This window comes from Akkermansiaceae bacterium, from assembly GCA_019634595.1.
In the GTDB taxonomy this organism is placed as follows: domain Bacteria; phylum Verrucomicrobiota; class Verrucomicrobiia; order Verrucomicrobiales; family Akkermansiaceae; genus Luteolibacter.
The window spans coordinates 229,728-286,107 of record JAHCBC010000002.1; the positions used below are offsets into that span (position 1 = coordinate 229,728).

Annotated in this window: 55 protein-coding genes (2 of these 55 only partly in view); 32 read left to right on the forward strand and 23 right to left on the reverse strand. The window is 63.9% G+C overall.

Annotated elements, in window-relative coordinates:
• Positions 1-261 carry the 5' end (the start) of a tRNA adenosine(34) deaminase TadA gene (tadA, locus tag KF712_06745; GenBank protein ID MBX3740668.1) on the reverse strand. It extends 408 nt beyond the left edge of the window, so only the first 261 of its 669 coding nucleotides appear in the window; it begins with the start codon at positions 259-261; the stop codon falls past the left edge of the window.
• Between tadA and KF712_06750 the strand changes: the two genes are divergently transcribed.
• From KF712_06750 to KF712_06765, 4 genes are all read left to right on the forward strand, one after another.
• Positions 251-913, forward strand: a complete 663-nt coding sequence (locus KF712_06750; protein ID MBX3740669.1) for a hypothetical protein — start codon at positions 251-253, stop codon at positions 911-913. The genes tadA and KF712_06750 overlap by 11 nt on opposite strands.
• A 75-nt stretch (positions 914-988) precedes the next feature.
• Positions 989-1,489, forward strand: a complete 501-nt coding sequence (locus KF712_06755) for a metal-dependent hydrolase (GenBank protein ID MBX3740670.1) — start codon at positions 989-991, stop codon at positions 1,487-1,489.
• Positions 1,490-1,540: 51 nt separating this feature from the next.
• On the forward strand, positions 1,541-2,575 hold the full coding sequence (locus tag KF712_06760; protein ID MBX3740671.1) for a cytochrome c: 1,035 nt from the start codon (positions 1,541-1,543) through the stop codon (positions 2,573-2,575).
• Positions 2,572-4,056: a hypothetical protein gene (locus KF712_06765; protein ID MBX3740672.1), complete on the forward strand. Its 1,485-nt coding sequence runs from the start codon at positions 2,572-2,574 to the stop codon at positions 4,054-4,056. The genes KF712_06760 and KF712_06765 overlap by 4 nt, the downstream gene beginning before the upstream one ends.
• 331 nt (positions 4,057-4,387) lie before the next feature.
• Here KF712_06765 and KF712_06770 read toward each other — a convergent pair whose 3' ends face one another.
• Complete coding sequence (locus KF712_06770; GenBank protein MBX3740673.1) at positions 4,388-5,350, reverse strand: hypothetical protein; 963 nt, start codon at positions 5,348-5,350, stop codon at positions 4,388-4,390.
• Between the two features lie 132 nt (positions 5,351-5,482).
• On the opposite strand from KF712_06770, the gene KF712_06775 reads away from it, so the two are divergent.
• The 3 genes from KF712_06775 (at position 5,483) to KF712_06785 (ending at position 9,460) form a co-directional block, all read left to right on the forward strand.
• Positions 5,483-6,985, forward strand: coding sequence for a trypsin-like peptidase domain-containing protein (locus KF712_06775; protein ID MBX3740674.1), 1,503 nt, complete (start codon positions 5,483-5,485; stop codon positions 6,983-6,985).
• A 91-nt stretch (positions 6,986-7,076) separates the two neighbouring features.
• On the forward strand, positions 7,077-8,414 hold the full coding sequence (locus tag KF712_06780; protein ID MBX3740675.1) for an OmpA family protein: 1,338 nt from the start codon (positions 7,077-7,079) through the stop codon (positions 8,412-8,414).
• 56 nt (positions 8,415-8,470) lie between these two features.
• Positions 8,471-9,460, forward strand: a complete 990-nt coding sequence (locus tag KF712_06785; protein ID MBX3740676.1) for a nucleoside hydrolase — start codon at positions 8,471-8,473, stop codon at positions 9,458-9,460.
• Between the two features lie 92 nt (positions 9,461-9,552).
• Here the strand turns inward: KF712_06785 and KF712_06790 are convergent, their stop codons facing one another.
• Positions 9,553-9,828 carry a hypothetical protein gene (locus KF712_06790; GenBank protein MBX3740677.1) on the reverse strand — a complete coding sequence of 92 codons (276 nt, stop codon included), beginning with the start codon at positions 9,826-9,828 and terminating at the stop codon, positions 9,553-9,555.
• Positions 9,828-10,055, reverse strand: a complete 228-nt coding sequence (locus KF712_06795; GenBank protein ID MBX3740678.1) for a hypothetical protein — start codon at positions 10,053-10,055, stop codon at positions 9,828-9,830. Before KF712_06795 ends, KF712_06790 begins: the two co-directional genes overlap by 1 nt.
• Before the next feature lie 134 nt (positions 10,056-10,189).
• Here KF712_06795 and rpe point away from each other — a divergent pair, with 134 nt between their 5' ends.
• The gene (gene rpe, locus KF712_06800) at positions 10,190-10,858 is read left to right on the forward strand and encodes a ribulose-phosphate 3-epimerase (protein MBX3740679.1); all 669 of its coding nucleotides are present in this window, start codon (positions 10,190-10,192) and stop codon (positions 10,856-10,858) included.
• Between the two features lie 40 nt (positions 10,859-10,898).
• Positions 10,899-11,795: a hypothetical protein gene (locus KF712_06805; GenBank protein ID MBX3740680.1), complete on the forward strand. Its 897-nt coding sequence runs from the start codon at positions 10,899-10,901 to the stop codon at positions 11,793-11,795.
• 49 nt (positions 11,796-11,844) lie between these two features.
• Here the strand turns inward: KF712_06805 and KF712_06810 are convergent, their stop codons facing one another.
• Positions 11,845-12,081, reverse strand: coding sequence for a thioredoxin family protein (locus tag KF712_06810; protein MBX3740681.1), 237 nt, complete (start codon positions 12,079-12,081; stop codon positions 11,845-11,847).
• 167 nt (positions 12,082-12,248) lie between these two features.
• On the opposite strand from KF712_06810, the gene KF712_06815 reads away from it, so the two are divergent.
• Positions 12,249-12,608: a helix-turn-helix transcriptional regulator gene (locus KF712_06815; GenBank protein MBX3740682.1), complete on the forward strand. Its 360-nt coding sequence runs from the start codon at positions 12,249-12,251 to the stop codon at positions 12,606-12,608.
• A 160-nt stretch (positions 12,609-12,768) separates the two neighbouring features.
• Here KF712_06815 and KF712_06820 read toward each other — a convergent pair whose 3' ends face one another.
• Both KF712_06820 and KF712_06825 read right to left on the reverse strand, forming a co-directional pair.
• Positions 12,769-13,866 carry a sugar kinase gene (locus KF712_06820; protein MBX3740683.1) on the reverse strand — a complete coding sequence of 366 codons (1,098 nt, stop codon included), beginning with the start codon at positions 13,864-13,866 and terminating at the stop codon, positions 12,769-12,771.
• 136 nt (positions 13,867-14,002) lie between these two features.
• Positions 14,003-14,386, reverse strand: coding sequence for a hypothetical protein (locus tag KF712_06825; protein MBX3740684.1), 384 nt, complete (start codon positions 14,384-14,386; stop codon positions 14,003-14,005).
• 80 nt (positions 14,387-14,466) lie between these two features.
• Here KF712_06825 and KF712_06830 point away from each other — a divergent pair, with 80 nt between their 5' ends.
• A complete protein-coding gene (locus KF712_06830) occupies positions 14,467-14,691 on the forward strand; it encodes a type II toxin-antitoxin system Phd/YefM family antitoxin (GenBank protein ID MBX3740685.1) in 225 nt (74 codons plus the stop codon).
• A complete protein-coding gene (locus KF712_06835) occupies positions 14,666-15,085 on the forward strand; it encodes a type II toxin-antitoxin system VapC family toxin (GenBank protein MBX3740686.1) in 420 nt (139 codons plus the stop codon). Before KF712_06830 ends, KF712_06835 begins: the two co-directional genes overlap by 26 nt.
• A gap of 112 nt (positions 15,086-15,197) precedes the next feature.
• Here the strand turns inward: KF712_06835 and KF712_06840 are convergent, their stop codons facing one another.
• The gene (locus KF712_06840) at positions 15,198-15,788 is read right to left on the reverse strand and encodes a hypothetical protein (GenBank protein MBX3740687.1); all 591 of its coding nucleotides are present in this window, start codon (positions 15,786-15,788) and stop codon (positions 15,198-15,200) included.
• On the reverse strand, positions 15,788-16,621 hold the full coding sequence (accD, locus tag KF712_06845) for an acetyl-CoA carboxylase, carboxyltransferase subunit beta (protein MBX3740688.1): 834 nt from the start codon (positions 16,619-16,621) through the stop codon (positions 15,788-15,790). Before accD ends, KF712_06840 begins: the two co-directional genes overlap by 1 nt.
• Positions 16,622-16,817: 196 nt before the next feature.
• On the opposite strand from accD, the gene KF712_06850 reads away from it, so the two are divergent.
• Positions 16,818-17,012 carry a hypothetical protein gene (locus KF712_06850; GenBank protein ID MBX3740689.1) on the forward strand — a complete coding sequence of 65 codons (195 nt, stop codon included), beginning with the start codon at positions 16,818-16,820 and terminating at the stop codon, positions 17,010-17,012.
• Between the two features lie 52 nt (positions 17,013-17,064).
• On the opposite strand, the gene KF712_06855 is transcribed toward KF712_06850, so the two are convergent.
• Complete coding sequence (locus KF712_06855; protein MBX3740690.1) at positions 17,065-18,135, reverse strand: hypothetical protein; 1,071 nt, start codon at positions 18,133-18,135, stop codon at positions 17,065-17,067.
• A gap of 126 nt (positions 18,136-18,261) precedes the next feature.
• Here KF712_06855 and KF712_06860 point away from each other — a divergent pair, with 126 nt between their 5' ends.
• The 5 genes from KF712_06860 to KF712_06880 all read left to right on the forward strand — a co-directional run bounded on the left by KF712_06860 (position 18,262) and on the right by KF712_06880 (position 25,275).
• Positions 18,262-20,529, forward strand: coding sequence for a transglycosylase domain-containing protein (locus KF712_06860; protein ID MBX3740691.1), 2,268 nt, complete (start codon positions 18,262-18,264; stop codon positions 20,527-20,529).
• 317 nt (positions 20,530-20,846) lie between these two features.
• Positions 20,847-22,346: a xylulokinase gene (locus tag KF712_06865; GenBank protein ID MBX3740692.1), complete on the forward strand. Its 1,500-nt coding sequence runs from the start codon at positions 20,847-20,849 to the stop codon at positions 22,344-22,346.
• On the forward strand, positions 22,346-23,014 hold the full coding sequence (locus tag KF712_06870) for a lysophospholipid acyltransferase family protein (protein ID MBX3740693.1): 669 nt from the start codon (positions 22,346-22,348) through the stop codon (positions 23,012-23,014). The genes KF712_06865 and KF712_06870 overlap by 1 nt, the downstream gene beginning before the upstream one ends.
• Positions 23,015-23,028: 14 nt before the next feature.
• Positions 23,029-23,910: a bifunctional methylenetetrahydrofolate dehydrogenase/methenyltetrahydrofolate cyclohydrolase FolD gene (folD, locus tag KF712_06875; protein ID MBX3740694.1), complete on the forward strand. Its 882-nt coding sequence runs from the start codon at positions 23,029-23,031 to the stop codon at positions 23,908-23,910.
• 9 nt (positions 23,911-23,919) lie between these two features.
• The gene (locus KF712_06880; protein ID MBX3740695.1) at positions 23,920-25,275 is read left to right on the forward strand and encodes an alkaline phosphatase family protein; all 1,356 of its coding nucleotides are present in this window, start codon (positions 23,920-23,922) and stop codon (positions 25,273-25,275) included.
• A gap of 227 nt (positions 25,276-25,502) precedes the next feature.
• On the opposite strand, the gene KF712_06885 is transcribed toward KF712_06880, so the two are convergent.
• From KF712_06885 to KF712_06905, 5 genes are all read right to left on the reverse strand, one after another.
• Positions 25,503-25,856, reverse strand: a complete 354-nt coding sequence (locus tag KF712_06885) for a hypothetical protein (protein MBX3740696.1) — start codon at positions 25,854-25,856, stop codon at positions 25,503-25,505.
• Positions 25,853-26,389: a sigma-70 family RNA polymerase sigma factor gene (locus KF712_06890; GenBank protein MBX3740697.1), complete on the reverse strand. Its 537-nt coding sequence runs from the start codon at positions 26,387-26,389 to the stop codon at positions 25,853-25,855. Before KF712_06890 ends, KF712_06885 begins: the two co-directional genes overlap by 4 nt.
• A 54-nt stretch (positions 26,390-26,443) precedes the next feature.
• Positions 26,444-27,058 carry an OmpH family outer membrane protein gene (locus KF712_06895; GenBank protein MBX3740698.1) on the reverse strand — a complete coding sequence of 205 codons (615 nt, stop codon included), beginning with the start codon at positions 27,056-27,058 and terminating at the stop codon, positions 26,444-26,446.
• Positions 27,059-27,221: 163 nt separating this feature from the next.
• Positions 27,222-27,581, reverse strand: coding sequence for a hypothetical protein (locus KF712_06900; GenBank protein ID MBX3740699.1), 360 nt, complete (start codon positions 27,579-27,581; stop codon positions 27,222-27,224).
• Between the two features lie 13 nt (positions 27,582-27,594).
• Positions 27,595-28,725, reverse strand: coding sequence for a citrate synthase (locus KF712_06905; GenBank protein ID MBX3740700.1), 1,131 nt, complete (start codon positions 28,723-28,725; stop codon positions 27,595-27,597).
• Positions 28,726-28,863: 138 nt separating this feature from the next.
• Between KF712_06905 and tsaB the strand changes: the two genes are divergently transcribed.
• Positions 28,864-29,541, forward strand: coding sequence for a tRNA (adenosine(37)-N6)-threonylcarbamoyltransferase complex dimerization subunit type 1 TsaB (gene tsaB, locus KF712_06910; GenBank protein MBX3740701.1), 678 nt, complete (start codon positions 28,864-28,866; stop codon positions 29,539-29,541).
• Between the two features lie 245 nt (positions 29,542-29,786).
• Here the strand turns inward: tsaB and ilvN are convergent, their stop codons facing one another.
• Together ilvN and ilvB are read right to left on the reverse strand one after the other, a co-directional pair.
• Positions 29,787-30,329, reverse strand: coding sequence for an acetolactate synthase small subunit (gene ilvN, locus KF712_06915; protein MBX3740702.1), 543 nt, complete (start codon positions 30,327-30,329; stop codon positions 29,787-29,789).
• Positions 30,330-30,428: 99 nt separating this feature from the next.
• A complete protein-coding gene (gene ilvB, locus KF712_06920) occupies positions 30,429-32,156 on the reverse strand; it encodes a biosynthetic-type acetolactate synthase large subunit (protein ID MBX3740703.1) in 1,728 nt (575 codons plus the stop codon).
• 282 nt (positions 32,157-32,438) lie between these two features.
• Here ilvB and KF712_06925 point away from each other — a divergent pair, with 282 nt between their 5' ends.
• From KF712_06925 to KF712_06940, 4 genes are read left to right on the forward strand one after another with little or no spacing between them, the layout of a single operon-like run.
• Positions 32,439-33,686 carry a hypothetical protein gene (locus KF712_06925; GenBank protein ID MBX3740704.1) on the forward strand — a complete coding sequence of 416 codons (1,248 nt, stop codon included), beginning with the start codon at positions 32,439-32,441 and terminating at the stop codon, positions 33,684-33,686.
• Between the two features lie 2 nt (positions 33,687-33,688).
• Positions 33,689-34,354, forward strand: a complete 666-nt coding sequence (locus KF712_06930; GenBank protein ID MBX3740705.1) for a MotA/TolQ/ExbB proton channel family protein — start codon at positions 33,689-33,691, stop codon at positions 34,352-34,354.
• A 15-nt stretch (positions 34,355-34,369) separates the two neighbouring features.
• Positions 34,370-34,786 (forward strand): biopolymer transporter ExbD, encoded by a 417-nt coding sequence (locus tag KF712_06935; GenBank protein MBX3740706.1) that lies wholly within the window; start codon positions 34,370-34,372, stop codon positions 34,784-34,786.
• A 48-nt stretch (positions 34,787-34,834) separates the two neighbouring features.
• Positions 34,835-35,719, forward strand: coding sequence for an alpha/beta hydrolase (locus KF712_06940; GenBank protein MBX3740707.1), 885 nt, complete (start codon positions 34,835-34,837; stop codon positions 35,717-35,719).
• 214 nt (positions 35,720-35,933) lie between these two features.
• Here KF712_06940 and dacB read toward each other — a convergent pair whose 3' ends face one another.
• Complete coding sequence (gene dacB, locus KF712_06945; protein MBX3740708.1) at positions 35,934-37,415, reverse strand: D-alanyl-D-alanine carboxypeptidase/D-alanyl-D-alanine-endopeptidase; 1,482 nt, start codon at positions 37,413-37,415, stop codon at positions 35,934-35,936.
• A 388-nt stretch (positions 37,416-37,803) separates the two neighbouring features.
• Between dacB and KF712_06950 the strand changes: the two genes are divergently transcribed.
• Entirely contained in the window at positions 37,804-38,571 is a 768-nt protein-coding gene (locus KF712_06950) for an endonuclease/exonuclease/phosphatase family protein (protein MBX3740709.1), read from the forward strand.
• Here the strand turns inward: KF712_06950 and KF712_06955 are convergent, their stop codons facing one another.
• The 3 genes from KF712_06955 to KF712_06965 all read right to left on the reverse strand — a co-directional run bounded on the left by KF712_06955 (position 38,572) and on the right by KF712_06965 (position 43,240).
• Complete coding sequence (locus KF712_06955; protein MBX3740710.1) at positions 38,572-39,504, reverse strand: hypothetical protein; 933 nt, start codon at positions 39,502-39,504, stop codon at positions 38,572-38,574.
• A gap of 46 nt (positions 39,505-39,550) precedes the next feature.
• Entirely contained in the window at positions 39,551-42,430 is a 2,880-nt protein-coding gene (gene alaS / locus KF712_06960) for an alanine--tRNA ligase (GenBank protein MBX3740711.1), read from the reverse strand.
• A gap of 84 nt (positions 42,431-42,514) precedes the next feature.
• Positions 42,515-43,240: a sigma-70 family RNA polymerase sigma factor gene (locus tag KF712_06965; protein MBX3740712.1), complete on the reverse strand. Its 726-nt coding sequence runs from the start codon at positions 43,238-43,240 to the stop codon at positions 42,515-42,517.
• Between the two features lie 115 nt (positions 43,241-43,355).
• Between KF712_06965 and KF712_06970 the strand changes: the two genes are divergently transcribed.
• The 4 genes from KF712_06970 (at position 43,356) to KF712_06985 (ending at position 48,976) form a co-directional block, all read left to right on the forward strand.
• Positions 43,356-43,931 carry a hypothetical protein gene (locus KF712_06970; GenBank protein MBX3740713.1) on the forward strand — a complete coding sequence of 192 codons (576 nt, stop codon included), beginning with the start codon at positions 43,356-43,358 and terminating at the stop codon, positions 43,929-43,931.
• Between the two features lie 41 nt (positions 43,932-43,972).
• Entirely contained in the window at positions 43,973-44,974 is a 1,002-nt protein-coding gene (locus tag KF712_06975) for an OmpA family protein (GenBank protein MBX3740714.1), read from the forward strand.
• 33 nt (positions 44,975-45,007) lie between these two features.
• A complete protein-coding gene (locus KF712_06980; protein ID MBX3740715.1) occupies positions 45,008-46,981 on the forward strand; it encodes a serine/threonine protein kinase in 1,974 nt (657 codons plus the stop codon).
• A gap of 237 nt (positions 46,982-47,218) precedes the next feature.
• Positions 47,219-48,976: a right-handed parallel beta-helix repeat-containing protein gene (locus KF712_06985; protein ID MBX3740716.1), complete on the forward strand. Its 1,758-nt coding sequence runs from the start codon at positions 47,219-47,221 to the stop codon at positions 48,974-48,976.
• Between the two features lie 308 nt (positions 48,977-49,284).
• Here the strand turns inward: KF712_06985 and rph are convergent, their stop codons facing one another.
• Positions 49,285-50,067, reverse strand: a complete 783-nt coding sequence (gene rph / locus KF712_06990) for a ribonuclease PH (GenBank protein MBX3740717.1) — start codon at positions 50,065-50,067, stop codon at positions 49,285-49,287.
• 158 nt (positions 50,068-50,225) lie between these two features.
• Here rph and argF point away from each other — a divergent pair, with 158 nt between their 5' ends.
• The gene (gene argF, locus KF712_06995; protein ID MBX3740718.1) at positions 50,226-51,122 is read left to right on the forward strand and encodes an ornithine carbamoyltransferase; all 897 of its coding nucleotides are present in this window, start codon (positions 50,226-50,228) and stop codon (positions 51,120-51,122) included.
• A 159-nt stretch (positions 51,123-51,281) separates the two neighbouring features.
• Here argF and KF712_07000 read toward each other — a convergent pair whose 3' ends face one another.
• Entirely contained in the window at positions 51,282-52,346 is a 1,065-nt protein-coding gene (locus KF712_07000; GenBank protein MBX3740719.1) for a metallophosphoesterase, read from the reverse strand.
• On the opposite strand from KF712_07000, the gene KF712_07005 reads away from it, so the two are divergent.
• The 3 genes from KF712_07005 to polA form a co-directional block, all read left to right on the forward strand.
• Positions 52,345-52,575, forward strand: a complete 231-nt coding sequence (locus KF712_07005) for a hypothetical protein (protein MBX3740720.1) — start codon at positions 52,345-52,347, stop codon at positions 52,573-52,575. The two genes, KF712_07000 and KF712_07005, sit on opposite strands and share 2 nt — an antisense overlap.
• Positions 52,572-53,588, forward strand: a complete 1,017-nt coding sequence (locus tag KF712_07010) for a hypothetical protein (GenBank protein MBX3740721.1) — start codon at positions 52,572-52,574, stop codon at positions 53,586-53,588. The genes KF712_07005 and KF712_07010 overlap by 4 nt, the downstream gene beginning before the upstream one ends.
• Before the next feature lie 94 nt (positions 53,589-53,682).
• Positions 53,683-56,380, forward strand: partial view of a DNA polymerase I gene (gene polA / locus KF712_07015; protein ID MBX3740722.1) — the 5' portion only. Its footprint extends 104 nt past the window's final position; only the first 2,698 of its 2,802 coding nucleotides appear in the window; the start codon lies at positions 53,683-53,685; its stop codon lies beyond the right edge, outside the window.

Genomic DNA, 56,380 nt, shown 5'->3' on the forward strand with positions numbered 1-56,380 from the left:
TTCCTTCACGATCACCGCGCCGATGGGCACTTCGGTCGCGTTGTAGGCGCGCCGCGCCTCCCTGAGCGCCTGCCCCATGAAGTAGGCGTCGCTGTGCAAATCGATGATCGGTTCCTCCACGCCCGCTTTCCTGCGCCATCTTGCCCCCCACTTCAACGCCCCATTTTGCTCCTGATCGACAAAAGTGCCGGGTCTTCCTACCGTCAGCCGCGTGACGGCAACAACGGCGAGGCGGCGAGAGGCTCCATGGATGGCGGGCATCCGCGCCGCGCGGGCGAACGTGGTGCCGGGCCTCATCGTCCAGGCCGCCATGTTGGCCGTCGTGCTGGCGTATTACTTCTACCCGCCCACCACCGGCTGGCTGGATGCGATGGCCCAGGTGAAGGCACGCTGGGGGTACCTCTATTCCGCGGTGGCTGCCATCGTCGCGGGTGCGCTGCTGCCGGAGATCCTGCGCGTGCTCGTTTTCCAGAAAGGAAAGATGCGGCGGAGCAACCTGCGGAACCTCCTCTACACCGTCCCATTCTGGGCCATCATGGCGGTGACGGTGGATGCGCTCTACCGCGCGCAGGGCGTGTGGTTCGGCACGGAGGTGACATTCGCCGTGGTGGCGAAAAAGGTCATCATCGACCAGTTCATCTACAGCACCCTCTTTTCCGGCCCTGTGACCGTGTGGTTCTACGACCTCAAGAACCATGGGCGGGACGCCACGCGCCCGGCGGAATTTTTCACCGTCTCCCACTACCGGGACCACGTGCTGCCCGTCATGTTCGCCACTTGGGGCGTGTGGATCCCCGTTGTCTCCATCCTCTACTCATTGCCTCCCCTGCTGCAGATCCCCATGTACATCCTCGCCCTTACGCTATGGGTCATGATCTACACGTGGATGAGCGAGCAGCAGCGCAAGGTGTGAGGTGAGCGCGCCTTCGCATGGCCGCCATTTCCAGCTTCCTTCTCCCGGCGCGGTTGCGCAGGCTGACCGCTGATCATGGACACGCTGACCCATGCACTGGCCCCGGTGATCCTGGTGAAAATCTGTACCAGGCGTACGGAGGATGCGGGATGGCGTGTCCTGCTCCCCATTGCCGGGGCGGGGGCTTTGCCGGATCTCCTGAATCCTCACCTTTCCCTGGAGGCGAGGGTCGCCAGTTGGTCGCACGGGTTGCCCTGCTGGGCTTTGGTAACGATGATCTTTCTGCTCGGCTCCATGCTCATGTCGCGGCACTTCCGTCCGCGGACGGCGGTAGCCTGTTCCGCCGCCTATCTTTTCCATCTCGTCTGTGATGCCATCTCAGGAGGGATCAACTGGCTCTCCCCATTCGGAACCTTCCAGTGGGGTGAGTCCCTTGCTGTGGATCCCGCTCGATGTCCTATGCGTGCTGGCGTGCTACTATCTTTTCCGCCTCGCTCCGGTCTGGAGAAAGCGGAGGGAGCAGCGCGGATGAAGGTCCGTCCACTCCCGGTGCGCAGGGATTTTACGATTCGTTGATAACCCCGGTTGCGTGCAACTGTATCCCCTTCTGCGAATTCCCGTGAACCCATGAAATCCCTCGCGCTGCTCTTTCTCGGTGCCCTGCCATTGGCGGCGCAACCGTTGCTGACGTTCAACAACCGGCCCCTTGGATCGGTGGAGTCCCCGCTGGTCATCAACTCCTACCTGCCCGACCCGGGGATCGATGAGGCGGTGTTCGCCCGCCATCACAAAGGATTGGTCGCACCCGCCTATAGCCCAAAGGAAGGCCGCGACACCAAGGGGACGGAGAAGCCCGACGCGGGGCTGCCTGCGGCCATCGCCGTGAGCATGGGGCCGCAGCTCGCCTATGTGTTCGACCCGGTGGAATGCCGGCCGATGTATGCTTGGCAGGGTGGTTTCTTGGATTTCACGCCCTATTGGGGGGATGAAAAGCGCGGCTCCCGCGTGTCGAAGGACTACGTGCCGCGGCTGGTGGGGACATTGTTCTACAAGGCGGAGGGGGAGCACCCCCTGAGCATCGGCGGCAAGCCCATCCGTGAGCCGGAATACATCGGCTACTCGCTGGAGAAAGGCGTGCCGCGCTTCGAGTTCAAGGCGGGCGGCCATGTCGTGAAAGCGGTCATCCGTCCGGCGAAGGATTCCTTTTCCTACGAGGCGGAGTGGACCTGCGATCCTCCGGCGAAGCTGGCGTGGAAGGAAGGTTCCTTCACCGCGGAGGGCGAGGGGAAGATGCTCCTGGCGTTCACCGGGAAGAGCCTCGGCGACTTCCACGGCTATGAGGTGAAGGTGGACCTTTCCAAGGCGAACGTGGAGGCGGGTGCCACGCTGTTCAACGCCTATGGCTGCTCCGGCTGCCACTCCACGGATGGCTCGAAGGGCTACGGCCCCAGTCTCGCCGGACTGGCGGACACGATGAAGGAACTGGAAGGCTCGGCCGAGAAGGTGAAGGCGGATGCCGCCTACCTCTTCGAGTCCATCAAGAACCCGAACGCGAAGGTCGCGAAGGGCTATCCACCGAACTACATGCCGCCGTACCAACTGAAGGATGTGGAGATCAACTCGCTCGTCCTTTTCATCCAATCCATCGCCAAGCCCGAATGAAAACGCTGCTCCTTCTCCCTCTGCTGGCCGCCGGTGCGATGGCCGACGACAATTTCGCCGAGTGCTATAAAGTCGAGGACATCAAGCTGCCTCCGGGCGTTCCTCCGGAAGTCGGCGCGATCGATTTCGCGCCGGACGGCACGTTGTTCGTGGTTCTCCGCCGCGGCGACGTGCTGCGCGCGAAACCGGAGGCGGATCCCACGGCGTTCAAGTGGGAGTTGTTCGCCACCGGCTTCCACAACGGCTGCGGTGTCCACGCCATCAGCCCGACGAAGATCCGCGTCACCGAGATGGCGGAGATGACCCAGGCGGAGGACACCGACAACGACGGCAAGGCGGACCGCTACACGCGCTTCTCCTCCGGCTGGGGCCTCAGCGGGAACTACCATGAAACCAACACGCTGACCGGCGATGGCAAGGACGGCTATTTCCTCTCCATCGGCACCGCCTCCCACAACGGCCCGGTGTTCAGCCACGTGCTGGGTGACTACTCTCCGGCAGGCCGCCGCGGGCGGAACTTCTCCGCCGTGAAATGGCGCGGATGGATCCTCCACTGCGATGCGGCGGGAAAGCTCACCCCGTGGGCCAGCGGCTTCCGCATGCACAATGGCATCTACCGGGATCCGGACGGCAACCTGTGGGCCGGCGACAACCAGGGCGACTGGAAGGCCGTCACCCCCCTGTATCACATTGAAAAGGGGAACTTCTACGGCCACCCCAGCAGCCTCGTCTGGGATGCGAAGTGGGAGGGCAAGGACCCGCTGGCCTTCTACCGGGAGAACCTCGATCAGTATAACAAGGACCGCACCAAGGCGGCGGTGGAGATTCCCCACATGGAGATCAACCGTTCCGCGGGCGAGCCGATGGAGATCCCGCGTGACGGTTCCTTTGGTCCCTTCGCCGGGCAGTTGTTGGTTCCGGACAACAACGGCACGCGGATCTCCCGGGTGATGCTGGAGAAGGTGAACGGAAAGTTCCAGGGGGCGGTCACCCACTTCATCGACCAGCACGGCCTGCGCTCCGGGAACCACCGCCTGCGCTTCACGGCGGATGGGAAACAACTCTACATCGGCCAGACCGTCCGTGGCTGGGGCGCCCCGGCGGAGGGTCTCCAGCGCATCACCGCGCTGGGCGGAGTGCCGGAGGACATCGAGACGATGAAGATCACCCGCAGCGGTTTCGAGATCGCGTTCACCAAGGAGATTCCCGATGAACTCGCGGATGCCAAAGGCTGGAAATTCTCCTCATTCACCGTCCAGCCTCGCTGGGTCTATGGATCGGATCCGGAGAACCTGAAAAACCACGAGATCAAAGCCATCCGTAAAACCGGGCCGAAAACCGTCGGAGTGGAGCTTGCGGATTTCTCCGCCGGGTGCATCTACCGCCTGGATCTCCAGAACGTGAAATACGCCGAAGGAAAGAAGCGGACCGAGCTGCAGAACAACCTGTTCTTCTACACCGCGAACGAACTGCCACGGTGAGAATTGGATGGAGCGCCGGCTGAAGTCCAATGCCTTTAAGGATTGGGATCCGAAGGTAGAAGGTCGCCTTTTCCGGCGCAGATTAAAGGATTAAGAATGGATTGCGCGGATGTGGGAAGAAGCAGGAACCACCGCAAGGCCAAAGCATATCCTCCAGAGAATCAGAATCTGCGGAATCATTTCTTAATCCTCTCAATCTGCGGTTCAAAAAATGCCGCTTTGTTACGATAGTTACCCCAATCCTTAACGGCATTGGACTTCAGCCGGTCCCGGAGAATCCAGCCAAGCGAAGCCAAGCCGGCTGAAGCCGGCGCTCCGTCCCTCCTGCTTGTCAGGGCTGTTCGGCGGGCGCTCCCGCCATCAGCAGGTTGCGGAACTGTTCGCTCCAGTCTTTCGCGCTGCTGTTGCCGAGGTTTTTCTCGATGTGGTTGATCATCCTGACCGCCGCCGCCGCCTGGTCACCCGCTTTGAAGAGATCGAGTTCCATCTGCCACTGCATCACCGGGAGCACGTCATTGAGGAAGCGGTCCACTTCGGGCGGGCGGGCGTTGTCAGCCATGCCGATGCGGCCTTCCTCGCGCTGCCTGCCGCCCCCGGCTCCGGCAGCCCTACCGGTCCAGTACTCCACCACCGCGCCTTCCTGCTGCATGCGGCGTACCCATGCCTCCTTGAGCTTGTCGATCCCGGCGGAATTCCTCAGCGGCGGCATGACCATCTGTTCATAGATGATCTGGATATCGACCGGACTCAACGCCCACTTGTCCACCTTGATGTTGGTGATCTCGTAGGCTTTGGCGAACACCGTGCCGGTCACCGACTGCTTGAGGACCTGCTGCTGGTCCTTCAGATTCGGCAGGTCGCGGAAGACCGCGTCCATGGCGCTCTGCGCGATCGTGGTCAGCCGCTCGCGGTCGGCATTCTCCGAGGCCGCCTGGCATGTCAGGGACAGCCAATAGAGCTGGTGGCGCAGGGCGAGCTTGAACGACGGGGCGGAAAGCTTGTCCCCTTCCTTCCGCTTCCATTCGCGGAAATCACTCTCCTTTTTCTTCTGGTCGATGAAATCCACCTTCTCCACGCACTTGAGGTAGAGGGCCAGAGCGTCGTCCTCGGAATTCATCGCCGCGGCGTAGGCTTGGACCCCTGCCTGGAAACGGGCGTCCAGACGCTCGGTCGCGGACTTTTTGAGCATGTCCAGGCGCTCGATGAGGGCTTCCCGGTCCGCTTCGGACAAGGGCGCCGCGTGGAGCTGGGACATGCCCAGTGCGAGGATGAGTGGGTTTAAGAGTAAGCGCATAACACGACTCATTACAGATTCGTCAATGTAGGCAAGCAGGAAGAATGGTCTGAATCCTGCCGATCCGGGGTTTTACGCGCTTGGAAAATTCCGGCGTTGGGGCATGTTTCCCGCGTTCCCACCCACCCCCGCATGAACGCTGGAATCCGCCGTCTGCTGGCCCTCGGGGCCGTCTTCGCCATCGCCTTCTTCGCCGTCTCCGCCCTGCGGATCTGGCGTTCCGGAGGGGATCTCAGGGCATTGGTTCCATGGCTGGGCGGGCAGAACGAAAACTTCCACCCGGAGACTTTCACCCTTCCGGAAAAGGCTCCGCTGAAACTTGATGACGTGGAATTGCTGGGCCGCCTGAATGATGAATACGCCCGCCTCACCCAGGCGGTGGTGCCTTCCGTCGTCAGCATCGACACCGCCAGCGTCCGGACCGAGCGGCTGCTCGACATGTGGGGCCGCCTGCGGGTGAACCGCTACCCCACCCGCGGCCAGGGTTCCGGAGTCATCGTCAGCAGCGAGGGCCACATCGTCACCAACCACCACGTCATCGCCGGGCAGCAGAAGATCCAGGTGACCCTGCATGGTGGCAAGACGTACCCCGCCACCCTCGTTGGCGAAGATGACCTGCTGGACATCGCCGTGATCAAGATCCAGGGGGAAGGCAACTTCACCCCCCTCAAGCTCGGAGACTCCTCCGAGGTGAAGGTGGGCCAGATGGTGTTCGCCATCGGCAATCCCTTCGGCCTGGGCGAGACGGTGACCCAGGGCATCATCTCCGCGAAGGAGCGCTCGATTTCCGACAGCCAGCCGGATCTGTTCCAGACGGATGCCGCCATCAACCCCGGCAACTCCGGCGGCCCGCTGGTCAATCTGCGCGGGGAGATCATCGGCATCAATGTCGCCATCTACTCCCAGGACCGTGAGAATCCCGGTTTCCAAGGCGTCGGTTTCTCCATCCCGTCGAACGATGTGAAGGACGCCCTGCTCCAGATCCTGGAGCGCGGACGGCGCGTCAGGGGATTCCTGGGTGTGGGTCTGCGGGATCTGGATCCCGCGGTCATGGCCTCGACCGGCTACACCGGCAGTGAAGGCACCGCGATTCTGAACGTCGTTCCGGAATCCCCCGCCCAGACCGCGGGCATCCAGGCGAATGACGTGATCCTCCGCTTCGGCTCCCAGCCGGTGCGTAACAGGGCCCAACTGAAGACCCTCATCCAGCGCACGAAGATCGGGGAAAAAATACCGATCCAAGTTTGGCGGGACGGCGCGACCGTGGATGTGGAGGTGACCATTTCGGAGGCTCCCGCAAATCCGGCCAGTGAGAATCCCGCTCCGGAGGAAACCCCGGAAGAATCCCGCAAGCACCTCGAACTGATGGGCATTCATGTGAGGGATCTGACCGCCCAGGAGGCCATCCGCGGCTATCAGGGGATTGTCATCACCCAGGTGCTCGCGGATTCGGCCGCGGCCCGGCTCGTCCAGCCGGGGGACCTGATCATCGGCGTGAACAACGCGCGCGTCTCGCAGGCCCGGGAACTGCTTTCCCAGCTCTCATCTCCGGCTGCCGGGCAGAACACCATCCTCCATGTCCGCCGCGGAGGAAACACCCTCCGTGTCGAGCTGCCGGATCCGCGCGAACGCTGACGATTTCCTCCGTTTTCCTCCATTCCTGATAATCCCGCGGATTTTCCGCGTTCTTAGCACATCCACCCGGGTCCCGACGCTCTCCCGAAACATGCAACGCTCCAAGCTTCCCTACTTCTTCCTCGCGCTTTCCGCCGTGCTGGCGATCTCCGCCGTCGCCCTCCTTTTCATCCGCCCCGGCAGCCCTGCCGTCGTCCAGCCACCGCCGCCCACCGTCGTCGAAACGCCACCGGAGCAGCCGGAAAAACCGGAACTCCCCCCGGCGGTGCCGAACCTCGGCGAGATGCCCGCGCCCGAGAAGCCGGAGGATGTCTTCAAAAACCTGGGTGTGGGTGTGGAGGAAGTCGATCCCTCGGAGCTGGTCGCACGCATCGCCAAGGCGATCGAGGCCGGGGACCTCGCGACCGCCGCAAAGCTCATCGGCAAGGACGCGCTCGATCCGAAGACGCTGGAGCGCCTGAAAAATCTGGCCACCGCCGAAGCGATCAAGCTCCGCCAGCCGGGCGGCGTGCGGGAAGTCGGTGAGCTGGAGTTGAACGCGCTCGCCCGCTGGGCGCTCGAACTCGATGGTCCGGAAGCCGGCCGCGACCGCATTTTCCTCGATCTCCGCCGCAACAAGGGCGTCTGGTCCGTCGAGAAAATCACCCTCCCTCCGGCGGCCGATGAACCCATCCCGAAGGCGATCCTCGCGGATTCCCTCGGAACGGCGGACGCCTTCCTGCAGGCGGTCCTCAAGCAGGACTTCGAGTTCGCCCGCGCCTTCGTCGATCCCGCCACCGTCTCCGACGCGAAGATCGCCGGACTGTGCATCCTCTTCGAGGAGGGCGGCTACCGTCTGCGCACGTCCAAGCCATTGCGCGCGATGTTCCAGCGCAAGGACACCGTGGGCTATCTGGCGAACGTGGAGACGGTGGACGCCGCGCAGTCCGCCCAGTTCGCCATCTCCCTGCGCCAGCCTCCGGCTCCCTCCAACTGGCTCGTTTCCGAGATCAACCTCGACCAGCTCCTCGCGGACTATGCCCGCCGCGTCGCCGGGGGGGACGTCTATTACTCCCCGCTGGTGAAGAATCCGCAGGGAGGGGACACGCTCGCGCTTTACTTCGAGTTCGACGAGGACGAGATCAACCCGCGCACCCGCCGCCAGCTTGAGATCGTGACCATGATCCTCAAGTCCGATCCGGGCAAAAAGATCACGCTTTCCGGCCACACCGACTCGCTGGGGACGGATGGCTACAACCGCAGCCTTTCCTCCCGCCGCGCGGACGTCGTGCGCGACTACCTGGTGAGCGCCGGAGTATCCGAGGCGCAGATCATCACGCTGGGCAAAGGGGCCACGCAGCCCCGCCGCCCCAACGTCACCGAAAGCGGCGAGGACGACCCGGAAGGCCGCCGCGCCAACCGCCGGACCGAAATCTACCTGGATTTCTGAATGGAGGCCGGAGCATCCATCGCAGCTCCTCCGCAAGCACCCGAACCCATCCGGACATGCTGAAACATCTGGCCCTGCTTTTCCTTTCCGCATCCCTCGCCCACGCGCAGCCCGTCCCCATCATCTTCGACACGGACATGGGCAACGATGTGGACGACGCCATGGCGCTGGCCATGATCCACAGCCTGGAAAAGCGTGGTGCCTGCAAGCTGCTGGCGGTCACCGTCACCAAGGACCACCCGAAGGCCGCCGCCTACATCGATGCGCTCAACACCTTCTACGGCCAGCCGGACATCCCCATCGGCGTCGTCCGGGACGGCCCGGCGAAGGAGGAGGGCAAGTACCTCAAAGCCACCGATGACGAGGCGAAATACCCGCGCGACCTGAAAAGCGGGGCTGATGCGCCGGATGCGCTGGTCCTTCTGCGCAAGACGCTGGCCGCCCAGCCGGACCAGTCCGTCACCCTCATCCAGGTCGGTTTCTTCACCAACTTTGCCCGCCTTCTGGACACACCGGGGGATGAGCATTCGCCGCTCAACGGCCGCGATCTCATCGCTAAAAAGGTGAAGCTCCTCAGCATCATGGCGGGGGCCTTCCAGACCATCGGCGGTCACGACAACCACTACATCGAGTACAACGTCAAATATGACATCCCCGCAGCACGGAAGCTGGCGGACGAATGGCCGTCGCCCATCGTCTGGAGCGGCTTCGAGATCGGCATCGCCGCGGCCTACCCGCACCAGAGCATCGAGCGGGACTTCAACTACGTGCCGCATCATCCGGTGAAGGAGTCCTACTACCTTTACAATCCGCCGCCGCACGACCGCCCCACCTGGGACCTGACCTCCGTCCTCGCGGCCGTCTATCCCGACCGTGGTTATTTCACCCTTTCCGTTCCCGGTACCGTCACCGTGGGGGAGGATGGATTCACCCGCTTCAGCAAAAAGGACAAGGGCCGAGACCAGTTCCTCATCATGGATGCAGCCCAGGCCGCCCGCGTCCGGGAAGCCTGCGTCCATCTGACCGCGGAGCCTCCGGCCCGTTGAGGACACCAAGAAAAACGGTGCCCGGGCATCCATCCTCACATTCGCCGCCGTGCGGAAAGCGTTGGGGGGGCTGAGGGATTGAAAGAAAGTTTTCAGCCTTTGTAGATATCTCCGCGCGGCCCGATGGCGTCCACGTAAAGCACCTCGTCGATCTCAATGATGGTCACTTGCAAAATGGCACGATAGCTTCCAACCCGCAGCCGTGACCATCCGGCCATGTCGCCTTTCATCTGTTTGATGTTGGGGTGGTCCGCGATGTTGGGAAGTCCCGCGACTTCCCGCAGGGCGTCACGCAATTGCATGGCCCGATCACGCGGCATGTGGCTCAAATAGCGGGCTGCCCGGCGGTGAAAGACGACCGCGCGCATCAGATGCCGAGGTCTTTTTCGAGATCTTCCAAAGCGACGAAGTTTTCCCTCCGGCCCGCCTCACGGTCGGCTTGGGCCTCGTTGACCGAGGCTTTTTCGTCCGGGGTCAGGTCGAGGCCGTAGGTCTCAATGAAATCAACGAAATCCTCGTAAGGGATCACGACTTCAAGCGGTTTGCCGGTCCGGTCATACCGAACGCCCTTTTGCAAGATGGCTTCCGCTGTCATGGCTTCAAAGTAACGGATTCCCGCGGTTTTACGAGTCTTAGTTTGGGGTCCACCCCGGGAGCCATGATCTGGCCCCGGCTTTTTCCCGCGTTCAATGTTGGACGCGGGCCGTCTGATCGCCGAAAGTCCCCCGCGTGATTCCCAGAACTTTCCAAGACCGCGTCATCGCTCCCTCGCTGCTCGCCGCCGACTTTTCCCGGGTGCGGGAGGAAACCACCCGTGCCATCCACTCCGGCGCGGACTGGATGCACCTGGATGTGATGGACGGCCATTTCGTGGACAACATTTCCTTCGGCCCGGCCATGGTGCAGGCCGTGCATGAGACGAACGACATCTTCCTGGACGTGCACCTCATGATCTCCCGCCCGGACCACTACCTGCCGCGCTTCATCGCCGCCGGGTCCGACCTCATCACCGTCCATGTGGAGGCGGACCATGACGTGGCGGAGACGCTGAAGCGCATCCGCGAGGGCGGCTGCCTGGCCGGTCTCGCGCTCAATCCCGCCACGCCTATCGAGAAAGCCCTGCCGTTCCTCGACCAGATCGACCTCCTGCTGTGCATGACCGTGGTCCCCGGCTTCGGCGGGCAGGCCTTCATGCCGGAAATGCTGCCGAAGATCGAGGCGGCGGCGAAGCTCCGCGAGGAACGCGGCCTCACCTACCACATCGAGGTGGACGGCGGGATCGATGTGAAAACCGCCGCTCCCTGCGCCGCTGCGGGGGCGAATGTCTTCGTCGCAGGTTCCTCGACCTTCAAGGCTCCGGACATGGCGAAGGCAATTTCCGCGATCCGCGGCGTTTAGATGGTGTCTTTCCGATTGCTCCGAAAAACCCGAAGTATCCATGAAACCCTCCGTCATCCTTCCCATCGTGACCGCCATCGCCGGCTTCGGCGTCGGCTGGCTGGTGAAACCCGCTCCACCAGCTCCCGATGAAGCCCGGTCGCCGTCTGCCCGGATTCCGGCCCGCAAGGCTCCCGAACCCACGCCAGCGATCACCGAGCCATCCCGCGAATCCGCGGAACGCCCGACCGGACCGAGACCCCAGGCACCGTTGAAGACGACGGAGCAGGCCCAGCAGGACATCACGTCCCAGGACGGCGCGAAGCTCGCCAGGCTCACGGAAGCGCTCAGTCTCAACGATGACCAGAAAGCGGAGGTGCTGAAAGCCATCGCCGCCGCGCGCGCGACCCTGGAGCCGGCGGGTGGCATCGACGCGGGCAAATTGCTGGACATCGCCGCGCAGGCGGGTGCGGACCTTGAAAAGGCGGTCCTCGCCACCCTCACCCCGGAACAGGCCACCGCTTTCGCCGCATTGCGCAAGCGTCTGCAGGACAACAGCGTGGAAACCGCTTCCCAGGAGCAGGCTGCCAAATTCTCCAAACTCACGGACCTCTCGCCGGAACAGCGGGAGATGATCCTGGAGCGTATCCGCGGAGATGTCCGGAAGGAACACGATGAACGTCCCCAAGGGTTGGATCTGGTGCTGGACACCTCTCCCCTTCCCACGGGTTCCGCCTACATTGCCGGTTCGTCCCTCGCTTCCATGCCCTTCATGACGGGTGGGGAGGATGCCAACGAGAAGATCGAGGCTTTCCGTGATCTGCAGCGCCGGAACCTGGACGCCCAGGTGGACAAGTACAAAGACATCCTCACCCCCGCACAGCTCTCCCGGCTCCAGCTCGACATCGAGGAAAAGAAGCGTGTGCTCGACCTCATCAGCGAGCGCACGGGCAACTGAGGGAAGATGGAATGGCCCTACCCCGGACTGGGGAGGGCCGGTGTGTCATTCAACCGAGGGCCTCGATGGGGGCGCCGAAGTTGATGTGGAACGGCTGGCCGTTGATGACGATGGCGGGGACGGATTTGACTCCGGCTTCCTTGGCTTCGCCCACGCGGGCCGCCTGTTCGCCGAGGTGGACGATCTCCACCTGGAAGCGGGAGGGATCGAGGGCGAGGGCGAGGGTTTGCTCCGCTTCGACACAGACCGGGCAACCTGCGTGGTAGAAGGTGGCGGTGGTTTTCATGATGGTTGGTTGGTTCGTTGGTTGTTGTGATCCGGCAGTGGTGGATTTCCTGCCGCACCGGGAGCATGGCAGGGTATGGGTTTCCGCGTAGCGGGCACTTTCCGGAGGGGTGGTTACCAAAAGGTTCCCTCTGGACACGTGGGCACGCCGGTTGGTTGTCTGGAGCCATGCCAACGGAGAGGAAGCAGAAGTTCATCCCGCTGCGGGAGCGGAGGAACTACCACCGGTTCGAGGACGTCATCGGGTGCAAATGGAGCACCTCCGTGGTGGCGGCGGTGGCGGGTGGGACGAAGCGTCCCGGGGAACTGGAGCGCTACATCCCGGGCATATCAACCAAGGTGCTGAACGAACGGCTGCGGAAGCTGCTGGAGTTCGGCGTGCTGGTGCGGACGGTGCACGCGGGACTGCCGGCTCATGTGGAATATGACCTGACGGAGGCGGGGATGAAGCTTGCCGGACTGCTGGAGCAGGTGCGGCTGCTGAACCTGGAACACGCTGAGGAGGGTGATGGAGTATCCATGCCGTAGTGTCTGGCATCACGGAAGATCCTGAAGGAGGGCGGACATGGCGGCTCTGCCGCTGTGTCCGCTGCGCTCCCATTCTTGTCCACCGCCTGCAATGGCAGCGCGTTGCCATTGCTCCGTGTTCCGGTTGCAGCCGGTGGACAGGGGTGTCCACCCTCCTTACTCACCTCACGACGCGCGCGCCGCCGCCGCTGATCTGCTTCTCCACTTCCTTGCGGGTGGCCATGGAGGTGTCACCCGGGGTGGTGGAGGCGAGGGCGCCGTGGGCCGCGCCGTATTCGACGGCTTTCTTCGCGTCATTGAACTCGAGGAAGCCGAACTGCACACCGGAGGCGAAGCTGTCGCCGCCGCCGACACGGTCGAGGATCTCCAGCTTGTCGTAGCTCCGGCTTTCATGGAACTGGCCGTCGTGCCAGAGGATCGCGGACCAGTCGTTGACGGTCGCGGTGTGGACGGTGCGCAGCGTGGTGGCCGCCACCTTGAAGTTCGGAAAATCCTTCACCGCGGTCTCGATCATCTTCTTGAACGCTTCCGTCTCGATGGAGGAAATGTTGTGGTCCACGCCCTCCACCTCGAAGCCGAGGGAGGCGGTGAAGTCCTCTTCGTTGCCGATCATCACATCGACATACTTCGCGATCTCGCGGTTGACCTCCTGCGCTTTCTGCAGGCCACCGATGGTCTTCCAGAGGGACGGACGGTAGTTGAGGTCGTAGGAAACGATGGTGCCGTACTTGTTCGCGGCCTTCACGGCCTCGACGGTGAGCGCGGCGGTCGTTTCGGAAAGGGCGGCGAAGATGCCGCCGGTGTGGAACCAGCGGACGCCCAGCTTGCCGAAAATGTGGTCCCAGTCGATGTCACCCGGCTTGAGCTGGGACGCGGCGGTGTTGCCACGGTCCGGGTTCCCCACCGCACCGCGGACGCCGAAGCCACGCTCGGTGAAGTTCAGGCCGTTGCGGACATTCCGGCCGATGCCGTCGTCCTCGCGCCACTGGATGAAGTCCGTGGCCACGCCGCCCTGCATGATGAAGTCCTCGATCAGGTGGCCCACCTCGTTGTCCACGAAGGCGGTCACCACGGCGGTCTTGTAGCCGAAGCATTTCCGCAGGCCGCGGGACGTGTTGTATTCCCCACCGCCCTCCCAGGCGGCGAAGTTGCGGGCGGTCCGGATGCGGCCCTCGCCGGGATCCAGGCGCAGCATCACCTCGCCCAGCGAGATTTGGTCAAAGGCACATTCGGACTTCGGTTTGATGGTCAGTGGCATGGTCGTTGAGTTTGGAGAATCGCGGATCGCGCCGGAACCCGATCCGGCGGGGCTGCGATGTTGAAAAGTTCCGTGCAATTTTGCAATGGCCGCCTCTCGGAAAAATCCCCGCTTCCGGAAACCCGCGACCGCCCGGCTATTTTTGCAGACGCTTCACGGTGGTGACGGTGATCGGACCGCCATCGTATGTCACATTCAGAAGTGCGACGGATGACCGGTCATCCGATTCCTTTAGTTGGTAGCGGAGATGTTCTACAGCCGTGAAAATCAGTGGTTCATATTCATATGGCTCGGAGGGAGCCACCAATCGGAGCGTTGTCTTGCCAGGAGGAATGGAGAACCGTCCCTTGCTCCAGAAGGATACGGGCTGACTGTTGATGCTGAAAACGGTGGTCTCGTGGGAGGTGAGAGACGCCGACGGTCGCTCCTCCGGCACGTTCCGGAACTGGTTCTCGAACGCACACCCGCATAAGGCTGCGGTAACGACACCCGGAAGACCGATGCGGCACAGGCGGTTCATGGTTCCCCATTCCGGCAGGCTTGGTCTCCAATCACAACTTCCGTTTGCAAAATGACCATAGTCTGACTATATCTATTTCTATGAACATCTCGGTAACCCAGTTCAAGGCCCGGTGTCTCGGGGTGGTTGAGAGAGTCCAGAAAGAAAAGGTGAGCGTGGTGATCACCCGCCACGGAAAACCCGCCGCAGAGCTGGTCCCGATCCAAGCCAGCACGCCCGGCGAATTGTTCGGCCGCTCGAAGGGATCCACCGTTATCCTGGGAGAAATCCTGACGACCGATGAGCACTGGGACGCCGAAAATTGAGAATCTGGTCGCCGCCGTGTTCGATACCCATGTCTGGGTATGGGCGGCCGCCGGGGACCCACGCGCGGAGAAGCTCAGGGCCTTCTCCGGCACCGCTGTCATCTCCGCGATTTCCCAATGGGAGGTCGCGATGCTGGAGATGAAGGGCCGCCTCGCTTTGAAGCCGGATGCCGAGACCTGGTTCTCCGCCAATCTGGAAGCACCCGTCGCGTTGGCTCCCCTCACCGCGGAGATCTCACTGGAAAGCTGCCGGCTGGAGGATTTCCATGGCGACCCGGCGGACCGGATCATCGTGGCCACCGCCCTCACGCTCGGTCTTCCCCTCCTTACCGCGGACGAAAAGATCATCCGCTGGAATGAAGCGGTGAAGGCCCTGCAGGTGATCGCGATCTGATCCTGCGGGTCGGCGGCTCCAATCCCGGAAGGCAGATGGATGGCATCTTTTCCCGAAAGGAGCGGCGGGGAGATCCGGAAGTTCTCCCAGCCGTAATGGCGCAGCCATTACGCTACCCTGAACGGCTCATCGACGGCGCGAACCAGGCGAACAGCAGGAGCAGGATGAAAAGTCCAAGGACCACCCATACCACCATGGAGGTCCTGTATTTCACCTCCGGAGTGGCGGCCATGACCTCCTTGTAGGCGGGGCTGAAGACCATCTTCCCTTTCTTCGAAAGGAGGAGATAGAGCGCGTAGATGCTGAGGATGGTTCCGATGGGGATGGCGGCAAGGCCGATGACCGCGATGACAATGCCGACGACCCGGCCCCACGGAGTGAGCTTCCGCAGTCCCCGCCCTCCGAAGATGAGCAGCGCGACCATGGCCACGGGAAGGATCACGCCGACCAGGATCGTGAAGACCATCCCGGAGATCGCCACCAGCCCATCGTGCTGTTGCTGCAGGAACAACATATTCGGCACAAGGAGCACCGTGTTCAGGAGCCATATGCCCCACACAATCGCAGCCAGGTAGCACAGGTTGCCGATGGAGCGGACGGATGCCTCGTGGTTGAGGTGCGTGCGCCGGATATGTTCGGGACTGTCCGGCGGCGGACCTGACGGTTCTGCCGCCGAGGCAGGTGTCAGGTAGGGATTCTCCATCACTTCTGCGGCAGCGTGTAGGAGAGCAGCCTGCCCAGCTTTTCGCGCAGGTCCTTCCGCTGGACGATGGCGTCGATGAGGCCGTGCTCGAGCATGAACTCGGCGGTCTGGAAGCCGGGAGGAAGGTTCTGGTGCGTCGTTTCCTTCACCACGCGCGGACCGGCGAAGCCGATCATGCACTTCGGCTCGGCGAGGTTGATGTCACCGATGGTGGCGAAAGATGCGGTCACGCCACCGGTCGTCGGATGGGTGAGCACGGAGATGTAGGGCAGGTTCGCCTCGGAAAGGCGGGCGAGCGCGCCGCAGGTCTTCGCCATCTGCATGAGGGACAGCATGCCCTCCTGCATCCGCGCGCCGGAGGAGGCGGAGATGATGATGACGCCGCGCTTTTCCTTGATGGCGGCTTCCACGGCGCGGGTGATCTTTTCACCGACGACGGAACCCATCGAGCCCGCGAAGAATTTGAAATCCATCACCGCGATCATCGCGGGCTGGTCGTTGATGGTGAGGCGGCCGGTGACGACGGCATCATCGAGGCCGGTTTTGTCACGCAGACCGGCGGTCTTTTCCTGGTAGCCGGCGAAGCCCAGAGGATTCGCGGAGACGAGGCCGGCTTCGGTTTCCTCGAAGGATCCCGGATCCGCGAGCAGGTTGATGCGCTCCCGTGAGTCCAGCAGGAAATGGTGGTTGCAGTGGGCGCAGACGTGGAGGTTCTGCTTCAGCTCGATGGTGTGGATCATCGCCCCGCAGTCCGGACACTTGATCCAGAGGCCGTCAGGCATGTCGTCCCGACGATCGTTTCCGCGAAGTGGTGGTTTTTTGAAGATGCCCATGGAGGAGAGGTTTCGGTTACCGTTGTTTCGCGGAAGATTGCGGGTGCCGCGGAGCAGGACGCTAATGGCGGCAGGGCGGGACGACAATACTGATTTGATGCCGCCACCTCTTGGCATACCGGGTTTTTTGAATTGCAAAAATGCGCGGAATCATCAAGAAAACGCGCGGCGAAACAAATCGGTCGCCTGCCCCAACTTGAAGAATACACGTAACTTCGTCGTTGCCGTCTCCCTGATGCTGGCTGTCTGGCTGGGTCTGACCTTCGTCACCAAGGTGCCTTCGCACCGCTACCCCGCCGTGGGCAAGGATACGAAGAACAGGGGCATCTCCGCCGCGGTGGAGGCCACGAAGGAAAATCTGGCCACCGTGCCCGCGCCTGTCACCCGCTGAGCAAGGAGGTGGGACACTCCTGTCCCACTCTTTTCATCGTTCCAGCCAGGCCTCACTTCACCCGCAGCACGCGGTTGTTGTAGGTATCCGCGATGTAGAGCTTCCCGTCCGGCCCGATGCGGACGCCATGCGGACGGCGGAGGCCGGTTTCGAGAAGCGTTTTCCCCACCGCGTCGCTGGCCTTGGCGGGCGTTCCGGCGACGAGTTCGATCTTCCCGGTTTCCGGGAAATAGCGGCGCACGCAGTGGTTCTCCGTGTCGCAGATGAGGACGGTGCCCTTGTCCATGGCGACGTATTTCGGGCCGTTCATCAGGGCCTCACGGCCATCCCCGCCGTCTCCACCGTAGCCCTTTTTGCCGGAGGCGTTCACCACCGTGCGGACCTTCCCGTCCTTCACCTCCACCAACGAGTTGCCGCCGCGCAGCAGGACGTAAAGCGTGCCATCCTCCGCCTGGGTGACGGCCCGCGCATCCCCCAACGGAGCCTGAAGCGCGTCCGTGCCGTCGGCGGGATTTCCCTTCTGCCCGCTGCCCGCCACCGTCTTGACCGTGCCCGCCTCCAGATCCATCTCCCGCACGCGGTGGTTGCCGATGTCCGCGATGTAGAGCCGCTTCCGGTCCGGGGAAAGCGTGCCGGTCATCGTGATGTTGAAGGAAGCACCCGTCGCCGGGCCGCCGTCACCGCCGAAGCCCGCCTTGCTCGGCGTGCCCGCGATGGTGGCCACCTCACCGCTTGCCAGGTCCAGCGTGCGGATCGTGTGGTTGAAGGAATCCGCGAGGATGGCCTTCCCCTTCAGGATCTGGATGTCATGCATGCCATGGAAGGCCGCCTTCATGGGATCCTTCCCATCGTGCTGCTCCACCTGCTTCACCTTCTCCGTGTTGTGGTTGATGCCGGCCACGAAGGTGAGCTTCTTCCCGGACAGTTTGAACACGCGGTTCGATTTCGTGAACTCCACGCCGTAGAGGTCGCCCTTGTTGTCGAAGTCCACGCTGAACGGCTCGTTCACCGCCTCCGTGACCGGGAATCCGGCGATGACCTCCACCTCCGCCATTACGGGCACGAGCAATGAGGCGGAAAGGGCGAGGGCGTATTTCGATGGAGATAGGGTTTTCAGGAACATGGCGGACCATTACGCGCACGGATCCGGAGTTTTGTCCGTGAAAAACCAACGCCATCCCCATCGGCCCGCACATCTAAGAATCCTCCCTTTTCTTCCGTTGGAGATGGGCAAGAATTGCACGAAGCCTTGAAACTCCGTTTCCCCAAGCCGCGCACCCTGCTGCGCCTGTCCGCCGCCTGCCTGGTTCTGGGGTTGCTCGGCTGGTTCGCGCTGCCGTTCGCGCTGCCGCTGCCCGCCGGATTGTTGGAGAATCCCGGGGCCTCTCCGGTGCTCACGGACCGCCATGGCGCGGCCATCCACCACCTCACGCTGCCGGATTCCACCCGCGCCGCGCCCATCCCGCTCGGCCAGATCCCGGCGGACCTGGTGGCCTGCACGCTGGCGGCGGAGGACAAGCGTTTCTTCAGCCACGGCGGGGTGGACCTGCTGGCCACCGCGCGGGCCGCACGGGACCTGGCCCTGAAACGCCGCGTCAGCTCCGGTGCATCCACCATCACCCAGCAGCTCATCAAGATTTCCTCGCCCCGGAGGAAGCGCGGACCGCTGGCGAAGGTCCACGAAATCCTGGGGGCCCGGCGGCTGGAAATGACCTGGTCGAAGAACCAGATCCTCGCCGCCTACCTGAACCGTCTGGACTACGGGAACCTGCGCATCGGCACGGCGGAGGCGACCCGCTTCTATTTCCAGAAACCATTGGCCGACCTTTCGCTGGCGGAGTGCGCCCTGCTGGCCGGTTTGCCACAGGCACCCACCCGCCTGAACCCCATCCGCCGCACGGAACCGGCGCTCAAGCGCCGCAACATCGTGCTGGAACGCCTGCGCGGGAACTCCAGCTACGATGAATCCCGTATCTCCGCCGCGCTGGCGGAACCCCTCACCCTGCGCCCGCTCCGCACCGTCCAGGCCGCACCGTGGCTCGCTTCCCTGCCGGACATGCGGGGAGCCGCCACGCGCACCTCCCTCGACCTGCCGCTCCAGCGCGACATCGAGGCCATCGTCCGCGAGGAAACGGCGAAGCTGAAGGAAGCGAACCTCCGCCACGCCGCCGTGGTCGTGATCGACAACGCCACCGGCGAGATCCTCGCCCTCGTTTCCTCCGCCTCATGGAACGACCCGCGCGGCGGCCAGTTCAACGGCGCGACCCAGCCGCGCTCGCCCGGCTCCACGCTGAAGCCGTTCACCTACCTCCTCGCCATGGAGCGGAACCACCGCATCCCCTCCTCCATCCTGTCGGACATCCCCACCCCCTTCCGCACCGCGCAGGGGCTGGACCTGCCGCAGAACTATGACCGGAAATACCGCGGCCCCGTCACCCTCCGCACCTCCCTCGCCTGTTCGCTGAACCTGCCCGCCATGCGCGAGCTGAACCACCTCGGCGGGCCACGGCCGCTGGAGGATCTGCTGGAAAAGCTCGGCATCTCCACTTTGACCCTGCCGCCGGAGACCTATGGCCTCGGCCTCACGCTGGGCAACGCCCCGGTGAAGCTGCTGGAGCTGACGAACGCCTACGCCGCCATCGCCCGCCGCGGGGAATACCTCCCCTGCACGTTCTTCCCCATCCAGGGCACACCCGTGCCGGAGGAAGTTTTCGACCCCATCAGCGCCTACCTGATCAGCGACATCCTTTCCGATCCCGCGGCGCGCGCTCCATCGTTTCCGCCCGGCGGTCCGCTCGACCTCCCGTTCCGCTGCGCGGTGAAGACCGGCACCTCGTCGGATTTCCATGACAACTGGTGCGTCGGCTACACCCCGGACTTCACGGTGGGCGTGTGGGGAGGGAACTTCGAGCACCAGCCGATGAAAGGCATTTCCGGCATCGCCGGAGCGGGTCCCATCTTCAACCGTACGATGGTGCGCCTGCACAGGGACCGCGCGGCCACCTGGTATGACCGCCCGGCGGGCCTCATCGACATCACCATCGACACCCGCAACGGCAAGCTCATCCCGCCATCGGACTTTCCGGAAAAACCCCACGCCCGCCGGGACCTCTGCCCCCCGGAACGCACACCCGTCCCCGCAACCGCCGCCGATTATGCGGAAGGGAAAGCCCTGCTCGACCCCACCTACAGGGAGTGGTTCAAAAGCAGCGCCAACCACCGGCTGGGCGAGCTGGCACTGGACGAGGCGCTGCCCGCCGCGGAGCCGCTGCGCGTCATCACCCCTGCCAATGGCACCACCTACCTGCTGGATCCGGAAATCCCCTCAGGCTCCGACCGGCTCCGACCCGTCACCAACCTGCCCGGCGTCGCGGAATGGTCGTCCGAAACGCTGGTTGTGGAAAAGGGAACCCCTGAGCCCGTCATTCATCTGAAGCCCGGTACCCATGTCCTCACCGCCACCGATCCGCGGACGGGGATTTCACACCGCATCACCATCCGTGTGAGGGAGCTGTAAGGAGGATGGACACTCTTGTCCATCGGCGGCATTGGCGAATCACAAAGGATTACCGCAAAGGTCGCGAAGAAGACGCAAAGGCGGGATGTGGACCTTTTCGAGATTCACCGGATTCGTAAGATTCGCGGTCGGCCTTCTTTCTTTACCGAAAACTGAACGCTGAAAACTTCTCTTCCTTTGTCTGCCATTGCAGCCGGTGGACAAGAGTGTCCACCCTCCTTACTCCTCCCGTTTTGTGAAGAGGAACTTGTAAAAGGCCGTCCGCCTGTGAGAATCCTGCGACGGCATGGGAGCCGTGACACTTTCCTCCATTCGCAATGCACTTTCTCGGGATTGAAATCGGTCACGGCGGCACTCGTGCGGTGGCGCTCGATCTCGAAGCCGCCGCCATCAGCGCGGAGGGATACGCCCAGCATGCGTGGATCGAGGGCCTGCCGGCGGGCTACCGCGAGCAGGATCCCGCGATGTGGATCGACGCGGTGAACCGTGCGGTGCGGCAGTGCCTGCTGGCCATGGGACCGGCGAAGGACCGGGTGGCCGCCATCGGCGTGGCGGGACCGCAGCGCGGGCTGGTGCTGCTGGATGAAGGGAACCGCATCATCCGCCCCGCGAAGATGGCCGGGGATGTCTCCGTGAAACGCCAGGCGGACGAGATCGCCCGGGCGTTCGGCGGTGCGCCGGGCCTGATCGAGCTGGTGGGCCAGGCTCCCGGCGTGGACTCCGCCGCCGCGGAGTGCCTGTGGCTGAAACAGCACGAGCCCTACCATTTCCAACGTGCGGCGAACCTGCTCACCGCCCAGGATTTCATCTCCTACTGGCTCAGCGGGGAGCGCGTCACGGAGGCGGGCAGTGCCTCCGCCACCGGCCTCTTCGACATCCGCCGGCGGACATGGTCGCAGGACCTCATCGACTTCATCGACCCGGGCCTGGCCGCCCTGCTGCCGCCGCTTTCCGTCTCCGACCAACCGCGGGGTCTCATCCGCCCCGCGCTGGCAAAGGAATGGGGGCTGCCCGAGCTGGTGCAGATCTCCGCAGGCAGTGGCTCCGCCATGCTTTCCGCGCTGGCAGCCGGCTGTGTCTCAACCGGGACCGTCGCAATGGAACTGGGCCCCACCGGCATCGTCGCCGGAGTGGGGGATGACCCGGTCATCGACCTGCGCGGTGAGATCCTCCCGCTCTGCAACGCCACCGGCGGCTGGCTCGGCACGGCCACCGTCTCCAACATCACCGTCGCTCCGGAAATCCTCCGCAGGCACTACGGATGGACCCATGAGGAGTATGAGGCGAACGTCGCCGCCGTCTCCCCCGGTGCGGATGGCCTGCTGATGCTGCCCTATTTTTCCGGCGAGACGATCCCCCGGCTGCCGGAGGGCACGGGTGTGCTCCATGGCATCACTCCGGCGAACTTCACTCCCGGCCACCTCGCGCGGGCATCCGCGGAGGGCGTGGCGCTCGGCCTCGGCTACGCCATGAGCCGCCTGCGCGACCTCGGCTTCGACCCGCCGGAGATCCGCCTGCTCGGCCCCGGCGGGGTCAGTCCGGTGACGCTCCGCCTGCTGGCGGATGTGCTGGGCATCCCGGTCGCCCCGGTTTCCAGCCGCCAGGGCGCGGCGGTCGGCGCGGCCATGCAGGCGGCGGTGTCCTTCTTCCATGAAAGCGGTGAGTCGCTCGGCTTCGCAGAGATCGCCACGTATCTGGTCTCCGGGGATCCACGGCTGCGCGTGGAGCCGGACATGCAGACCCATGAACTTTACCAGGAGATGATGTCCCGGCAGCAATACCTGGTGGACACCCTTCACCCCGCCGGATTCATCTGATGGGAAAGAAGGACAGTGAAGTCCGGGAAAGCCGGAAGGCGGAGGTGCTGGGCACGCTCGCCGGGTGGTTCATGAAGCTGTGGGCCGCCACCCTGCGCTATGAGATCGAGGACCGTTCCGGCATCTGCACGCCGGGAAATTTCTCCACGCCGGTGATGTTCGCGCTCTGGCACAACCGCATCTTCACCCTCCCCCCCATCTGGCACAAGACCGGCGGCAACAACCGCAAGAGCGTGGTGCTGACCAGCGCCAGCCATGACGGGGCCATGCTCTCCCACGCGATGGCCGTCTTCGGCCTGGGTGCCGTGCGCGGTTCCTCCTCACGGCGGGCGGTCGCCGCGCTGGTGGGCATGAAGCGCGCGCTGAAGGAGGGACTGGACGTCTGCATCACCCCGGACGGTCCGCGTGGCCCGCGTTACGAATTCCAGCCCGGCGTGGTGAAGATCGCGGAATCTTCCGGTGTGCCGATCATCCCCATCCACGCCACCTATGCCTCCGCCTGGCGGCTGAAAACCTGGGACCGCCTGGTGATCCCGAAGCCGTTCAGCCGGGTGAGGGTGGTTTTCGATGAGAAGCTTGTCGTGCCCGCCGGGATGGACGAAGCTGCCTTCGCCGCCGAGTGCGACCGCCTGCAGGCGATCCTCCGCGCGGGAACCGACGACCTCTGATATTTTTCCCAACCATGTCCCAGCCACGCATCCTCGATGGAAAAGCCATCGCCGCCGCCGTCCTCGAAGAATGCCGCGCCGAAGCGGCCGAGCTGAAAGCAAAAGGCATCACCCCGGGCCTCGCCGTCGTGCTGGTCGGCAGTGACCCGGCGTCGAAGGTCTATGTCGGCTCGAAGGCGCGCACCTGCGGCGAACTGGGGCTGTTCTCGAAGAAAGTCGAACTGCCTGAGGAAACCACCCAGGAAGAACTGCTGAAGGTCGTGGAGGACCTCAACAACGACCCCGCCATCCACGGCATCCTCGTCCAGTCGCCGCCGCCAAAGCACATCGATGAAGAAGCCATCGTCCGCGCGCTCGACCCGCGCAAAGATGTCGATGGTTTCCACCCTGAGAACGTCGCGAAGCTGGCGCTGGAAGATCCCACCGGCTTCGTCCCCTGCACGCCCGCGGGCTGCATGAAGATCCTGGAGGTTTCCGGCATCCCGACTTCCGGCGCGGAAGCCGTGGTCATCGGCCGCAGCATGATCGTCGGCAAGCCGATGGCGCTGCTGTTGGTCGCGAAGAATTCCAACGCCACCGTGACCATCGCCCATTCCCGCTCGAAGGACCTCCCCGGCATCTGCCGCCGCGCCGACATCATCGTCGCCGCCGTGGGCCGCCCGGAGATGGTGAAGGCCGACTGGGTAAAGCCCGGTGCCGTGGTCATCGACGTCGGCATCAACCGCGTGGAGGATGCGTCGAAGAAGTCCGGCTACCGCCTGACCGGAGACGTCGCCTATGACGAGGTGGCCCCGCATTGCTCCGCCATCACCCCGGTTCCCGGCGGCGTCGGTCCGATGACCATCGCCATGCTGATGAAAAACACGCTGCAAGCCGCGCGGCAGATCGGAGCGTAAAGGGTTCCCATGCGCGTCGCCGTCATCAATGTCGTCGGGCTTTCCCGCTCGCTCCTGGGAGCGGACATGCCCGGCCTGACGGCATTCGCGGAAAAGCACGGCCTCCAGAGTTTCAAACCCGCCTTTCCCGCCGTCACCTGCACCGCGCAGTCCTCCATGGTGACGGGCACCCCGCCCGGCGCACACGGCGCGGTGGCCAACGGCTGGTATGACCGGGAGGCGGCGGAGGTGAAGTTCTGGAAGCAGAGCAACCACATCGTCCGCGGCGAAAAGATGTGGGACCGCCTGCGGAGGAAAGTCCCGGGCTTCACCTGCGCGAAGCTGTTCTGGTGGTACAACATGTACGCTACCGTCGATTTCTCCATCACCCCGCGCCCGCTGTATCCTGCGGATGGCCGCAAGTTCTTCGACGTCCACACCCAGCCGATGGGCATGCGGGAGGAACTGAAGGCGGATCTCGGCCCGTTCCCGTTCCCCGCGTTCTGGGGGCCTGCGGCGGGCATCGCCTCTTCCGAATGGATCGCCGCATCCGCGAAATGGGTGGAGGTAAAGCACTCGCCCACGCTCAGCCTGGTCTATCTGCCGCACTTGGACTACCCTCTGCAGAAGGACGGCCCGGCTGCCGCCAACATCCCCGCCGAGTGCCGGAAGATCGATGACGTCGTGATGGACCTCATCCGCCACTATGAATCCCGTAACGTGAAGGTCGTGGTGCTGTCCGAATACGGCATCTCCCCCGTCACACGGGTGATCCACCTGAACCGCCTGTTCCGCGCGAAGGGCTGGATCCAGGTGAAGGACGAACTGGGCCGGGAAACACTGGACTGCGGCGGCTGCAAGGCCTTCGCCGTCGCCGACCATCAGATGGCCCATGTTTATGTGAATGATCCGGCAATCCGGGATGAAGTCCGCGCCTTGTTGGAAGCCACCCCGGGCATTGATGAAATCCGCGAAACCCCGCAGGTCTGGGGCGAAGGCGCGGGCACGGAAAGGGCGGGCGATTTCATGGCCATCGCGGAGCCGGACGCGTGGTTCACCTACTATTTCTGGGAGGACGACAAGGTTGCGCCGGACTACGCCCGGACCATCGACATCCACCGCAAGCCGGGCTACGACCCGTGCGAGCTGTATCTCGATCCCGCCATCGCTTTTCCCAAGCTCAGGATCGCGAAGTTCCTGTTGAAAAAGAAACTCGGCCTGCGCGGGCTGATGGAAGTCATCCCGCTGGACGCCTCACTGGTGAAAGGCTCCCACGGCCGCGACAATGTCCCGGAGTCCGAACAGCCGGTGGTCATCGGTGCGCCCGGGAACATCACGTCACCGGAGGACATCGCCGGAATGATCGAGGCACTGGTGGGAGAGTGAGGAGGGTGGACACGGCGCGGCGAACCGAAGCCAGCCGCACCGTGCCACCAATGATCCACCCGCGGAAGCTGCGGCCATACTCCTTGACGGGATCACGATGGGTGCATCGCGTCACCAGTGGGCGGTGGCAGCCTGCTCAGACCCCGTGCCTACGAACTTTGGATCTCCGCCGCAAGATCAGGTTACTCTTCCTTCCACACCCCAACGCGGGTTCGAGTGCTCCTTACTCAGAATTTCTCTTCGGAAAGGTCGCGGTAGTCCGCGAGGATGGGAGCCAGCGAGAGATGAAGCTCCGTATCCGGAAGATCCCCGGGGGATAGGGCTTCCAGGGTCGGCACGCCGTCACGGATGACCAGCACTGCCAGGGAGGGATGTTCCATCTCCATCACCAGGGGAGGGGGTTCATCCTTGGTGATGACAGCGGTCGCGGGTTCCTTCCGCAAAACCATCAGCAACACCGGCAACATCACGGCGGCGACGGTGAGGGCGGTCCTGCGCGTCCGCCGTCGGCGGCGTTCGCGGTGGATGGCGTCCAGGGTGTGGTTCCACACTTCCATGGCTCTGGGATCGGTGGCGTTCATGTGGGGCGGCGGTTGTCCGGCAGGTTGAGTTGGTCCCGGAGGCGCAGCCGCAGCCGGGAGAGCTGGCGCTCGATGGCTTTCACGGTGGTTCCCGCGTCCTCGGCGAGTTCCGCCTGCGACCATCCCTCCAGATAGTGGCGGGAAACGAGCGTGCGCTCCGCGTCTTCCAGCCGGGCCATCGCCTCATGCAGGCGTTCACCATGGGAGCTTTCCCCCTCCGTGGATCGGGTCGCCTGCCATTGCTGGAATTTCTCCCCCAGCCAGGTGCGGCGCTTGCCGCTGCGGGCCGCGTCGATGACCTCGCAGCGGGTCAGGCAGCATAGCCACGCCTCGAAGGCATCCGCCTTCCGGAACATCCGTGCATGGCGCAGGACACGCAGATAGACGCGCTGGATGATCTCCGGCGCGTCCCCGGCAGATGCGCCGCGGGACATCGCGCGGTGGATGAGCCACCCGTAGTAGCGATCATGGAAATGCGCCCACGCCGCTTCGTCGCAGCGCGCCAGTCCATGGCTGAGGGCGGTGATTTCCATGATGGTCGATTCAGGGTAGCGTAGCCATTTCCGCGGGGGATGCCAGCACGTGCTTCACTGGGGTTCCGGCGCGGGGAGATCTCCGGCCGGCTCCGGCAGCGCACCCAGTTGGCCCAGCAGGCTGGCCGTGATGTCCGCCGCGTCCTTCGAGTAGAGCAGCATGGGCACCTGGGAGGTGCTGAGGCCGGAGCTGTCCAGCACATGGTCATAGCCGTCCTTTTTCGCCTGCTCCACCACCAGCTTGCGGATCTCCCCCAGGATCTCCTTCATCCGCTGCACCATCCGCTCGTTGATGGCCTGCGTGCGGCGGCGCTGGAACTCCACCCGCTCCCGCTCCATGGCCAGTCCCTCCTGCTGGCGCATCTGCCATTGCTTGAACAGCGACTGCTTCTTCGCCTCGTTCACCGTCGGATCTTCCAGTTGCTTCCGCAGCGCGTTCAGCTCCGTTTCCACCTCCCGCACGCGGGCACCGCGTTCATTGTTGTCTTTCTGGACGCGGGCGCGCTCCCCGGCGAGTTCCTTCTCCGCCTCATGGGTCAGCGGGTGCCGTTTGAAAAGCACCTGCATGTCCACCGTGGCGATCTTCGGCGCAGCGGTCCGCGCGGCGCAGGGCGGCAACCCGCAGGCGGCGGCAAGGAAGAGGATGGGAAGGATGGGGAAGCGTCTCATTCACCCCATCAACGCGCGGCGGCCGGGAAATCCCCCGGAAAAATATGAACGGAGTGCCAGCTTCAGCCGGCATGGGCGGAAACACTTGATTCTCCGGTGCCGGCTGAAGCCAGCGCTCCGATGCAGCCCGTCAGGAGATCTCGCCACGGCCATCCGCCGCCGCTCACTCCTTTTTCTCAACCGGAGGGCGGGAAATCACACCCCCCTTTTCCGGTTCGGATGCCGTGGTGGTGGGATTGGTAGCCTTGAGGTCGCGGTCTTCCGGCAGGCCCAGCATGTTCGGCAGGCGCAGGCCTTCGTCCTTCCCTTTCTGGCCTCCTGGCAGGAGAGGATCACCGACGGTCTTGGAAACGTCCTCCGGTTTCTTCTCCGTTTGTCCGGAGGCGGCTCCCGGAGTTCCGGCCGCAGCGTTCTCGCCTGGGACACCCGGGGCCAGAGGATCCTCAAGCGCGGCATCGCCATCCTTCGCGCAGGAGGCGAGGCAGAGCGCCACGATCCCGGGGATCATGAAGATGGGTTTCATGCGCGCAGGGGTCTCAGCGGGACTCCATCGGCGGCACCTTCATCAGTTCCTTCGGGCCGGTGTAGAGGGTGAGCGGGCGGTAGAGGCGGTTGTCGCGGAGCTGCTCCAGCACCTGCGCGGTCCAACCGGACGCACGGGCGATGGCGAAGATCGGCGTGAAAAGGTCAGTCGGGATGCCGAGGGAGTAATAGACCGTCGCGGAGTAGAAATCGACGTTCGCTTCCAGCCCCTTGCGCTCGCGCATGATCTGGGCGATGCGCTCGGACATCTTGATCCACTTCGGCTCGCCCAGTTCCTCGGTGAGCTGGATGGCCAGGCGGCGGAGGTGCGGGGCGCGCGGGTCCAGCACCTTGTAGATGCGGTGGCCGATGCCCATGATTTTTTCTTTCCGGGCCAGCTTGCCCTCGACGTACTCATCGACCTGGTCCGGCTCGCCGATCTCCTGGAGCATGTGGATCACGCCCTCGTTCGCGCCGCCGTGGAGCGGTCCCTTCAGGGTGCCGATGGCGGAGGTGATGGCGGAATACATGTCCGAAAGGGTGGCCACGGTCACGCGGGCGGAGAACGTGGAGGCGTTCATGCCGTGGTCCGCGTGGAGGATCAGGGCGACGTCCAGGATCTTCACGGACACCTCACCGGCTTCCTCGCCGTTGATGAGGTAGAGGAAATGCTGCGCCTCGGAGAGATCGTCGCGCACGGGTGGCAGTTCCAGTCCCTGGCGGAAACGGTGGTAGGCGGCGACGACGACCGGGATCTTCGCCACGATGGAAAGGGCGATTTCGGAGTCCGCCTCGATGTCCGGCACGCCGATTTTCACGCGCTTGTCGTAAAGGCCGAGCATGGAGATGCCGGTGCGGAGCACATCCATGGGGGCGGCGTGTTTCGGTGCGTTCTTCAGGAACTCGATCACGCCGTCCGGCAGGCGGCGGTCGGAGCGGATGCGGGCCTCGAAGTCGGTGAGTTCGGCGCGGTTCGGCAGGCGGCCTTTGTGGAGAAGGTAGATGACCTCTTCGTAGGTGCAGTTGTTCACCAGCTCATCGATGTGGTAGCCGAGGTAGCTCAGCTCGCCGATATCGCCGATCACGTTGCTGAGGGCGGATTCGTTGGCAATGACCCCTTCCAGGCCGCGTGCGTAATCAGTCATGAGGGAAAATTTTCAGGATTTCAACAAGGCGTTCGGGAACAAAGCGGGTATGGCCGCTGACGGCAAGGGAGAAACGACGCGATTTCCCCCGCTGAAAGCAGGTTGGCACGGGTGGCCCCCGTGGCGTAAGCTTCCTTCATGCCAGAAACCTCCGTTCTCATCGTCGAAACCTCCACTCCGGCGGCTTCGCTGGCGTTCGTCGGTGCGGAGGGAGCATTGGCGCAGAAGGAGTTCACCAGCGACCGCAGCCACAACGCGCTGTTGTTCGGCCCGTTGGGGGAACTCATTGGGAAGGAAGCGGCGGGAAGCATCCGTCTGGTGCTGGCGGGGAGCGGTCCGGGCAGTTACAGCGGCACGCGGGTGGGCATTTCCGCCGCGCAGGGGGTTGCCATCGCCCATGGTGCTCCGGTCGTGGCGTTCCCTTCCATCCTCGCGCTGCCGCAGGCGGAGAATGGTGCGCCCTATCTCGTCATCGGGGATGCGCGCCGGGGCAGTTACTGGACGGCGCAGGCGGAGAACTTCATGCTTCAAACGGAGCCATCGCTGACGGACGCCCATGGCCTCCAGTCCGCCGTGTCCGCCGCGGTTTCAGCAGGGCATCCCATTGTTTCCTTCGAGGATCCCGCGGGGTTTCCCCTCCCTCCGGAGATTGTTGAACGCGTGCGCCTCGGCTTCCCCACCGCCGCCCTGCTGTGGAGAGCGTGGAGCCACACCGACGACGAAACCCGCGCCCGCTGGACCGCGGAGCCTCCACAGCCGATGTATCTCAAGCCCCCGCACATCACGCCCGCGAAACGGTCGTGGCTGAAGGTGTAAGGAGGGAGGACACTCCTGTCCTCCGGCTGCAACAGGAACCCACAGCAACGGCATCCTGAGATAGGCCTGCTCTCAATTCTTTGCCAGGACAGGAATGGGAGCGCAGCGGACATGGCGGCTCTGCCGCAAGATCAGGTTGCTCTTCCTTCCACACCCCAACGCGGGTTCGAGTGCTCCTTACTGAAAAGCGGCCTTTCCTTCCGGAAAGACCGCTTTGAGAGAGACAGGGATTTCCCTCCGCCGGATCAGGTGGGCTGTTCGCCGCGGGCCATGACCACCTTGCCGGTGCGCACGGTCTCGATGATCTGGAACTGGGAGAACATGCCCACGGCGGCGTCCAGCTTCGGACTGTCACCGTTGATCATGACGATCATCGAGGTAGGGGTGAGATCGACGGTCTTGCCGCCGAAGTGTTCGGTGATCTGGAGGGCCTGGGAGCGCTCGGCGGGCGAGCACTTGATCTTGATGAGGATCATCTCCTTGGTGACGGAGTCCGCGGAGGTGTGCTCGAAGCAGTGGATCACGTCGATCAGCTTGTTGACCTGCATGATGATCTGGTTGAGCCCCTTCGGGTCGCCGGAGATGCCGATGGTCATCCGCGAGAAGTTCGGGTTGCGGCCTTCGGAAACGACGAGCGAGTCGATGTTGAAGGCGCGGCGGGAGAACACCTGGCAGATGCGCATGAGGACGCCCGGCTCGTTGTTCACGAGGATGGAGAGCGTGTGCGTGGCGCCGCGCGCGGCGGCGGGTTTCACGGGAGTGTCGGTGGTGATGATGGTTTGGGACATTTTATGAAGAAGTGAATAGTGATCGGTGATCAGTGATCAGTGGATGATGACGGGATTTCTCCGGCCACCACACACCGACCGCGGGGCACTAATGGTTCATCACGTGGAACCGACGGGTTTCTCCATCTTGGTCTTCGGCGCTTCGGTGATCATGTCCTCCAGCGCGGCGCCGGCGGGGATCATCGGGAACACGTTGTCCGTCTTCACACACTCGGCGTGGATGAGGATCGGGCCGTCGTTGTAGGCCAAGGCCTTCTCGAGCTGCTTGGTGACATCCGCCGGACGCTTGATATAGACGGACGGGATGCCGTAGGCGGCGGCGAGCTTGCAGAAGTCAGGGTTGCCGATGAGGTCCACACCGGAGGTGCGGTCTTCATAGAACAGTTCCTGCCACTGGCGGACCATACCGAGGTAGTGGTTGTTGAGCACCACGATCTTGATCGGCAGCTTGTGGATGGCGGCGGTGGAAAGCTCGAACAGGGTCATCTGGAAGCCGCCGTCCCCGGAGATGGAGATCACGGTCTTTTCCGGATGGGCGAGCTGCGCACCGATGGCGGCGGGGAAGCCGAAGCCCATGGTGCCCGCACCACCGGAGGAGAGCCAGTGGAAGGACTCGTGGTTCTTGTAGAACTGCGCGGCCCACATCTGGTGCTGGCCCACGTCCGTGGAGACGATGGCCTTGCCCTCGGTGAGTTCATACAGCTCGTCAATGACCTGCTGCATGCGGAGACCGCCCTGCTTCTTGTAGTTGAGCGGGAACTTCTTCTTGTAGCCGTCCAGCTTCGCCAGCCAGTCGGAGGTTTCCAGCGGTCCGATCTTCTCGTTGATCTCGGAGAGGGCCGCCTTCGCATCGCCCACGATCATGACGTCCGGCTGGATCATCTTGCCCGCTTCCGCAGGGTCGATGTCGATGTGGATGATCTTCGCGCTCTGGCAGAACTTCGACGGCTGGCCGATGATGCGGTCATCAAAGCGGGAGCCGATGTTGATGAGCAGGTCGCACTCGATCATCGCCTTGTTGGCGTAGGCGGTGCCGTGCATGCCGAGCATGCCGAGGGACAGCGGGTGGGTTTCCGGGAACACGCCCTTGCCCAGCAGGGTGCTGGTCACCGGTGCTCCGAGCGTTTCCGCAAGGTAGCGGAGTTCCTTGTCCGCACGGGCGATCATGGTGCCCTGGCCGGCCAGGATCACCGGGCGCTTCGCCTTGGAGATGAGGTCGGCGGCTTCCTTGATCTTGTCCTTGTCGATGTTGAACGAGGAAGAGGTGTCGTAGCCTGGAAGTTGGAACGGAGGGTTCATCTCACCGGTAAACGCGCCGGAGGAAATGTCCTTCGGGATGTCGATGAGCACGGGGCCGGGGCGGCCGGTGGTGGAAATGTGGTAGGCCTCCCGGGCGATGCGTGGCAGGGAGTTGGTGTCCTTCACCAGGTAGTTGTGCTTCACCACCGGGATGGTGATGCCGAAGATGTCCGCTTCCTGGAAGGCGTCCTTGCCGAGCATCCAGGTCACCGTCTGGCCGGAGAGCACGATCATGGGCACGGAGTCCATCATCGCGGTCATCAGACCGGTCACGGTGTTGCCCGCTCCGGGGCCGGAGGTCACCAGCACGGCGGCTGGCTTTCCAGTGGCACGCGCATAGCCATCCGCCATGTGGACGGCACCTTGCTCGTGGCGGACGAGGATGAACTTCATCTTCGTCTTGACCGTTTCCAGTGCGTCGAAGATCGGGATGGCCGCTCCACCGGAGTAGCCGAAGATGTATTCGATGCCCAGGTCATCGAGCGTCTTGATGAGCGCCTGTGCGCCGTCGAGTTTCTCTTTGCTCATAAAATTGGGGTTGGGCGCGCAACTTGGGATCATTTTCTGCGGTAAGCAATGCGAAAATAGGGAATTTTCCCACAAACCCATCAATCATACCATCAGAGCCATTACAAAAATTGACTATTTGATTACAAATCACCCACACCGGAGGCAACCGATCAGAAAAGTTACTCCACCAAGGATCTCCGTCGATCCCTCCCCGGGGAAACCCGCCGCCTCTTCCGTTTTCCCTTCCCGGGCCGAATTCGCGGATTGCGCCCGGGGCGAAACACGGGCAGTTTCCCGGCGTTGGACGCGAGCGCTCCATACCCCCTTCCGAAGCGGGATGACGGACGTCTGTGGGCGATCGCCCTGGGGATCTCCCTGTTCGGGAACATCGTGATTTTCGGCATCGCCGGATTCGCCACGCTGGAGGCGGAGAAGTTCCGCCGCACGGTGGAAAAGGTGAAGGCCGCCACGGTCGTCCCGAAAGAGGAATCCACCGTCCTCATTTCCCCCGACATGCTGCAGGCGGTGAAGGAGGAGCAGGCCACAGCCGCCGCCGCTGCCGTCGAGGAAAAGCCACCCGCGCTCGCCCAGCGTCCCGCCGCCCCGCCGGATTTCGCCCGGACATCGGAGGATCAGCGCGGCAAGCGTCCGGACAAGCCCATGTTCATCGGCGAGCGCGACACGGAGGCGACGAGTGACACCACTCCGGACCCGAATGCCAAACCGATGCCGTCCCAACGCGGCATCGACCCGCGGGACGAGGCTGACATCGAAACAACGGAGAGCCGCTACCGTGATGGCAAGCTGGAGGAACCGGGCAGTCCCGCCATGGACCCGGCGATGGCACCCACGCCACCGACTCCGGCCGCGCCGCCCACCCCGGACACGCCAGAAACCCCCGCCCCACCCCAGGAGGCCGCCGCCCCCCCTCCCAGCCCTGCTGCCACCGAGGGCAAGGAAATCGCGGATGCCGCGGCACCCGCCGTCCCGGAAATGACCGACCTCCTCCAGGGACCAAACCCCGTCGATGTGGAAGTGCCGAAACCCGCTCCCGAAAAAATCCTGCCGCCGCCCCCTCCGACCACACCGGCGAAGGAGAATGCGGCCAAGGTCACCCCGGAACAGAAACCACCCGCCACCGCCAAAGCCGCACCGAAGCCCGGGGACCCCGGCTTCCGCGGCTACCAGCGGAAAACCGCCATCCGCGGCTCCATTTCCCGCACCGGCCGCAGCGCCGTGGATGTGGCGGACAGCCCGCTGGGCCGCTATCAGGCCGTCATCAGCCGCGCCGTGGAACTGGAGTGGCAGCGCAACTGCGTGCGCCACCGGGACTTCATCACGCCGGGTTTCCTCACCGTCCGCTTCTTCATCGAACCCACGGGAAAGGTGAAGAGCGTCCAGTTCGTGGGTGAGATGCAGACCGGGGAGATCCAGAAAGGTTTCACCCTGAACTCCATCCGCGACGCCCAAATCCCCGCGATGCCCAAGGAAATCCGCGGAGACTACAAGGACGAGTCGCTGGAGCTCATCTTCAATTTCTACTTCTGACCATGATCGACCCCGACCTCCCTCTCGCCGCCGCCGCTTTCTCCGGTTTCCAGTCCGTCTGGGACTTCTTCCAAAAGGGCGGCATCTTCATGATCCCTCTGGTGATCACCTCCATCGTCGGGCTGATGGCGGTGGTCTTCAAGTTCCTCTCCCTTTCCGCGGAACGGGTCGTCCCCGCGAAGCTGTCGAGGGATGTGGCCAACTTCGGCAGCCACGTGGCGAACGACACCACCGCCACCGTCGTGCGCGAGTTCCAGGAAGGGAAAAGCTCGCTCGCCCGGCTCGGCTCCGTGGCCGTGAAACATGCGGGCAAACCGCGCGAGCAGGTCACCGCCGCCGTGGAGGCCGCCGCGCGGGAGGAAAGCGTGCACCTCCACTCCGGCATCGGCGTGCTGGACGTGGTCATCACCATCGCCCCGCTGCTGGGTCTGGTTGGCACGGCGTCCGGTCTCGTCGTCATCTTCGAGGGCTTGGGAGACTCCAGCAACCATGAGCTCATCACCCGTGGCATCGCGGAAGCGCTCAGCACCACCATTTTCGGCATCGCCATCGCCGTGCCCGCCGTCATCGCCCACAGCTACTTCTTCCGCCGCATCGAGAAACTCACCGCACGGCTGGAGGGCCTGCTGTCCGACCTGGCCCACACCGTCGCCAAGCCCCAAGCCTGATCCCACCGGACGATCATGAGATTCTACCGCCCGCAGAAGGTCCGGCACAACATCCAGGTCATCCCGATGATCGACATCCTGTTGATCATCCTGATCTATTTCGCCGTCAGCACCGTCTTCAAGAAGCCGCGGGCCGTCCTGCACATCGATCTGCCGACCGTGCGTGAGATCGCGTCGGACAACGTGACGGAAACGCGCTCCGTCATCGGCGTGGATGCCTTGGGCAACATCCAGCTCGACGGGCTGGCGGTGCCGGAAGGCCTGCTGGAGTCCTACCTCGCCGCCTACCAGAAGCAGAACCCCGGCCGCAAGCTGGAGCTGGAGGCGGACAAGAAGCTGCCGCTGGAACGGCTCCTCACCGTCTGGGACGCGCTGACCAAGGCGGGCATCCCGATCAAGGACGTGCCAGCGCGGATCAAGCTGAAGGAGTAACCAACCCGCCCGGCAACCTCCATCCACACCCCGAATCCTTTCCCATCCATGAAACCCATCCTACTCCTCGTCGCCCTCGCGGGAATCGTCTCCGCCCAATACAAGGACCTCTGGCCGACCGAGGCCCCCGGAGACCCGCAGCGGGCCGCCGGTTCCGAGAAGGCGAACGACCACGGCCACCTCAGCCAGATTGAGGCACCGCAGTACCAGACCTATCTGCCGGAGAAGGACAAGGCCACGGGAGCCGCCGTGGTCATCCTGCCCGGTGGCGGCTACGGCATCGTCGCGATCCAGCATGAAGGGCACGAGCTGGCGAAGTGGTTCGCCGAGCGCGGCGTGGTCGGCGTGGTGGTGAAATACCGCGTGCCGAACCAATTCCCCACCCCGTTCCTCGATGCCCGCCGTGCGATCCGGACGGTGCGGGCGAATGCCGACGCATGGGGTGTGGACCCGAAGAAGGTGGGCATCATGGGCTTTTCCGCAGGAGGGCATCTGGCCAGCCTCTGCACCACCCGCTTCAACGACACCTTTCCGGAACAGGAAAACCGCGACGAGATCGACAAGCTGAGCGCACGTCCGGATTTCTCGATGCTGATCTATCCCGTCATCTCGATGGGTCCGGTGGGCCACGGTGGATCGCGGAAGAACCTGCTCGGCCCGGAGCCGACGCCGGAACAGATCGAGAAGTATTCCACCGAAAAGGCTGTCACGCCGGAGACCCCGCCGGTCTTCCTGCTCAGCACCGCAGATGACGCGGTCGATTGCCGGAACAGCCTGAGCTTCGCCGCCGCCTGCAAGGAGAACAAGGTGCCCGTGACGCTGCATCTCTTCGAAACCGGCGGCCACGGCTACGGACTGCACGGCAAGGGCGAGCTGGCGAAGTGGCCGATGCTGCTGGAAGGCTGGCTGAAGGCGAAGGGGCACGTGAAGTAACGTCAGATTATTCCTCCGAATGGCAGGGACCGCATTCCATGCGGTCCGGCGGGGAACGCTGCTGCCGCCTTTTGATGATCAATGCCCGGCTGGCTCTCACTCCGGAAAATTGGGGAACGATGCTTACAAAGATGGAATCGCGGGATGACGGGGCATCGCCCCAACCGGACCGCATGGAATGCGGTCCCTGCCGCAGCCAGACCAACGGAAGCTCTCAATCCCGCCCGATCGACTCCAGCAACGACATCCTCAGCTTCCAGAAATCCACATTTCCCCCAAGACCGTTTGCCATGAGCGCAAAGGGATAGGTCTTTCCGTCGCGGATGATGAAGCCGACCTCTGTCCTAACGCCGGACATTGCACCACGCTTCGCCCTCAGCGTTCCGTCGGAACTGGCGGGCAGGCTCTGGAGGTAGCGCGGGCCATCCGGTCCGTTGAGCGCCGCGATGTTCACCCGCGTCAGGTCCACCGGCGTGATCATCGTCGCGCGGGCGAGGCCACTGCCATCGATCAGGCGCAGCCCGGTGAAGCGGACGCCGACTTTCTCCCAATACTCTCTGACCACCTGCGCGGGGGCCGCATCCGCGCGGCGGCCCATGGTCAGGAAAAGGCTCTGTGCCTCCAGGTTGTCGCTCACCCGTTGCATGTGGTCGATGATTTCCGGCAGGGACGCCGACAGGTGGACGGCGAGCGGCACGGTTTCCTCCGCGGCATGCGGCTTTCCACCGAAGGTGACGCCACGCTTCACCAGCGCGGCACGGAAGATATCCTCCGCAAGCTTCGGCGGGTTCGGCACGGAACCCCGCACGGTGAATCCCTTCTCGCCCAGCGGCACGGTACCCCGCACCTGCACCACTTCCGCATAGGGGGATGAGAAAATGGACACCCCATCCCCGCTGCCCGCCGGGCCGGTGGCCACGCGCACATCCCAGCGGGTCTTGCCCAGCGCCGGGATGCTGCCGCCGAACTTCGCCGGATCCCCTTCCTTCGCACCGGGATCGAACCACAGCGACATGACGTTGTGGTCCACGTTCAGCCCGTAGGCACCGGTGCCGTAGGCGTTGCCGATGTCGCCCCAGTTCCAGTGCTCGTTCACCGGCTCCGCCGGGAAAACCGAGGCGTCGGATTTCAAGGAACCCTCCACGCGCTTCAGGCCCTTCCCGGCGAGCTGTGCGGCGAGCGCGTCGAGGTCTTCCGCCGAGAGGGTGGGATCGCCGCCGCCTTTCAGTACGAGATTCCCCGTAGTGGTGCCCGCCGGAGAGATGGCACCCGCCGCCAGCACCTCCGTTCGGAAGCGGAAATCCGTGCCGAGCAATCCGAAAGCGGCCCCCGCCGTCACCGTCTTCAGCGCAGAGGCGGGGCAGAGCGCGGTTTCCGCCAGCGGGGAGCCGTAGAGCAGCTTCCCATCCGCATCGAAGACACAATAGCCGATCAGCGCGCCCGCCAGCTCAGGGGCGGCGGACCACGCCTGGAAAGCCTGCTCCAGCGGGTTGGCGGGAGGTGGCGTGGGTTCCGCTTTTTCCGGAGCGGGTGGCTCCGTAGGAGTGGACGGAAGCTCTGGGTCCGTCATCGATTGCAGAGCTTCCACCACCGGAGGAATGGGATCACGCTTTGCGGACCAATCGCGGAAATACCATCCGCCCGCCGCACCCAGCGCCAACAGCAACAATCCGCCGAATGCCGATTTCCCGCTCACATCGTGGAGTGTAGCGGGCCGCCCCACGACGGCAAACCCGAAGGTGACGGTCAAAGGTAGAGGAAGTCGTGAGACTTCCGGCTGGGGGGAAGTCGATCTGAGACTGAAGCCTTGTCCTTCACGGACGTGTTCCCAGCAGAACCTCTCACGGGGTTCGATACATCCCTGTGTCTCAGTTGCATTGGCGAATGAAGGGAGGTGGATCTGTTATGAAATACCTTTGCCATGGGTTCCGGTTGCAGCCGGTGGACAAGAATGGGAGCGAAGCGGACATAGCGGCTCTGCCGCAATGTCCACCCTCCTTACTGCTCACGAGGTTCGCTACACGGTCACGCATCCGCCATGTTTCCTGTCTTGCACAAACCGGGGACGGCACTGGAATGGCGTGATGGTTCTCCGGAAAGCCGCCGCCGCATTGCTCCTGATGGCTTTCCCCGCCGTGGCGGAGGAGAAGCCCACCGGCACGCTGAAGATCCTGTGCTGGAACATCCACCACGGCGTGGGGGTGGACAAGAAGCTGGATCTGCAGCGGATCGCGGCGGTCATCCGGGCACAGGATCCGGACATCGTCGCGCTGCAGGAGGTGGATCGTGGCTGCCGCCGCAGCGCGAACACGGACCAACCCGCGATCCTCGGCGAACTCACCGGCCTGAAATCCGCGTTCGGCGAGGCAATGCCCTATGACGGCGGCTCCTATGGACAGGCCATCCTTTCGAAGCACCCAATCAAATCCACTGAGGTGATCCGGCTTTCGCAGAACCAGGAACCGAGAATCGGTTTCAAGGCGGAGATCCTGCACCCGGCGGGGCCGGTGACGCTGGTGAGCGTCCACTTCGACTACCGCTCGCTGGAGTCCCGGCTGGCGGAGGGTGGGAACCTGCTGAAGGCGCTGGAACCCATCTCCGGACCGCTGGTGGTGGCGGGGGATCTGAACGACGTGCCCGGTTCCACGACCCTGGCCTTGTTCAAGGCCCCGTGGGAAAAGGTGACGCTGAAGGCTCCGTCCTCATCCTTTCCGTCCCGCGAGCCGGTGAAGGAGATCGACCATATCTTCCAGCGCGGCCTCACCGTCACGGAGGAGGCGTCGGTGATCGACGAACGGATCGCTTCCGACCACCGGCCGATCACCGCCGTGCTGAGGTTCCGGGCCGAGTGATCACTTCGCTTCGGTGGAGATCCACTCCAGGAAGCCCTCGCTGGAGATGGGCACCACGTGGATGTCGGGGAGTTTTCCCAGCTCCTCGACCTTGCCATTCTTGATGACGTAGTCGGAGCCGGTCATGACGACCCGGTAAAGCGGAGAGCCGCCTTGTTCGGTTCGCCATATCTCCGTTTCCTGGGAGGCGAACTTGGCTTCCTTGAGCGTGGCCGATGCCTTCCGCGCCAGCTCCAGCGCCTCCGCACGGTCCGCCGAGGAGCCGAGCGAGAGATAGACGGGGAGTATCTTCCGGAAGGCACGGACCTGCGCGGTGATCTCCGGGCTGACCGTCATCCATATGGCGTCGGAATCGCCCTCGTTGTCGGCGCGGATGGCCTTGAGGAAAATGGAGTCCCGGAGTTCCAGGCCATCGACCAGACCCCAGTCGGAGAAGCGCAGACCCTCCGCTTTCAGGTTGGCGATGTAAGGATTCCCCTTCATCAGCTCCAGCCTGCCGTCGTAGCGGATGCCGCTTGCGTGGACCTTGAAACGCTTCAGTTCAGCCGGGTCCGTGCGGGTCCCCTGGCCGGGCCAGCGCTCCAGCAGCACGCCCAGCGATTCCTTTTCATCCTTCGCGTGGATGACGATCTCAACGGGTGCTTTCCCCGGGCCGTCGTATTCGGCGTCGGTGATCTCCTCGCGGTCCAGCATGACGGTCTCACGGACCATCTCGCCGGTGGTCTTCTTCCGCTCGATGAGCTTGGTGGTGGACTGGCTGCGGTAGTAACTGCCCTTGTTGTCCGTCACCGTCCGCAGCACAGCGTAGGTCTCCGTCCCGGAGCCGAAGAATTTCTCATCCGCGCGGATGACCTGTGGCGGCGTGGCCATGGAGGTTCCGGCAAGGCCCAGCAACAAAAACACGCTCCGGCGGAAACAGAAAATCCCAGTCATGCCCATGATGTTAGGGCATGACCGGGATGTTATCAAATCAAGACGTTCAGACGGCGAAAGCGCCGGTCGCAGCGGCCTTCACCTCATCCAGCTTCGCGCGATCCGGTGCGGCACCCCGCGCCTGGTCAGGCTTGCCGCCGCCCTTGCCACCGGCGATGGCGGCGAAATCACGGAGCAGGGAACCCGCGTTGAGGCCCTTTGCCAGCGCATCCGGCCCGCAGTGGACGGCGAGGTGGAGTTTCTCCCCGTCATCGACGATGGCCAGCGCGGGACCGGCGAAGTTTTTCTTCTTCAGCCCGTTCTGCAGCTCCTGGAGCAGGGACGCGTCTGACTCGAACGAAACGATGATCGGCTCACCCTTGGCGATGAGTTCCGCCAGCGCCTCGTCGGCCAGCTTCGCGGCGGCTCCGGCCTGCAGCTTCTTGAACTGCTTCTCCGCCTCGATGGCGGCCTGCTGGGTGTCCTCCAGCGTCTTCTGTGCGGAGGCGAAGGTGGCGTTGATCTGGCCGATGTCCGCCCTCTCGACGAGCATCGCCGCCATGATGGTGGGGAAGTCATTCGCGGTGACCGGCTCCGCGCCGAGCGAGGCGAGCTTCTCGTTGGCCGCGGCCAGCTTCACCTTCGCCGCCTTGAACTCGGCGTCCCATTTCTCGGTCGCCTCGTTCAGGTAGGCCCATGCGGATTCGCCGCAGACCGCCTCGATCCGGCGGACGCCGGACGCGATGGCACCCTCGCTCCTGATCTTGAACAGGCCGATCTCGTTGGTGTTGCGGACGTGGGTGCCGCCGCAAAGCTCCATGGACGGACCGTCGAGCTGGTTCGGTGCGCCGCCGATCTGGACGACGCGGACGTTCTCGCCGTACTTGTCGCCGAAGAACTGCATGATGTCCGTGCGGCCCTTGATGTCCGCGTGCTTCACCTCCGTCCATGAGACGGACAGGCCCTGCTTGATGGCACCGTTGACCATCTCCTCCATCATCGCGATCTGCTGCGGGGAGACGGCGGCGCTGTTGAAGTCGAAGCGCAGGCGGTGCTCGTCCACGGAGGATCCCTGCTGGGAAGCGTCCTTGGAGACGGCCTCATGCAGCGCCCAGTGGAGGAGGTGGGTGGCGGTGTGGTGCGCCTCGATGGGGCGGCGGCGGCTGGTGTCCAGCTTGAGCGTCACGCGGTCCAGCACCTTGATGCCAGCGGCGGCGTCCACGATGTGGGCGCGGGCCTTGCCGATCTGCTGTACGCCCGTGATGGGATGCTCATGGCCGAAGGCAACCAGCGTGCCGGTGTCACCGGACTGGCCACCCATCTCAGCGTAGAAAACCGTCTTGTCCGTGATGACGAACAGCGCGTCCTCCTGCGGATGGATCTCCAGCACGGTGGCCTCCACCTCATCGGACTCGAAGCCGGAGAACTCCGTCACCGCATCCGTGGAAATGTCGAGGGCACGGACGACGGTGGTCTTCTGGGCGGCGCGGGCGCGCTCTTGCTGAAGCCGCATTTCCCGCTCAAATCCTTCCCCATCGGTAATCCAACCTCTCTCCGCGAGAACGAGATCTGTTAGATCTTTAGGGAATCCGTAGGTGTCATAAAGTTCGAATGCAAACTCTCCAGGCAATTGATTCGATCGGAAATCCGACGCGAAGAGGGTTCCTTCAGCATTCGAATCCGTCCAATTGCTTGAGTGTTCCTGGAGCATTACTTCCAAACGCTTCAGGCCACGGTCCAGCGTCTGGTTGAAGCTGGCCTCTTCCGTTTCCAGCGTCTGGCGGACGGTGTCCTGGCGGTTTCTCAGCTCCGGGAAGACGCCGCCCATTTCCGCGACGAGCGTCTCCACCAGTGCGCCGAAGAACGGCTTTTCACCGGAGAAGCCGAGCTGGCGGCCGTAGCGGACCGCACGGCGGAGGATGCGGCGCAGCACGTAGTTCCGGCCGTTGTTGCCGGGCATGATGCCGTCCGCGATGGAGAACGAAAGGGTGCGCAGGTGGTCGGCGATGACGCGGAAGGCGATGGCGTCCTTCATCTCCTCGTTGAAGGCGGAGCGGTCCGCGCCCAGCGCCGGATAGATGTTGGAGTAGGTCTTGCCGCTCAGTTCCTCCAGCTTGCGGAAGATCGGCTGGAAAACATCCGTCGCGTAGTTGCTGGGCTTCACGGAGAAGTCGGTGAACCCCTTCGTGTTCTGGATGATGGAGCAGGCGCGCTCGAAGCCCATGCCGGTGTCGATGTGCTTCGCGGGCAGCTCGCGGAAGGTGCCGTCGGCCTCCGCGTTGTACTGGATGAAGACGAGGTTCCAGATCTCGATGCAGAGATCGGAGTCGTTGTTGACCAGATTCCGCCCGGTGACGGGGTTCCCCTCCGGGGTGAGGTCCACGTGGAGTTCGGAGCACGGCCCGCAGGGGCCGGTCTCACCCATCATCCAGAAGTTGTCCTTCACGTTGCCGTGGACGATCTGCTCCTCGGGATTGCATCCCTTGGAGCGGAACAGCTCGGCCCAAATGTCATAGGCTTCCTGGTCGAAGCTCCCCGGGTCGCCTGGCTTCGGCGCATAGACGGATGCGTAGAGGCGGTGGGCGGGCAGGCCCCAGCGCTCCACGACCAGCTCCCATGCCCAGGCGATGGCTTCCTTCTTGAAATAGTTGCCGAACGACCAGTTCCCGAGCATCTCGAAGAACGTGTGGTGGTAGGTGTCATAGCCGACATCCTCCAGGTCGTTGTGCTTGCCGCCGGCGCGGATGCATTTCTGGGTGTCCGCGGCGCGTGGCGGATCGTACGGAGCCTTCTCGACGCCGAGGAAGTACGGGACAAACGGGTTCATCCCCGCGTTGGTGAACAGCAGGCCGGGCGACTGCGGGAGCAGCGATGCCGAGGGCACGATGGTGTGCTGTTTCTCACGGAAGAAATCGAGGAAGCTGTTGCGGATCTCGGCGGCGGTCATGGGAAGGGCCGGGGAAGATGGGAAAATCCCCGCGTCGAGTAAAGCCCGGGAAAATGGCCCCTGTTGCTGGGGAGGCCCGCCCCCTCACCCCACCAGCACACGGCGCAGCGCGGCCATTTCCTCCGCAACGGATTCCTCCGTGGGATCTGCCAGGGTGTCCGCCACGGTGACCCGCAGCAGCTCGCCGAACCTCTTGCGCAGCCGGTGGAGGGCGACGCGCAGCGCCTCCGCGCTCAGGCCCAGTTCCCGCGCCACCTCATCCTGGGAAACATTTCCGCCCGCGGGGCTGAGGAGCGGCCGCATGGCGGCGAAGGCCGCGCCCTTTCCCGCCGCCTGCTGTTCCTCCGCCAGCCGTTGCAGGGCCGCCTCCAGGATGGCCATGGCGCAGCGGCGGTCGAACTCGTCCTCCGGGGACGCGCCCTCCTGCTCCGCCTGAAAGCCCTTTTCCGCCTCCAGCGCATCCATCGACTGGATCTCCCGGTCACCGCCGCGTTTCAGGGCGCTTTCCTTCCGCCATTCCCCGCGCTGCCAGCGCTGGAGCGCGCCAAGGAGAAAGGACCGCATCTTCCCCGCCTCCGCATCCGGCTTGGAAAAACCATCCTCCGCGAGGAGGGAGGTCAGGAAACCCTGGGCCGCGTCCTGCGCGTCCGCCGGGGACATCCCGCGCCGCCGCAGGAAGGCATAGACGGGCATCCAGTAGAGGCCGCACAGCTCGCCCAGCGCCTTTTCGCGGGCTTCCGGACGCCCTTTCATCTGGGCCACCAGGCTCCACCGGGTATTCGGGAAAGGCGCGTCACTGCGGGGTTCCATGGTCCGCATCCAACCCTGTCCGGCGGGCGGGTTCAATGCGCCGTGAAAATTTTTTGCGAAACCGTGTAACGCCGCCCGGCGGACCGCCAGAGAACGGAGCGAAAGGAACAACATCATGAAAACCATCGCAATCATCCTCACCGCCGTCGCCCTCGCCTCCTGCGCCAGTGACTCCGGCCACCACACCTACCACCCCGTCCCCGGCCGCACCGAGCCACCGCGCGTGGACGACCGTGAGCCGATCCGTCCGATCCCGGGCGGTGGCTTTGGCGGCATCTTCCTCGGCGGCGGCCACCGCGACATCGGCGCGCTGTCACCGGACGGTCGCCGGCCCGGTCTTCGCCCGGATGTCTTCGGCGCAGGCCGGGATGACGCTCCGGAAGTGATGCCCTCCGACCCGCCACGCCTCGGCGATCCACCCCGCACTCCCGCCCCCGGCAGCCGCTTTCTCGACCCGGGCATCGCCCGCCGGATCCCGCTGCCATCCCCGGCACCCGCCCTCACCCCTCCGCCGGTCCGCCGCCCCATGGTCCCACCCACCATCATCCCGCGCATGCCGTCCCCACGCCCCGCGGAATCCGCCCGCATCACCCCGGTGCCGGACCGCTCCGTGCGCATCCCGGCCCGTGTGACCCGCATAACTCCGGGGGAATCCGCACTTCGTCTCGACCGCTCCGCCCTTTCCCGGTAATGATTCCACAAGTTTTCAAACTCCATAACTCCACCACCACCATGAAAGCCATCCTATCGCTCTTTGCCTGCCTGACCATGGCGGCGTCCGCCATGCCCACCTCCGACGCCGCAGGTGCGAAGGACTATCCCGGCATCCCGCGCTACGAGGGATCGAAGATCCTGACCCAGTCGGAGCAGAAATTCGGCGAGATCCTCCTCCAGACCGCCGGCCTCAGCGCGCCGAACTCCACCGACCCGAAGGAAGTCCGCCCGGTTTCCGGAGCGCTCCACCGCACGACCTACGCCCTGGCCAACACCCCGGACGAACGCCGGACCGTGCTGGAGGTCTTCAAGAACTACGAGCAGGCGCTGAAAGACGCCGGGTTCACCACCATCTGGACCGGTGACCAGGGCGCCATCCGCAACGGCCCGCCCGCCGTCTCCTACTTCCCTGAGGCGGACCGGAAGGAACTGTTCACCGGCATCAAGGAACGCCGCTATCTGGCCGCGGAGAAAGGCGGACTCTTCGCCGTCATCTTCGTCGCGGAGCGCCAGTGGGACCACACGTTCCGCAAGGCGGATCCGTCGAACTCCTTCAAGGCGGACCTCAAGCTGCCCGCAGGCACCATCATGGTCCAGGCGGACTTCATCAACACCACGCCGATGGAGGAGAAGATGGTCCTGGTGAAGGCGGAGGAAATGGAGAACAAGATCTCCGACACCGGCCGCATCGCCCTCTACGGCATCCACTTCGACTTCAACAAGGCGGACCTCAAGCCGGAATCGGAGCCGACCATCGGGGAGATCGTGAAACTGCTGAAGGACAGCCCTTCCCTCAAGCTGCTGGTCGTGGGCCACACGGACAACGTCGGCACCTTTGAGTTCAACCAGGACCTGTCCCAACGCCGCGCCGCCACCGTGGTGAAAGAACTGACCTCGAAGCACGGCGTCGCCGCCGGCCGCCTGTCCGCCCACGGAGCGTCGTTCATCTCCCCCGTGGCCACCAACAAGACCGACGAAGGCAAGGCGCTCAACCGCCGCGTCGAGCTGGTCGAACAGTAACCACCCGCGAACGTCCCGCCCCACCCCACCGCCATGAGACAGGAAGATTCCATCCTCAGCGGCCTCGATCCGGCGGGACTGTTCGATCTCGGTGGAGGCTCCACCCCGGCCACGGATGGCGGGGCCTCCCACTGGGAACCACCCACCCCCGCCCATCTGGCCGCGCTTTTCCCCCGCTGGGAGATTCTGGGCCTGCTGGGCCGCGGCGGCATGGGCGCGGTCTATCACGCGCGCCAGCCGGACCTGGACCGGGAGATCGCGATCAAGCTGCTGCCCATCGAGGCCAGCGCGGATGAGATCTTCGTCCAGCGGTTCCAGCGGGAGGCGCGGACGCTGGCAAAGCTCCGCCACCCGAACATCGTCGCTCTCCACGAGTTCGGCACCACGCCGGAAGGGCATCCGTTTTTCGTGATGGAGTATGTGGACGGCTCCACGCTGGCGGAAAAGATCGGCATCCTCACCGTGCCGGAGGCCCTGGAGATCGTCCGCCAGGCGTGTGACGCGCTTTCCCACGCGCACTCGCTGGGGATCGTCCACCGCGACATCAAGCCATCGAACATCCTGCTGGATACCGCCGGGCACATCAAGATCGCCGACTTCGGGCTGGCGAAGTGGGACCAGCAGCATGAGGCGGCGATGACCCTTTCGCGCACCGGCGGCTTCATGGGCACGGCGGAATACGCCGCGCCAGAGCAGGTGAAGGACGCGGCCCATGCGGACCACCGTGCGGACATCTACTCCATCGGCGTGCTGTTCTATGAAATGCTGACAGGCGAGCGCCCGCGCGGCGTGTTCCGCCCTCCATCCGCGAAGTCCGGCAGCGACCCGCGCCTGGACCCGATGGTGCTGCGCGCCCTGCAGGAAAATCCCGGTGAGCGCTACCAAGCGGCGGCGGAACTACGCGAGGAACTGAACCGCCTCCACCGGCGCTCCCACCCGCTGCTGATCGCCACCGCAGGTCTCTGCGTGCTCCTCACCGCCGCCGTCGCCTTTCTTCTGCTGAAGGATCGGTCCGCTCCGCGGCACGAGCAGGAGAAAGTGGCTGTCGCTCCACCTCCGGTTGCTGAAGCTCCTGCCCCGCCCCCTGTGGTGCCGGAACCTACGGAACCCACTGTCTCCGCCCTCCCTGAGATCCCGCCACCCGCACCGACGCCGGGACCGGTGGCTCCACCTGTGCCGGCACCCGCACTGGACGTGCCCGCCACCGCGCCCACCTCCCCACGCCCTAAGGTCTTTTCCTTCAACGCCGTCGATCCGCGGTTCTATCCACCGTCCACTTTCCTCGATGCCGGGTGGAAGACATTCACACTGACCGCGCAAGGTGGGGCCGTCCTCACCCAAGGAGGGAAGCTGCTGGCGTGGGATGCACGGTGGAAAACCCCGCGTGAGATCACCCCTGCGGAAACGATCGTCCAACTTTCGTCCACGACGGACCAAGCACTGGCCCTCGGGGAGTCCGGCACCATCTACCGGTTGGTGGACGCGGATACTCCGGAGACACTCGGCGGTCCACCCGTCTCGCTGCTTGGCACCTGTCCCGACGACAAGATGCTGCCAGTCATCCTCAAAAGTGGTGAGCTTTACCTGTTCCCGCTGACGCCGAAATACCCCCCGGTCACTCTCACCGCCCCGCCGGATGTCACCGCGCTCTGTCTCACCTACAGCGGGAAGGTCCACCTGCTGGACAAAGTGGGAAACCTCCACCTTGCCACGAGGGAAAAAACGGAGGTCATCCGTACGGACATCGCCGCGATTGCCGCAGGGGAACAACACTTCGCCCTCCTCACTAAAGCAGGCGGAGTGGAGATCCTCGACGGCGACCCGGCTCCCACCGATCTCGGGAAGATCCTGCACATCGCCGCCGGCAAGGACACCACCATCGCCGTGCAGGAAGACGGACGCGCCGTCATCTTCAACAGCACCGGCGGCAAGCCCCAGCGCTACCGCCTGGAATCCGGCACCGCCCCGGTCACCGCCAGCCCGGCGGGATTGCTGATCGCCCGGTAAGGAGGGTGGACACTCTTGTCCTCCGGCGGCATTGGCGAACAAAGGAAGAGAAGTTTTCAGTTTTCAGGGAAGAGAAGAAGGCTGATCGCGAATCTTGAAGCGATCCGTTTTCTCACTTCGTACCATTTGTATCTTCGCGGTGATTCTTTTCTGATTCGCCAATGCCGCCGGTGGACAAGAGTGTCCACCCTCCTTACTGAAATTCGCGGCGTTCGCGTTCCGTTAAAGTCCCCAGCCATGGCATCATCGCTCCATCTCATCGCGCTCGCGGCATTGATCTCCGGACCGCTCCTGACCGCACAGGAGGACGGAAAGACATGGTCGTCGCCGCTTTATGGCGCGGACTGGTCGGCCACGCCCGCGCTGTCCTTCTCCGAGGACAAGATCATCCAGGACTTTTCCTACGCGGGCTATGCCAATGGTGAGAAGCCCATCCCCGATCTGGCCGGGGCGAAGCGCTTCGATGTGGTGGCGGGATACGGCGCGGACCCGACGGGCAAGACGGACTCCACCGCCGCGATCCAGAAGGCCATCGACGCTGCGGCCGCCGCCGGAGGTGGTGTGGTGGATCTGCCCGCAGGCACCTACCGCGTCCAGCCCGGGGAAGGAAACCGCTACGCGCTGTGCGTGCGGAAAAACGGCATCGTCATCCGTGGAGCGGGACCGGAGAAGACCTTCCTGCTGAACACCGCGACGGAGATGCGGGAGAAGATCATCGTCCTTTTCCAAGCCCCTTCGAAGGCGGAGTGGAACCGCCGGGAGGGGCCCTCCACCGTCATCACGGCGGACCTGATGGGGCCGTCCGTCGAGATCCCGGTAGCGGATGTTTCCGCTTTCAAGGCAGGCGGCTGGGCGGTCATCCGCAACATCCCGACCAAGGAATGGGTGATGGACCACGGCGAGACCGACTGGCTGGGGGAGGAGAACAAGATCGGTTCGATCCAGTACCACCGCCGCATCGTGAAGGTGGATGCGGAGCGCAAGGTGCTCACCATCGACGTGCCCACCCGCTACGCGCTGAAGGTGCGCGACAAGCCGCAGGTTTATCCTAAGTCCGGCATGCTGGAACAGGTGGGACTGGAAGGCCTATCCATCGGCAACGTGCAGCACCCGGGAAAGGATGGCTGGAAGAACCTCGACTTCGCCGCACCGGAAGGCGACTACACCCGGCGGCTGGCGGAAAGCCGCGGCCTGCCGGAAGACTTCGCCACCACGAAGAAGAGCGCCTTTGACGTGCATGCCTCCTACGCGGTGACCATGACCAACGTGCTGGATGGCTGGATCCGTGATGTAAATTCCTTTTGCGCGGAGGGCAACACCACCGGCTGCCACCTGCTCTCCAACGGCATCCGCATGAAGGAATCCCGCAACGTGACGGTGGAGCGGTGCCATTTCCAACACCCGCAGTACGGCGGGGGTGGTGGCAACGGCTACATGTTCCGGATGGACAGCAGCAACGAGTGCCTCATCCGTGAGTGCCGCGCGGAGGCGTCACGCCATGGGTTCTCCATCTCCGGCATGGGATCGTCCGGCAACGTGATCCACCGTTGCCTGGACAAGGACACCGCCCGCCAGACCGGGTCCACCGGATCCGAAGTGACCGAGGGCCGCTCAAGCGACCACCACCAGTGGTTCAGCCACTCGAACCTCATCGACCACTGCACGGCGGACAACAGTTGGTTCGAGGCGCGTGACCGGTTCTACGTGAAGCTCTCCCGCCCGCGCCACAACCTCACCTCCGCCCACACCGTCTATTGGAACACGGAGGGACTGCGGAATTCCTTCCATCCCTTCGTCGTCTGGAGCCAGCAGGCGGACTACGGCTATGTCATCGGCACGCGCGGCGCCGTCAGCGGCGTCCGCACCGATGGCAACTACCCGGAGCGCAAGGAACGGACCGATCCGGTGGATGTCGTCGAAGGCATCGGGAAAGGTGACACGTTGCGCCCCGCCTCCCTGTTTGAGGACCAGCGGCGCAGGCGGTTGGGGAAATGACGGGATCGTTGCATTCGTCGGCAGGGACGGTTTTCCAAACCGTCAGGCTGGGTGGATGTCCATCATCCCATAATTCCGATTTTCCTGATGATCCCTCTGGTTCTTCCAAGGGAGCTGCGATGGGAAACAGGTCGCCGCAAGGCATGAGTCACTGCCCCCGCCTGACCACATGGAATGGGAGCGCAGCGGACATAGCGGCTATGCCGCAATGCGGTCCCTGCCCTGCAGCCGTTCCGCTACCCCCGGCTGCGGTCACACGATTTCCGAAAACTCCCTGACCTTTCAATCCGTGGTCCCAAAAGGAACCATCACTTCCTGCCGAAGGTGGCGAAGAGCGAGCTGAGATCCGCGGGCGCGGCGCGGTCCGCGGTGAGGATGGCGGCTTTCTGGAGGGAGACGATGTCGGAGATCCCCTTGCGGGACAGCTCCAGCATGGCGCTCATTTCCTCACCGGTGAAGGTGGCTTCCTCGCCGCTGCCCTGCACCTCGACGAACTCGGCGGTCTCCGTCATCACGACGTTGAAATCGACGGACGCGTCCTTGTCCTCCACGTAGTCCAGATCCAACACCGGGGTGCCCTGATAGACACCGGCGGACACGGCGGCGACGAGCTTCTTCATCGGGAAGTCGCGGATCTTTCCGGCTGCGAGCAGCTTGTTGAAAGCAATGGCCGCGGCCACACAACCACCGGTGATGGAGGCGGTGCGGGTACCACCGTCCGCCTGGAGCACGTCACAGTCGATCCACACCGTCCGCTGGCCGATCTTCTTCAGGTCGATCACGGAGCGGAGCGCACGGCCGATGAGCCTCTGGATCTCCATGGAGCGGCCGTCGATCTTGCCACGGGTGGCGTCGCGTTGCTTCCGCTCCAGGGTGGAGTAAGGCAGCATGGAATACTCCGCCGTCAGCCATCCGCCCTCCACCCGCTGGGCGCGCATCCAGCGCGGCACGTCATCCTCGATGGTGGCGGAGCAGATGACACGGGTGTCCCCGAAGGACACGAGGACGGAACCCGTCGCGTTCGGGGCGACGTTCGGAAAAAAGGAAATCGGGCGGAGTTGGTCGGGCTGGCGGCCGTCTGGACGGGTCATGCGGGAGTGAAGGCTATCCCCCGCCGCAGGTGCAACCCTGAACGCGGAAAACGGGCGATGGCAATGGTGCGTATCGCACGGAATCTTTGAAATTCCCGGTTTGCCATTTCGGCGGATGCCGCTAGTCTCCGCCCTTCCCCGTCACCCGGGGCCGTATCATGAAGAACCTGTTGTCCATCGAAGAACTCACCGCCGCTGACATCAACGCGCTGCTGGACAGCGCCGCCGTGCTCAAACGCGAGCGCGGCAGCCACACCGCGCAGCCACTCTCCGGACAGACCTGGGCGCTCATTTTCGCCAAGTCCTCCACCCGGACCCGCGTCTCCTTCGAGGTGGGCATCCGCGAGCTGGGGGGCTTCCCCATGTTCCTTTCCAAAAACGACATCCAGCTCGGACGCGGGGAGCCGATCAAGGACACCGCCCGCGTGCTCGGACGGATGGTCCACGGCGCGGTCATCCGGACCTACGCCCAGCAGGATGTGGTCGATTTCGCGGACTACTCCGGCCTGCCCACCATCAATGCCCTCACGGATGACGAGCATCCCTGCCAGATCCTGGCGGACCTGCTGACCATCCGCGAAAAACTCGGCGGCTGGGAAGGGAAGAAGGTAGCCTTCATCGGCGATGGTTTTTCCAACATGACCATCTCCTGGATGTGGGCGGCGAAGCACCTCGGCTTCCAGCTCGCGGTGGGGTCCCCGTCCGCCTGCCTGCCACCGGATTCCTTTCTGGCGAAGCTCGCCGCGCCGAACGTCACGGTTACTACGGATCCCGTAGCCGCCGCGAGGGGCGCGCACGTCATCAACACCGACGTCTGGCTTTCCATGGGCCAGGAGGACCAGAAGGAGAAGGAAGCGCAGTTCGCCGGATTCGAGGTGAATGATTCCATGCTTTTCGAGGCCGCTCCCGGCCACATCGTGCTGCACTGCCTGCCCGCCTACCGTGGCAAGGAGATCAGCGCGGAAGTGCTGGAACTCCACGCAGACACCATCTTCCAGCAGGCGGAGAACCGCCTGCACGCCCAGAAGGCCGTGCTGGTGGAGCTGGCGCGCTGAGGGACTGCATCACTGGGACCGCGGAACCCAGAACGAGTGGTAACGAGCTTCGCTCACTGGCGAAACCAAGCCGGATGGCCGGAGGCAATTTATTCCGCTTGGTTTCGCAAAGGCCAGATTCTCCGGGGCGGAATGAATTCCGCGGTCCCAGCAGAGCACTCACGCCGGGGGAAATGAGGCTTCATGCGTCACCGCTCCCGCCAGGTCCCGCACGGTGAGCTTCAGCGCGGCGGCATCCGCCACACCCTCGATCCACCGGGCGCGTTCCAACTGCGGGCCGCCGCCGACAAGCTGGGCATAGGGGAACTTTTCGCTCGCAGGCAGGTACTGCGCGTTATGGGTATGGCCGGAAATGACGACCTGCGTCTTCCACTCCACCAGCAGGTCATGCCAGGCGTCCCGGCTGCGCCTGCTGTAGTGGTCGAATCCACCGTTCGCGTAGTCCACGGTCTCCGGTTCATCCAGCCAGCGCAACGGGATGTGGCAGAAGACGACACGGTACTTCGCATCCCTGAATCCATCCGAGCGGATGACTTTCTCCAGCCACGCGGTCTGCACTTTCCGCAGTTCATCGAAGGCGACCCTGCCATGGAAGCTGGGATGTCCGTCCGGCTTGTCCTCGCCGGTGTGCAGGCAGATGACGGCCACGGGGCCGCTACGGAAAGCGCAGTAGGGAAGATCATCCGTCATGCCGACCATCTGCGGAACGCGGAAGCCGAATTTCCCACGCACGTCATGATTTCCCGGCACCAGGATCATCGGCCGTCCCTTCGTGATATCACGGCCGGCGGGATGGAGCAGCGTGGGGATCAGGATCTCCTCCTTCTTCCAGTCGTTGCAGGTATCCCCGTTCCAGATGAGGAAGTCCGCGGGCGGGGTCGCATCATCCAGTTTGGTGATCGTCTCGTTGCGCTCATGCGTGTCATTCCAGACGACAAAGCGCGTGGATGCCGCCGCGGCGTCCAGCGTCCGGAATTTTTTCCAATCCGTTTCCTCTTTCCGCGCATCTTCGGCGGACTCGACCACCGCCCTCACCTCATACTCCCGGCCCGGTTTCAGACCGGTGAGGTTGATCCGGAAAATCTCCGGCGACTGCGGCACGAAGCCCGCGCCGGTCATCGCTGCCTTTCCGTTGTCCCCGCCAGCTTCCCGCCACTCCAGCCATCCCCGGCAAAGTCCCGTAACCGCCCAGACGCCGAACACCCCATCCTCCCGCGGAGCCATGAGATTGAGCGGCGTCCGCATCAGCGGCCCGGCTGCCGGAGCCGCCAACTCCTGCCCGTGTGACAACGCCACACCCGTCCCGGCCATCCCGCCCAACGACTTCACGAGGAATCCCCTTCTCTTCATCCCGACACTACACCCGCCGCCGTCCGGTCGTATCAAGGAAATCCCCGTCTCCTTTGCCGTTTCCTTGCTTTCGGAAACCTGCTATTTTTCCGGCACCGCATGATCCAGCGCCGCAAGCCTCAGTACCCGGTTTCCCCACCGCTCCGGCAATATCTCTACCATTTCGACCGCCAGCGTGAGATCCCCGCGGTTTATGACGAGCTGCGCCGTTTCTCCGGAGCCATGCCCTACGAAGACCCCAGCGGCCGGGAAACGCTCTGGCTCACCGTCATGTATCCGCCGGAGGTGTTCGCCGAGCTGCGCCCGCGCCTGACCGCGATCTACACCGAACTGAAGCTGGGCCGTGACCATGAACAGCACGAGCACCTGCTGGTGGACCGCATCGACTACGGAAACTTCGGCAACTCGAAACCATTCCGCATCCGCATCACCAACCTGTTCAACGACAACTCGGACTACTTCTACGTCAAACAGACGGACGCCTCCCGCATCTACGGCCTCGAGCTGGAGCACATCCTCTCCCCCAGCCGCATCAACTATCTCGTCAGCGGGAACACCCTCATCGAGGAACACATCGCCGGCGTCCCCGGCGATGCCTTCCTCCGTGAATACCTCGACCACCCCGGCCTCAACAAGGTCCGCATCGCCAAGGAATTCACCAAATTCACCGAACGCTGCTTCATCCGCCTGCTGGGGGACATGCGCAGCGTGAACTACGTGGTGGACATCACCCCGGACTTCGAGGAGGTGCAGTACCGGGTCCGCGCGATCGACTTCGACCAGCAGTCCTACGAAGGGAACGGCCACATCTACCTGGCCTACCGCTTCACCTCGAACCGCAAGATCACCCGCCTCGCCTTCGAGGTGCTCAACCGCAAGTCCATCGACCAATACGCGGCGGAGGAACACGCCCAGATGGCCCGCCGGGCGAAGGTGGAAAGCAGCCGCCTGCGTGCCCTGCTGGGCATCATGCGGCGGGAGGACATCGCCCCGATCGAGCATGTCCATACGCTCGCACGGGACCTGGACAAGATGCACGGCACCTCCGGCTTCGGCGACCTCCAGTCGATGGGCGAACTGACGGCGATGCACGTTTCGCTGATGTTGGGGATCTAGCATAGGATGCAGGTTTCATGTTTCAGGATGCAGGATGGAAGAGTCCGCCATCCTGTCTCTTGCATCCTGTAACCTGCATCGCCATCCTCCCCCCATGAACCGCCTTTTCCTGCTCGATGGCATGGCCCTGATCTACCGGGCCCACTTCGCGCTGATCCAGACCCCCATCCGCAATTCCAAAGGCGTCAACACCTCCGCGCTCTACGGGTTCATCAACACGCTGCTGGCCATTCTGGAAAAGGAAGCACCCACCCACATCGGCGTCGCGTTCGACACCTCCGCGCCCACCCCGCGGCACACGCTGTTCCCCGCGTACAAGGCGCAGCGGGATGAGATGCCCGAGGAACTGGCCGCCGCCATCCCGCATGTGAAGAATCTCTGCCGCGCCTTCCACATCCCCGTGCTGGAACTGGATGGCTACGAGGCGGACGACATCATCGGCACGCTGGTCACACGCGCCGAGGCGGAAGGCGGCATCGAGTCCTACATGGTCACGCCGGACAAGGACTTCGCGCAGCTCCTTTCCCCGCACACCTGGATCTGGAAACCGGGCCGCAAGGGCTCCGACCACGAGGTCATCGGCCTGCCGCAGCTACCGGAAATCTGGGGCGTGGCGGAAGCCGCGCAGATCATCGACCTGCTGGGCCTGATGGGTGACGCGGTGGACAACATCCCCGGCATCCCAGGCATCGGGCCGAAGACGGCGGTGAAGCTCATCTCGGAGTTCGGCTCCGTGGAAAACATCCTGGCCAACACCGCGAAGCTGAAGGGGAAGCAGAAGGAATCCATCGAAGCGAACGCGGACAAGGCCACGCTGTCCAAGGAACTGGCCACCATCATCCGCGACGTTCCTGTCGAGGTCACCTGGGATGATCTCATCCTCTCCCAGCGCGATGACGAAGCGTTGAAAAACCTCTTCAACGAGTTCGAGTTCCGCACCTTCACCAAGCGCCTGTTCGGGGACGCGGGCGGAGCCGCACCCGCACCGGCCAAGGGCGGCAAGGAAGCCGCGGCGGAGCCGACGCTTTTCGAGACTTTCCGCACCATCCGCGATACGGATCACACGTACCACCTGGCGGAAACACCGGAACAGCAGGCGGAGCTGTTCACCCTGCTGGGACAACAGGCGGAGTTCTGCTTCGATGTGGAGACCACCTCGCTCAACCGATTCGAGGCCCGGTTGCTCGGCATCGCCTTTTCATGGAAGGCGCATGAGGCATGGTACCTCCCCTACTCCGATCCGCTGTTCACGGATCTGAAGGCGGTGCTTTCCTCGCCCTCGAAAAAGATCGGCCACAACCTGAAGTATGACCTCTCCATCCTCACCCGCATGGGCATCGAAGTCGGCGGGGAAATCTTCGACACCATGCTGGCGGACACGCTGGTCGCGCCTGAGCGCAGGCACTCCATGGACTACCTGTCGGAAACGCTGCTGGGCTACACGCCGGTGAAGCTGGCCGACCTGGCGGCACCGGCATCCCCCGCCCCGGAGCCGGCGACGCTCGACCTTTTCGCCCATGCGGAGAAGAGCAAGGCATCGAAGGAACTGGATGTCGCCGCCATCCCGGTGGAGATCCTCGCGGAATACGCGGCGGAGGACGCGGATGTGACCTGGCAGCTTTACCAAAAGATCGCGCCGCTGCTTGCCGGGTCCGGCCAGGAGAAGGTGCTCACCGGCATCGAGGCTCCGTTACTGCCGGTTCTGGTGCGCATGGAAATGGAGGGCATCGAGGTGAATCCCGGCTCGCTGTCCGTGATCGGGGATGAACTCCAGCAACAGATCGACCAACTGGCGAAGTCCATCCACGGCCACGCGGACCGCTCGTTCAACATCGCCTCTCCGAAGCAGCTCGGGGAGATCCTCTTCGACCAGCTCAACCTCATCGAGAAGGCGAAAAAGACGAAGACCGGCCAATACAAGACAGACGAGGCGACACTGGCCTCTCTGGAAGGAAAGCACCCCATCATCTCCGACATCCTTTCCTGGCGGGAGGCGACCAAGCTGAAGTCCACCTACCTGGACGCGCTGCCGAACCACATCATGCCGTCCACCGGGCGCATCCACACCAGCTTCCACCAATTACTCGCGGCAACGGGGCGGCTCGCCTCGTCCGATCCCAACCTGCAGAACATCCCCGTCCGTTCCGAGGCGGGGCGCAAGATCCGCAAGGCCTTCGTTCCCCGCGCCACGGGCGGCTTCACCCTCCTTTCCTGCGACTACTCGCAGATCGAGCTGCGGGTGATGGCCGCGCTTGCGAATGACGCGACGATGATCGAGGCGTTCCGCAACCACATCGACATCCACACCGTCACCGCCTCCAAGGTCTTCGTGGTGGATCAGGAAAACGTGACGTCCGACATGCGGCGCACGGCGAAGATGGTGAACTTCGGCATCATCTACGGCATCTCCGCCTTCGGCCTCAGCCAGCGGCTGGGCATCGCCCGCGGCGAGGCGTCCGCCATCATCGAGGCATATTTCCGCGAGTATCCGGCGATCAAGGACTTCATGGACCGCACCATCAATGAGGCGCGGGAGAACGGCTACGTCGAGACGCTCGGCGGACGCAGGCGCTACTTCCCCGACCTGAACTCCGGCAACCAGAGCCTGCGCGGCAACGCGGAGCGCGCGGCGATCAACTCCCCCATCCAGGGGACCGCCGCGGACATGATCAAGCTGGCGATGATCCGCGTGGACGCGCTGCTTCGCGAATCCTCCGCCCGCACGAAGATGCTGCTCCAGGTGCACGACGAACTCGTCTTCGACCTCGCCGAAGAGGAGAAGGAGGAGCTGG

Coding starts and splice junctions, on each gene's coding strand:
- KF712_06750 (MBX3740669.1), top strand. CDS start 251: ATGGCGGGCATCCGCGCCGCGCGGGCGAACGTGGTGCCGGGCCTCATC.
- KF712_06755 (MBX3740670.1), top strand. CDS start 989: ATGGACACGCTGACCCATGCACTGGCCCCGGTGATCCTGGTGAAAATC.
- KF712_06760 (MBX3740671.1), top strand. CDS start 1,541: ATGAAATCCCTCGCGCTGCTCTTTCTCGGTGCCCTGCCATTGGCGGCG.
- KF712_06765 (MBX3740672.1), top strand. CDS start 2,572: ATGAAAACGCTGCTCCTTCTCCCTCTGCTGGCCGCCGGTGCGATGGCC.
- KF712_06770 (MBX3740673.1), bottom strand. CDS start 5,350: ATGCGCTTACTCTTAAACCCACTCATCCTCGCACTGGGCATGTCCCAG.
- KF712_06775 (MBX3740674.1), top strand. CDS start 5,483: ATGAACGCTGGAATCCGCCGTCTGCTGGCCCTCGGGGCCGTCTTCGCC.
- KF712_06780 (MBX3740675.1), top strand. CDS start 7,077: ATGCAACGCTCCAAGCTTCCCTACTTCTTCCTCGCGCTTTCCGCCGTG.
- KF712_06785 (MBX3740676.1), top strand. CDS start 8,471: ATGCTGAAACATCTGGCCCTGCTTTTCCTTTCCGCATCCCTCGCCCAC.
- KF712_06790 (MBX3740677.1), bottom strand. CDS start 9,828: ATGCGCGCGGTCGTCTTTCACCGCCGGGCAGCCCGCTATTTGAGCCAC.
- KF712_06795 (MBX3740678.1), bottom strand. CDS start 10,055: ATGACAGCGGAAGCCATCTTGCAAAAGGGCGTTCGGTATGACCGGACC.
- KF712_06805 (MBX3740680.1), top strand. CDS start 10,899: ATGAAACCCTCCGTCATCCTTCCCATCGTGACCGCCATCGCCGGCTTC.
- KF712_06810 (MBX3740681.1), bottom strand. CDS start 12,081: ATGAAAACCACCGCCACCTTCTACCACGCAGGTTGCCCGGTCTGTGTC.
- KF712_06815 (MBX3740682.1), top strand. CDS start 12,249: ATGCCAACGGAGAGGAAGCAGAAGTTCATCCCGCTGCGGGAGCGGAGG.
- KF712_06820 (MBX3740683.1), bottom strand. CDS start 13,866: ATGCCACTGACCATCAAACCGAAGTCCGAATGTGCCTTTGACCAAATC.
- KF712_06825 (MBX3740684.1), bottom strand. CDS start 14,386: ATGAACCGCCTGTGCCGCATCGGTCTTCCGGGTGTCGTTACCGCAGCC.
- KF712_06830 (MBX3740685.1), top strand. CDS start 14,467: ATGAACATCTCGGTAACCCAGTTCAAGGCCCGGTGTCTCGGGGTGGTT.
- KF712_06835 (MBX3740686.1), top strand. CDS start 14,666: ATGAGCACTGGGACGCCGAAAATTGAGAATCTGGTCGCCGCCGTGTTC.
- KF712_06840 (MBX3740687.1), bottom strand. CDS start 15,788: ATGGAGAATCCCTACCTGACACCTGCCTCGGCGGCAGAACCGTCAGGT.
- accD (MBX3740688.1), bottom strand. CDS start 16,621: ATGGGCATCTTCAAAAAACCACCACTTCGCGGAAACGATCGTCGGGAC.
- KF712_06855 (MBX3740690.1), bottom strand. CDS start 18,135: ATGTTCCTGAAAACCCTATCTCCATCGAAATACGCCCTCGCCCTTTCC.
- KF712_06865 (MBX3740692.1), top strand. CDS start 20,847: ATGCACTTTCTCGGGATTGAAATCGGTCACGGCGGCACTCGTGCGGTG.
- KF712_06870 (MBX3740693.1), top strand. CDS start 22,346: ATGGGAAAGAAGGACAGTGAAGTCCGGGAAAGCCGGAAGGCGGAGGTG.
- folD (MBX3740694.1), top strand. CDS start 23,029: ATGTCCCAGCCACGCATCCTCGATGGAAAAGCCATCGCCGCCGCCGTC.
- KF712_06880 (MBX3740695.1), top strand. CDS start 23,920: ATGCGCGTCGCCGTCATCAATGTCGTCGGGCTTTCCCGCTCGCTCCTG.
- KF712_06885 (MBX3740696.1), bottom strand. CDS start 25,856: ATGAACGCCACCGATCCCAGAGCCATGGAAGTGTGGAACCACACCCTG.
- KF712_06890 (MBX3740697.1), bottom strand. CDS start 26,389: ATGGAAATCACCGCCCTCAGCCATGGACTGGCGCGCTGCGACGAAGCG.
- KF712_06895 (MBX3740698.1), bottom strand. CDS start 27,058: ATGAGACGCTTCCCCATCCTTCCCATCCTCTTCCTTGCCGCCGCCTGC.
- KF712_06900 (MBX3740699.1), bottom strand. CDS start 27,581: ATGAAACCCATCTTCATGATCCCCGGGATCGTGGCGCTCTGCCTCGCC.
- KF712_06905 (MBX3740700.1), bottom strand. CDS start 28,725: ATGACTGATTACGCACGCGGCCTGGAAGGGGTCATTGCCAACGAATCC.
- tsaB (MBX3740701.1), top strand. CDS start 28,864: ATGCCAGAAACCTCCGTTCTCATCGTCGAAACCTCCACTCCGGCGGCT.
- ilvN (MBX3740702.1), bottom strand. CDS start 30,329: ATGTCCCAAACCATCATCACCACCGACACTCCCGTGAAACCCGCCGCC.
- ilvB (MBX3740703.1), bottom strand. CDS start 32,156: ATGAGCAAAGAGAAACTCGACGGCGCACAGGCGCTCATCAAGACGCTC.
- KF712_06930 (MBX3740705.1), top strand. CDS start 33,689: ATGATCGACCCCGACCTCCCTCTCGCCGCCGCCGCTTTCTCCGGTTTC.
- KF712_06935 (MBX3740706.1), top strand. CDS start 34,370: ATGAGATTCTACCGCCCGCAGAAGGTCCGGCACAACATCCAGGTCATC.
- KF712_06940 (MBX3740707.1), top strand. CDS start 34,835: ATGAAACCCATCCTACTCCTCGTCGCCCTCGCGGGAATCGTCTCCGCC.
- KF712_06950 (MBX3740709.1), top strand. CDS start 37,804: ATGGTTCTCCGGAAAGCCGCCGCCGCATTGCTCCTGATGGCTTTCCCC.
- KF712_06955 (MBX3740710.1), bottom strand. CDS start 39,504: ATGACTGGGATTTTCTGTTTCCGCCGGAGCGTGTTTTTGTTGCTGGGC.
- alaS (MBX3740711.1), bottom strand. CDS start 42,430: ATGACCGCCGCCGAGATCCGCAACAGCTTCCTCGATTTCTTCCGTGAG.
- KF712_06965 (MBX3740712.1), bottom strand. CDS start 43,240: ATGGAACCCCGCAGTGACGCGCCTTTCCCGAATACCCGGTGGAGCCTG.
- KF712_06970 (MBX3740713.1), top strand. CDS start 43,356: ATGAAAACCATCGCAATCATCCTCACCGCCGTCGCCCTCGCCTCCTGC.
- KF712_06975 (MBX3740714.1), top strand. CDS start 43,973: ATGAAAGCCATCCTATCGCTCTTTGCCTGCCTGACCATGGCGGCGTCC.
- KF712_06980 (MBX3740715.1), top strand. CDS start 45,008: ATGAGACAGGAAGATTCCATCCTCAGCGGCCTCGATCCGGCGGGACTG.
- KF712_06985 (MBX3740716.1), top strand. CDS start 47,219: ATGGCATCATCGCTCCATCTCATCGCGCTCGCGGCATTGATCTCCGGA.
- rph (MBX3740717.1), bottom strand. CDS start 50,067: ATGACCCGTCCAGACGGCCGCCAGCCCGACCAACTCCGCCCGATTTCC.
- argF (MBX3740718.1), top strand. CDS start 50,226: ATGAAGAACCTGTTGTCCATCGAAGAACTCACCGCCGCTGACATCAAC.
- KF712_07005 (MBX3740720.1), top strand. CDS start 52,345: ATGAGATTGAGCGGCGTCCGCATCAGCGGCCCGGCTGCCGGAGCCGCC.
- KF712_07000 (MBX3740719.1), bottom strand. CDS start 52,346: ATGGCTCCGCGGGAGGATGGGGTGTTCGGCGTCTGGGCGGTTACGGGA.
- KF712_07010 (MBX3740721.1), top strand. CDS start 52,572: ATGATCCAGCGCCGCAAGCCTCAGTACCCGGTTTCCCCACCGCTCCGG.